Raw genomic sequence first — 57671 nt, forward strand, 5'->3', positions numbered from 1 at the left:
ATGCAAACGCTCCACTGGCGCTTGTGCACATCAATACCAATGAATAACTTAGGAGAAACTTCGGTGTCCATGATATATTCTTTTTGGTTCTGTCCTTAAAACGAACCAGATTATATCATGGGAACTATTGGACCAAACATTTCAAACCTTTTCGGGCAGTTATTTTAATGTTAGTAGGTGGAGTGGGTGCAATAATCGCTGAGGTATGGCACAGTTCCAGAGGGGATTGGACTTATGCTGAGAGTATGCCTCTAATACCTTGGGTGGAGGTGGGGATTTCACCAGTACTTCAATTCACCATTCTTCCTCTTTTGATTTTCATTATAAGTCGGCTTTTATTACCAAAAAATGAGTTATGAACGGAAGCCAGGACCGAAGGCAGTTCTTGTCTTAGTCCTTCTGGATATTCCTTTCTGTATTTTTCTCAGGAGATTACTCCTGAAGTAGAGGTAAATTAATTGATCCAAGGTATTCAGCTTTAAAAAACACAACTAATATGCAAGATAATCAGCAACATAGTAACCCAGACAAATCACTTTCAACCAATGGCCAATATTATTGCCCCATGCTTTGCGAGGGCGATAAAAAATATAATCAGCCGGGTGATTGCCCCGTCTGCGGTATGGATCTGGTGAAAGAACATAAAGCCTCAGATAAAATTGCTACTGAATACACCTGCCCCATGCATCCTGAAATTATTCAGAATGCACCCGGCAGTTGCCCAATATGCGGTATGGACCTTGAACCGGTGGATGTTACAAAAGAAGATCAGGAGGATGAAAAAGAGGCACTTAAAAAGCTATCACGGAAATTCTGGATTGCTACTATCTTTACAGTACCTGTGCTTTTTCTTTCCATGGCACAATATGTTGGAGTTGATATTTCCCTTTTCATTGATGAGAAAACCAACGGTTGGATCCAATTTATCCTCTCCACTCCGGTAGTTTTTTATTCATGCTGGGAGTTTTTCAAAAGGGGGTATCGGTCAATAGTTAACAGATCCCCAAATATGTGGACATTGATCTCAATAGGTACAGGGGCTGCCTATATCTTTAGCATAATTGGCTTATTGTTCCCTGAGCTTTTTCCTGCTCAGTTTAAAACTGAGGAGGGCACTGTACATTTATATTTTGAAGTAGCCACTGTGATCCTTACTCTGATATTATTAGGACAACTGATGGAACTAAGGGCACGAGGACAAACAAATTCAGCCATTAGGGAATTGCTCAACCTGGTTCCACCGGAAGCAACTGTTATTCGGGATGGGCAGGAACAAGTAATTCCGCTGGAAGAGGTTCTTATGGAAGATATTATCAAGATCAAACCTGGGGAAAAGATTCCTGTAGATGGAGAAATAACAAGTGGAAAAAGCAGCATTGATGAGTCTATGATCACTGGTGAGCCAATGCCTGTTGAGAAAGCCGAAGGTGATCCTGTGATTGGAGGTACAATAAATGAAACCGGAACTTTTAAGATGAAGGCTCTTAAAGTTGGGAGCGATACCTTACTCTCACAGATTATTGACATGGTAAATAAAGCAAGCCGCACAAAAGCGCCAATACAAAATATGGCTGATAAAGTGTCAGGTTATTTTGTGCCAATAGTCATAGTTATTGCCATTATTTCTTTTGCTGTATGGGCAGTATGGGGCCCCGAACCTTCCCTTGTTTATGCTTTTACCACTGCTGTTACGGTTTTAATTATTGCCTGTCCGTGTGCTCTTGGATTAGCTACACCAATGTCCATTATGGTTGGAACGGGAAAAGGTGCCAAGCAAGGTGTATTGGTAAAAGATGCCAAGGCTATTGAGGAAATGCATAAAATCGATACACTGGTTATTGATAAAACCGGAACGATTACGGAAGGGAAGCCTGTCCTGCAACAGGTAAAAGCTATAAATAATACCTATTCTGAGGAAGAAATACTTGCCTTGGTGGCTTCTCTTGAAAATAATAGTGAGCACCCCCTTGCACACGCTATTGTTAAAGGTGCGGAGGCTAAAGGAATTAAACCTGAACCAGTTGATGATTTTGAGTCCATAACCGGCAAAGGGATCATGGGCAGAATTAATAATAAAAAAGTTGCTATAGGAAATATAAAGCTATTAGAGCAATTCAGTCTAAAGTTGAAACCTAAATTTGTTGATTATGTTAAAAAGCGACAAATGGAGGGTCAAACTGTAATGTTTGTCGTTATAGAAAATGAAGTAGCTGGTTTTATTAGTGTAGCAGATCCAATCAAAGAATCTTCAGCAAAGGCTATTCGGAACTTGCAGGACCAGGGGCTGGAAGTGATTATGCTTACCGGTGATAATAAAAATACGGCTAAGACAGTGGCCGATAAATTAGGATTGGACGGTTTTGAAGCCGACCTGTTGCCTGAAGACAAATATGAAAAAGTGAAAGCCCTGCAGCAGCAAGGCAAAAAAGTAGCCATGGCCGGTGATGGCATTAATGATGCTCCGGCCCTGGCACAAGCTGATGTGGGTATCGCCATGGGAACGGGTACCGATGTAGCTATAGAAAGTGCAAGCCTCACTTTAGTAAAGGGTGAGTTGGACGGAATAGTAAGGGCAAGGAAGTTGAGTACGGATGTAATGCGTAACATTCAACAAAACCTCTTCTTCGCTTTTATCTATAACACAATTGGTGTCCCTATAGCAGCAGGTGTCCTGTTTCCATTTTTTGGATTGCTTTTAAGCCCGATGCTGGCCGCAGCAGCCATGAGCCTGAGCTCCGTGAGTGTGATTGGGAATAGTTTGAGGTTGAGGTGATTGTCAGCCTATAAAAAATATCAACTAAACACTTGTTCAGATAGAGGCTCATTTTATTCATCAATCAGGAGTTTGAGAGATTAATCAACTCATGATTCCACTTTGCAATACCCTTGCATTGTATAATTACGTATTTTTGCAAAAATGAAAATCGTGTGCTACATATTAAGCATTTATTTGATTTTTGCTATAGGGATAGCATGCCCGGATACTGTGCCTATTGACAATAATATTGATAATATTTCTGTCGTTAATAGCAATAATACAACTCACGATCAAGAGGGACCCTATGGTTCTGATGATTGCCCTCCGCTATGTGTTTGTCATTGTTGCCATATGCACGTTGTTTTGTCATATCCAATAGAATTTAAACATCCCGAAAAATTACCTGTTTTATATTCTGCCTATTTTCAGGATTTCAGAAGCATTGAAATCTCCGAATTTCTCAAGCCCCCAAGATCATAATCCTTCCTGCCTGATAGGATAAATATGCACTGTCATTAAAGTCCACTTTTATCAGGACTGACCAGGCATTTTACTTACCACTCAGACATTTTCTTTAATGAGCCTTTAACCTTCAAAGGTATCCTTTCATTGTGTTCAATCTTATTCAGAAAGTTGAAAAAATTGAATAAAAACAAGATAAAAAAAAGGAAAAAGAGAGGGAAGAAAATCACGGTCAAAATTCTACTGAAATGGTTTTTCATTGTGCTGATTAGTGCAATTATCATTTTAGCAACGATTGCCAGGCTTCTTCACTTCTTTATTTTCCATGTCAAATAATTAATAATCGTATGATCAATAAAATAATTTCTTTTTCGATAAAGAATAAATTCATCGTGGGCCTGCTCACGCTGGCGCTCATTGGGGTCGGGATATACTCCATGTCCACCGTCAATCTGGGCTCTGTACCCGACATTACCAATAATCAAGTGCAGGTAATTACTGTATCAGAAAACCTGGCCACTGAGGATATCGAACAGTTTGTTACTTACCCTGTAGAGTTGGCCATGGGCAACCTGCCGGGAGTAGATGAAATCCGTTCTGTTTCGAGGTTCGGCCTCTCTGTCGTTACCATTGTTTTTGAAGACGATATGGGTACCTATCTGCCCCGCCAACTGGTACAGGAAAAACTAATCGAATTAAAAGAGACCATACCGGAGAAATTTGGAAGCCCATCAATGGGTCCCATTTCCACTGGTTTAGGCCAAATCTATGAATACACCATTGAACCACAAGAGGGTTATGACTCGATGTATTCACCTATGGAGTTGCGCACGATTCAAGAATGGATTGTAAAACGGCAATTAACTTTGCTTGAAGGTGTGGTTGAGGTGAATTCTTTCGGTGGCTATATTAAGCAATATGAAGTGGCCATTAACCCGGATAAACTCAATGCACAGAATGTGAGCATCTCTCAAGTATATGAGGCTCTGGCCAGAAACAATGTTAATACCGGTGGGGCTTACATTGAGAAGAACAGGATGTCTAATTTCATCCGTGGAGAAGGCTTGGTGCGCTCTCTGGATGATATCCGAAAAATCGTCATAAAAACAGAAAATGGGATCCCGGTTACGGTAGGTGATGTAGCCTCTAAAGTACACTTCGGCAGCCAGGTGCGATATGGGGCTTTCACACAGGATGGAAAAGAAGCTGTTGGCGGCATTATTATGATGCTAAAAGGCTCCAATCCCAATGCAGTCATTCAGAATGTAAAAGAGCGTATGGAAGAGATAGAAAAATCTCTTCCGGAGGGATTAGCGATCAATACGATAATTGATCGTAGTGATTTAATTTCCAGGACTACCGATACTGTAAAAACCAATCTTATAGAAGGGGCGCTGATTGTCATTTTCGCCCTGGTGATTCTGTTGGGTAGCCTTCGTGGCGGTATTATCACTGCGACTACCATTCCGCTTTCCCTACTGTTTGCCTTCATTTTAATGAAGCAGTTCAATGTGTGGGCCAACCTGATGAGCCTTGGGGCCATTGATTTTGGGATCATCATTGACGGGGCGGTGATCATTATAGAGGGCACAGTGTATGAAATCCAAAAGCGCATCCGGTCAGGGAAAATCAAATTCAACCAGGGCGTAATGGATGAGGTTGCTTATGATGCGGGCAGTACAATGATGAGTTCGGCCTTTTTCGGACAGATTATCATCCTCATTGTATTTACCCCCATCTTATTCCTTACCGGGGTGGAAGGTAAGATGTTTCAGCCGATGGCCTATACATTTGGCTTTGCCATGATTGGTGCCATTTTCCTTTGTCTGACGTATGTACCGATGATGTCGGCCTTGTTTATGAAACCTGTTCAAAACAAAAAGAACTGGTTTGGACGATTTGAACGCTGGCTGGAAAAGGTTAGTGATAAAATAATAGATGGCATTCAATGGGTTTATTTGCCTTTGCTAAAAGGTGCGCTGCGTTTTAAAGCAATTGTGATCACCGTAGCTATTGTGCTACTAGTAGCAGCCGGTTTCATTTTTTCACGTATGGGAGGGGAGTTTGTGCCACAGCTTGATGAAGGAGATATCGCGATGCAGGCACTCATCAGGCCCGGAAGTTCCCTAAGTGAGTCTAAAGAGGTATCAATCAAGATTGAGAACCTGTTGCTGGAAAGTTTTCCCGAAATAAAAACAGTAACTGCCAGAATTGGGGTGGCCGATATCCCTACGGACCCCATGCCGATGGATATAGCCGATATGTACCTCATATTGGAAAAAGATAAAGATAAATGGGTTTCAGTTGAAACCAAGGACGAGCTAATTGAGCAAATCAAGGAAAAGCTGGAAACCAATCTGACCGGGGTTAACCTGGTATTTACCCAGCCGGTAGAGCTGCGTTTTAATGAGTTGCTTGAAGGGGTACGGGAGGACATTGCCGTAAAACTCTATGGCGAAGACCTGGAAGTGCTTGCCGCAAAAGTGCAGGAAATGGCGGATATAATTTCTACCGTGCCAGGAGCCGGTGATGTAAACCCAGAACGTACATCAGGACTTCCCCAAATGACCGTTCGTTACAATCGGGATAAAATTGCCCAATATGGATTGGACATTCAAAAGATCAATGAGTATGTGAGTTCAGCCTTTGCAGGTGGTGTGGCCGGGGTGATTTTTGAAGGTGAAAAAAGATTTGATCTGGTCATCCGCTTTGATGAGGCGCACCGGAAAAGTATTGATGACCTGCGCACACTCTACATTGATCTACCCGATGGTACCCAAGTTCCGATAAAAGAAGTGGCCGACATTAGCTATGTGCCTGGCCCCATGCAAATCTCCAGAGACAACACGTATAGACGTACTTATGTGGGAGTCAATACAAGAGGTCGTGATGTGGAATCAGTCGTAAACGACATTCAGAAAAAACTGGATGCACAACTAGACTTGCCTCCGGGTTATTATATTTCCTACGGTGGGGAGTTTGAAAATCTGGAAAGGGCTAAAAGCAGATTAGCAATTGTTGTACCCATTGCTCTCTTTCTCATCTTTGTTCTGCTCTACTTCGCCCTGAAATCATTTTCTCAATCCATTATGATCTATATAGCTATTCCACTGGCAGCTATTGGGGGAGTATTTGCACTATGGGTTAGAGATATGCCATTTAGTATTTCAGCGGGAGTTGGTTTTATTGTGCTTTTTGGTGTAGCTGTCCTGAACGGTTTGGTATTGATCAACCGATTTAATTCCCTAAAAGAGGAAGGAGTCACCAGCATCAGAGACCGCATTTTTACAGGAACTAAAGAACGGATCAGGCCTATTATGCTTACCGCAACCACGGATATTCTTGGATTTATGCCCATGGCGTTTTCAGCATCTGCCGGAGCAGAAGTGCAGCGGCCTTTGGCTACTGTGGTAATTGGTGGTATGCTTACTGCCACCTTGCTTACGCTGGTAGTGCTCCCAGTGCTATACACTCTTGTAGAAGGAAGAAGTGACAGAAGAAAAAGCCTGAAAGCACCGAATGCTAATGTGATCATTGCCCTGATCGTTTGTGGTGGACTGGTTGGTTTACCGGCTGTGGCAAATGCACAGCAGCAGGGACAGGAGAAAGACAGCCTACCTACGATCACATTAGAACAGGCCAGAAAGCGGGCTGTAGAAAGTTATCCTAAAATTCAATCGGCACGTCTGGAAATTGAAAGCCAGCAGGCTCTCAAGAAAACAGCTTGGGACTTAGGGAATACCCAAATATTTACTGGTAAAGAGGAAGTGGGCAATGGATCGGATGGTGTCTACACACAATTTGGCATCCAGCAGCAGCAGATTGATGTGTTCGGTATAGCACCACGTTTGAAATTGCAAAAGGAACGGGTGGCATTGGCAGAAGCCGCTCTGGATTTGTCTGTAATAGAACTGGAAAGGGAAGTAAGTCAGGCCTGGGCGCAGGTATATGCTTCAAAGAATAATTACCAGGTGTATGAGCAGTTGGATTCGGTTTTTACCGATATTGAAAGAGCCGCACGAATCCGCTTAGAAACAGAAGCCACTTCCAAGCTGGAATATTTGGCTACTTCCAACCAGGCCAATCAGGTACAGATACAGAAGGAGCAGGCGTACAGAGATTATCTCAGCGCCTTGCAGCGGCTCAACCTTTGGTTTGCCAATGATACCCTCTTTACCGTGCCGGATATCCCGGCCACTCACTTGGATGAACCGCTGAATTATGTAGCCGATTCCCTAATGAACCATCCTATTTTGAATGTTTCAAAACAACAGGTAGATGTAGCGGATGCGACCATAAAAGAAAGGCGTTCGCAGTTTTTTCCACAGTTGCAAGGCCAATATGGACGACAACAAGTTGATGGGCAATCAGGATTTTATCAGTACCAAATTGGTATTCGGATCCCTTTGTTTTTTGGGCCTGAGCTTGGCAGAACACAATCGGCCAAAATACAGCGGGATATTGCAGGACAAAACCTGCGACAAAACCAGTTGGAGTTGAATGCAGCTTATCAGGAAATGAAAGAGCAGTATCTGAAATGGCTTTATTCATGGAACTACTACAGGGATGAAGCACTACCCCTGGCGCAGGAACAACGAGCCGGAGCTATTTTGGCTTATCGGGAAGGGGCCATTGACTATGTGACTTTTCTGCAAAACATCAGGGATGCCATTCGCATAGAGGTGGACTCATGGAATGCCTTCGGCAACTACCTGAATAGCCGCTATCAACTGGAATACTATTTAAAAACATCAAATTAAGCATTTAATAAAACCTGAATGGATAATCAGATTAAAAATATAAACACAATGAAAAAGCAAATCATATATATACTGGCATTGGTACTGATGGTATCGGTATTTACGGGCTGCGATAACAACTCGGCTGATAACTCAGGTGATGCCTCTCACGAAGAACACAGTGAGGGCGAGGCTGGGCACGAGGGTGAAGAAGGAACTAATGAAGAAGGGATGGCTGAGCTTCACCTTTCGGATCTCAAGTTTGAAAGTCTGGGCATTAAAATTGACACACTACCCATTCGCTCACTATCGGGCGTGGTAGAAGCAAATGGCCAGTTAGAAGTGCCACCTCAGCATGAAGCAACCGTTACAGCTATTCTGGGAGCCAATGTTACTTCCATCAAAGTGATAGAGGGAGACCAGGTTAGCAAAGGGCAGGTATTGGCCTATATTTCTCATCCCAACCTGACCAGGTTACAGACTGACTATGTAAGGGCTTATAGCCAATTACAGTTTCTGGAAAAAGAAAACCAGCGGCAGAAAAGGCTCTATGAAGAAGAGGTAGGTTCCGGAAAAACTTATCAGCAAATTCAGGCGGACTACCAGGCCATGAAAGGTGAGGTAAAAGGCTATGAAGCCCAATTGAAGCAGCTAAGCCTGAATGTGGAGAAGATACGGAGTGGGGAAATCTATGAGTACGTACCTGTAGTCAGTCCCATCTATGGATTCATACAAAAAGTCAAGGTTCAGATTGGTCAATATGTAGACCCTCAGACCGAGATGTTTATGATTGTCAATACCGACCACATTCATGCCGACCTGATGGTGTTTGAAAAGGATATCTATAAAGTAAAGGTAGGACAAAAAGTGTCCTTTACTGTGGAGTCTGTTCCGGGAAATACGCTGACTGCCAAAATTTATTCGGTAGGCAAACAATTTGAACAAAATCCGAAAGCGGTGCATGTGCACGCAGAGATAGACCAAAAAGAAGATTTTTTGATTCCGGGCATGTACATCAATGGTAAAATTAGAGCGGGGGACAATCAGGTTAAAGCCTTGCCGGAAAGTGCCATCATAGAAGAAGAAGGCAAGCCTTATATTTTTATGGCGGAAGCGCATGAAGAAGATGGCAAAACCGAATGGGCGTTTAAAGCCATAGAAGTACGAACAGGTATCACAGAAGACGGATGGGTAGAAATTAAATTGTTAGAGCCACTTCCTGAGGGCACAAAAGTAGCCTGGAACAACGCTTATTACCTAATTTCTGAAATGAAAAAAGGGGAGACTGGTGACGATGATTAAATTCTATTTGGCAATAAGTAGTTGGCACTAGGCAATTGGGCATGTGCTCATAGGATAATTACCAACTACCGTTTGCCCATTTTCAATTTTATTAAAGAATTAAAAATTAAAACGACTAAAAAGATGAAAGAAATAAAAGCATTTATAAAACCGAAAAGAGTGCAGGTAGTGGTAGAATCCCTGCGCGATGCAGGCTTTGAAAGTGTCACACTATCCAAAGGAGAAGGTACAGGAGCTCATAAAAATCCCGATGCATCTCCTTCTCTGGATTTTCATTTTACTGATAGCCCGATAGTAAAGCTGGAGTTGGTTTGTCAGAATGAAGAAGTGGAAAAAGCAGTACAATTAATATGCGGCAAGGCCAAAACACCAAAGCCGGGCGATGGGATCATTTACGTTTCTGAAATAGACGATGCGTATAGAATAAAGACCGGAAAGTCTATCAAAAGATTTGATATGAAGTGAAAAATTATGGAGTCTCCAATTGAAAAAATGCAGCAATTAGCCAGGGAACGGGGCGGGCTTTGCCTTTCGGATTTATATATCAATAGCAAGTCCAGGTTGTGGTGGCAATGTGCAAATGCCACCGATGGCAGGCGACCCCTTTTAGTGTAAAAATCAGGAAAAGCTGGTGTCCTGAGTGTGCTAACAACGTTCCGCATGGAATAGAGAAGATGCAATCCCTGGCTCATGCAAAGGGAGGTAAGTGCCTTTCAAAGGAATACATAAACTCCAAAATACCCCTGCGGTGGCACTGTAAAAACGGTCATCGTTTCCAGGCTACCGCTGATAGTGTGATTCAGGGGAGTTGGTGCCCGAAATGTAAATAAATGTTTAACCCTAAAACCTACAGTTATGATGTATGATTGGTATTTCGGAGGAATGCACTGGATCTGGTGGATCCTGTGGCTTATCCTCCTATTCTGGATATTCTTAATCCCATACCCTACGCCCGGACAAAACAGACGGAAGGATAAGGCTATGGAAGCCCTGAGAGAGCGATACGCCCGGGGCGAGATATCCGATGAGGAATTTGAACAAAAGAGGAAAGTCCTTCAGGATAGGAAGAAGTAGTTATAGAGCCACAGGTGTATCCCAAGCGAGGTGACACCTGTGGTTTATAAAAGGATATTATAAAATGAAAAAACGGAAAGTACGTGCTTATATACTTATTGGATTAGCCTTAGGACTATTTGTGATACAGCCCCTGGCTATTTCACTTCACATGTATGACATGCAGGGAGATAATGGCAACTGGTGGAAATACCTGCTTGCTTCATATCAGCAGGAAGTTAGTTCATGGGATTTAGATCAGGCCATCATCAAATTGCTATTCGGCTTACTGGGCATTGCCCTGGCACTGATGTTTATGGTCAGGCAAAAAATATTTCAGCTTACCACGAAAAGCAATAAGCTAGAGGAGATCAAGGAGTTGATTGGGGCAGGAGAAAACCAGCAAGTAGAATTCAAATCTACCTTGAGATGGGATTTGAGACAGTTTAAACCAAATAAGGCTTTGGAAGACGTAGTAGCCAAAACAATTGCCGGGTTTATGAATACACAAGGCGGACACCTTTTCATTGGTATTAACGATAATGGTAACTCATTAGGTTTACAGGAAGATTATGCGAGCCTGAAAAAACCGGGAAGAGATCGTTTTGTGCAGTATGTAATGCAACTGGTCTCCACCAAATTAGGGATAAATTATTGCGCTCTGGTAGGTATGTCTTTTTACCAAATAGAAGGGCTTGATGTTTGTCATCTTGAAATTAAACGTGCGCATTCTCCGGTCTATCTGCATCAGGACGACCGTTCACACTTTTATATCCGCACAGGAAATGGCACACGCGAACTGGATATCCCTGAGGCCCTCAACTATATCGAAGAAAATTTAAATAGCCGTTAATCATGAAAATTATATTTATTACCCTGCTATTTATTGCTCAAGCAAGGATTGCTGTAGGGCAATCCATGTACAGGACGACAGAGGGCCATATCGTGATGGTGTCAGAAATTAATAATGAACGGATAATTGCTGAAAGCCATAAGCTGTTTCTTATGATGGATTATAATACCAAAGAAATTTCAGGAAAGCTAGACCTAAAATCCATAGATACCGGTATTGGTTATTTAAATGAGGAAATTAGCAAAGCAGAAGATGAGGAAATGACGATCTCTTTTTCAGGTTTTATCCCTGTAGATGATTTTATAAGTCAGCCACATGCCCCTATTTCGTTTAACTGGCCTTTAAAAGTAGCGGCAGGCAAAAGAACATTTGAAATTGTTCTTTCGGGCAACCTGAAACACTTTAACGGAGGAGAGGCCATAGCCTGTATGCTAAGCGCTACCGGAGATGTTGACACAAACGAAATCGGCCTGAAATCAATTTTACCGGAAATAGGTAAAACACTAAAGATTCAGTTTACACAAGTAATACTTAGAAAAAACGAGTGATGAGCGTAATAAAAGATTTAGAAGAAAATCTATTACAGCACAAGATAAAACCCACAGCCATGCGCTTGTTGGTGCTGGAATACCTGCTGGATCGTGAGATAGCAGTAAGTCTTACTGATCTATACAAGGATTTTGTGAAATCAGACAGAACTACCATCTACAGAACGCTAAAAGCGTTTGAGGATAACGGATTGGTACACAGCATTGATGATGGTACCGGAGTGCCTAAGTATGCCTTGTGTGAAGAAGGTTGTAAGTGCGAAATTGAAAAAGATCTGCACCTGCACTTTCATTGCAGAAAATGTGGCGAAACCAAATGCCTTTACAGTTATAAAATAACTGAAATTATACTTCCGCCCAACTACCAGGCAGAAGAAGCCAACCTGATGGTAAAGGGTGTTTGTTCACAGTGTAGTGGCTAAAGGTATTCTTCAAAAGTAAAATCATTTTGAACTGTTTGCATTATGACAAAAAAGAAAAAAATAAATCTGAGAGATCTTAATAAAAAAATGGTATCTACCGGGAATCCTGCGAGTAAAATGAAGTTAGGAACGTATGTTCCGGCAATAGCCAGTTTTGCAATGCTGATAGTCGGTATCTCACTTGATTACTTTAATCTACTACCATTTTTTAAGGGGTGGGTTCGCCCTGTATGGTACGGCTTGGCCTATGCTCCCGTGGGCTTTCCTGTGATCAAAGAAGGCTGGGAAAGTATCAGGAAAGGTGATTTTTTCACTGAATTCTTCCTGATGTCCATTGCTACATTAGGAGCGTTTGCCATAGGTGAATACCCGGAAGGTGTAGCCGTGATGTTGTTTTATGCGGTAGGTGAACTCTTTCAAAATGCTGCAGTGAGACGGGCTAAAAGCAATATAAAGGCCTTACTTGATGTGCGGCCTAATATAGCTTTGGTATATCGGGACAATGATTTTGTAGAGGTAAACCCGGAAATGGTGCATATCGGGGAAAAGGTTCAGGTGCGAACAGGAGAAAAAATACCTTTGGACGGCATCCTTTTGTCTGAAAAGGCCAGCGTCAATACGGCAGCCATCACAGGGGAAAGTAAACCTGACACCATATATAAAGAAGATAAGGTTTTTGCGGGGAGTATTAACCTTGAAGGCGTAATCGAACTGGAAACGACCAAAGAATTTAACGACAGCTCCATTGCCCGGATTTTGGATATGGTACAAAATGCCACGGCAAGGAAATCAAAAACGGAGCTTTTTATCAGGAAGTTTGCCCGGATATATACCCCTATCGTGGTAATTCTTGCCATCTGCCTCACCGTTCTCCCCTACTTTTTTGTAGATAATTACGTATTCCAGGATTGGTTATACAGAGCGCTTATCTTCCTGGTAATCTCCTGTCCCTGTGCATTGGTAATTTCTATTCCACTGGGCTATTTCGGGGGCTTAGGTGCGGCCTCAAGAAACGGTATCCTGTTTAAGGGAGCCTCATTTCTTGATGCCATAACTAAAGTAAATACAGTGGTTATGGATAAAACAGGCACCGTTACCAAAGGGGTGTTTAAGATCAAAGAGATCAAACCAGTAGGTATTTCCGAAAATGAAATGATGTCCTATCTGTTGGCCCTGGAGGAGCAGTCCACCCACCCGATTGCCCGTGCCATAATGGAGTATGAATTAAATGGCCAGCATTATACAGCGTCTGATGTAAGCGAAATAGCAGGAAAGGGGTTAAAAGGTAAAGTCAATCATAAAACGGTTTTAGTAGGCAATAAAGCATTAATGACAACTCATGGCATTGATGTTCCGGAAGAGACTGATACCATCGTTGAATCTATCGTGATGATCGCCATTGATGATCTATTTTCCGGCTACGTTACCATTGCCGACCAATTGAAAGAAGATGCGGTAGAAGCTGTAAGGCAAATGCATGATGCCGGCATTAAGAAAATCATTATGCTGTCGGGCGACAAGCCATCAATTACCGAAAAAATTGGAAAAGAATTGGGCTTAGAACAAGCCAAAGGCGGTTTGTTACCGGAGGATAAGCTTCATGAAGTGGAGGAAATGAAGAAAGACCCATCAGTCAGCATTGCTTTTGTGGGTGACGGGATCAACGATGCACCCGTTTTGGCAGTCAGTGATGTGGGGATAGCCATGGGTGGGCTCGGAAGTGATGTGGCGATTGAAACGGCTGATGTGATCATCCAGACAGATCAGCCTTCAAAGATTGCAAGGGCTATAAAAATAGGTAGATCTACACGTAAGGTGGTCTGGCAGAATATTGCCCTGGCCTTCGGGGTAAAATTAATAATGATGATCCTGGGAGCCGTAGGGTTAGCATCTTTGTGGGAAGCCGTATTTGCAGATGTAGGTGTGGCCTTTCTGGCTATTTTGAATGCTATCAGAATCCAGAAAATGAAGTTTTAAACCAAATTGTGGTTTGTTTAACAGATAGCTAAATGTAATTAGAGAGGTTTTAAAGGACTAAATAGATGATAAGAAACTCATTATATACAATTTTTACAGTAGGTGTACTGCTCTGCATTTTTCCGCATAACGTAATGGCAAGCAAGGATGATAATAGCCTGCGAACCACCATTCATTTGCTGGACTATATTTCAAGAGATTTCACCGCAGCCGTGCAAAATGGCGAAGTAATAGACGAAGGCGAGTTTGCAGAAATGCAGGAATTCAGTGACAAAGTGTATTTGCTCATTGAAGAAAGTGATCTGCCGCAGGATAACAAGCTGCTTATTCTGTCACAGTTAAAAGAATTAGGAAAGCAAATAGAAAATAAATTTCCTCATAAAAGTATTTCAACCTTAGCCCAACAGGCCAGACGAGAAATTATCAAAACGACCGGTCTTAAAACGGCTCCTCTGATATGGCCTGATCTCAAAAACGGAAAAAGCTTATATGTACAGAATTGTACTTCCTGCCATGGAGTGAATGGATCGGGAGACGGTAGGTTGGCGGCAGGCTTAAAACCGGCTCCTACCAATTTTCTCAATGCTAACCTGATGCAGGAAATCTCGCCTTTTCAGGCATATAACACTATAAAACTGGGTGTGGAAGGCACTGCCATGCAAAGTTTTACCACCTTATCCGATAAAGAAATTTGGGATTTGGCATTTTATATAAAATCTCTCCGCTTTACAACTCAAGCTGACCAAAATACTGAGCTGCAACAGAAGTTTGATCTGGCAAACAATACAGTGAATTTGGAGGAGGTGGCTACCCTTTCAGATGTGGAATTACTTAAAAGTCTGAGGAATGATTATAGTGCTGATAATGAGCTGTTTCTAACGGCATTGAGAACTCAATTTCCCGGAGATAATGCACAAAAATATTCGCTTGATAAAGCAAGAAATTATTTAAAAAGTGCCTTACAAAATTATACTTTCGGCAGGTACTCCTATGCACGTGAAGATGCCCTGGTAGCTTACCTGGAAGGTATTGAGCCTTCGGAGGCAAGGCTAAAGGCCAATGCTCCCGCTTTTACAGCCAGCCTGGAGCAGCAAATGTTTAAGATCCGTGAGGTAATCGAAAATAAAGGTGATAAAGCACAAGTTGAGAAAGAAATTGACAATGGCCTTTCCATGCTGCGTCAGGCAGAGGAAATGATGCAGGACAAAAAACTTAATTATTGGCTGTCATTTGCATTGTCAGCTTCAATTATGTTGCGAGAGGGGCTGGAAGCATTTTTGATCCTGGCCCTCATTCTGGCCCTCATTCGTTCATCAGGACTAAAAAAGGCTATACCCTGGGTGCACGGAGGGTGGATAACCGCCATACTGTTAGGAGTGGCCGGATGGTTTTTCTCCGATTGGGTGATTGGTATAAGCGGTAAAAACCGGGAGATCATGGAAGGAATGATTTCGCTGGTGGCAGTGATCGTCCTGGCCTTGGTAGGATTCTGGTTGCATGACCACTCACATGCTAAAAATTGGAAAAAGTTTATCGAAGAAAAAATAGGCAAACAGCTAAAAAAAGACAAAATGTTCGGTATTGCTTTTTTCTCCTTTATGGTTGTGTTTCGTGAGGCCTTTGAATCCGTCTTGTTTTTACAGGCTATCAGCCTGGAAACGCAACCAGAGCATCAATCATCCATTGGTTTGGGTGTTCTGGCTGCTTTTGCATTAATCGCACTGTTTGCAATCCTGTTTGTAAGGTATTCAAAGAAGATACCTGTTCGGCAGTTGTTTCGATATTCCGCCTGGGTAATTGCCCTGCTAGCATTGATCCTGATCGGTAAGGGTGTCCATTCCATTCAGGAAGCTGGATGGCTATCCATTACCGGTTTTCCTGTATCGGTGAGTGTAGATTGGCTGGGGATATATCCCACTATTGAAACAGTAGCGGCACAAATCATCTTATTTGTCATCATGTTATTGCTCTATTATGGGAGTAACCGTAAAACCAGATTAAACCAACAGATTGAATCAAATGCTACTAAATAAAAGAATATCCATACATAAAGGCTCTACCCTGGTAGTTGTGTTTAATGCTTTGCGTTTGTTGGCTTATGAGAAGTGAGAAAATTGAATATGTAAAGTGTTGAAAGCTAAAAGGAGTTAGCAAAAAGTCTTAGGAAAAGCAACAGGTTGGGGTGCCTGAAAACTGAACCCTAACGGCTCAATGGTCAACTTTAATTTAAAAAACATACGAATATGGAAAAATTTGATGTAACTATAATAGGCTCTGGCCCTGGCGGGTATGTAAGCGCCATTCGATGTGCTCAATTAGGATTGAAAACGGCAATTATTGAAAGGTACAGCACGTTGGGAGGCACCTGCCTTAATGTGGGCTGTATCCCGTCAAAAGCCTGGTTGGAAGCCTCTGAGCATTATTTCAAACTCAAGCATCAATTTGAAAATTTTGGGATTGATGTAAAAGAAGCCAATGTCGATATCAAAAAAATGAACCAAAGGGTACAGGATGTGGTACAGGAAATCATCAATGGCGTTGACTATCTGATGAAAAAGAACAAAGTTACCGTATATGAAGGCCACGGCACCATCAAGGACAAAAACACGATTGAAATTAAGGGCGAAGATAAAAATGAAACCATAGCAACCGATAAAATAATCATTGCCACAGGGTCCAAACCCGCTTCACTGCCCAATATTAAAATCGATAAAAAAAGGATAATCTCTTCTACCGAGGCCCTTGCGCTACGGGAAATCCCCAAGCATTTAATGGTCGTTGGCGGTGGCGTTATCGGGGTTGAGATAGGTTCTGTTTTTGCCCGCCTGGGCTCTAAGGTGTCTATTGTGGAATATTTTGATAGCCTTATTGCCTCTATGGATGGCGCACTGGGACATCAACTGCACCGTTCCCTAAGAAAACAGGGAATTGAGTTTTATTTGGAACATAAGGTGACAAATGCAACAGCAACAGATAACAAAGTGGAATTGAAAGCGGAAAACCTTTCCGATAAAGAAGAAATATTGTTAGAAGGAGATTATTGCCTTATGGCCATTGGCCGAAAACCATACACCGCCAATTTGGGCCTTGAAAATATAGGAGTGGAAACCAACGAGAAAGGACAGATAAAGGTAGATGAAAACCTCGAAACCAGCGTACAGGGTGTATATGCCATAGGAGATGTGATCCGGGGAGCAATGCTTGCCCATAAAGCCAGTGAAGAAGGCGTATTTGTAGCCGAACGGATTGTTGGCCAAAAACCACATATCAATTATTCGCTCATCCCAAATATTGTGTACACCCAACCCGAGGTTGCAGGAGTAGGTTTGACAGAGGAAGAATTGAAAAAGGCCAATAAAAATATAAAAACAGGATCTTTTCCATTCAAGGCCAATGCAAGGGCAAAAATAAGTATGGATACCGATGGCTTTATCAAGGTAATTGCAGATAAGGAAACAGATGAGATATTGGGAGTGCACATGATAGGCCCACGCATCGCGGACAGTTATACCGAAGCGGTGGTGGCCATGGAGTTTAGGGCATCTGCCGAAGATGTTGCACGGATGTCGCACGGGCACCCCACATTTTCCGAAACCTTTAAGGAAGCTTGTTTAGCGGCAACAGAAGACAGGGCATTACATATTTAAGCCTTTCAATCCATGAAGCTTCCATATAAGTAGTGGTGTTTAATACGTTGCGATTGTTGCCTTGTAGGCTTATAAGAAGTAGTACTCAATATTTGAAATTAAATTATAGAATTAGCAAACTAAATTAAGACTGAAGATGACAAAACAAAATGTACTCTTGATCTTATTATTAACACTATTAAGTATTACCTCTTTTGCCCAAATTAAAGTAAGTGGAAAGGTGGTTGACAGTGAGGATAAACAACCACTTATTGGCTCTCAGATTATGGTGGAACCTCAGGGCGTTGGTACTGTAACCAATGAATCGGGATTTTTTGAGATCACACTTCCGGATGGCTCATATACAATTAAAATAAAATATTTGGGTTATGACGCAAAAACTTTTTCCGTCAATACTGACTCACCCGATTTGGGAGTAATAGCCCTGGTACGAGCCAGTACAACTTTGGATGAAGTCATCGTAAGTGCATCACCCAATAATTTTAAAGAGGAATTTAAAGGAAGCAATTTCAGAATAAGTCCGATTGCCCTGAAAAACATCAATCCACTGAGTGCGGAAGAAGTGCTGCGGATGGTACCCGGAGTGAACATTGTAGGTGATATGGGGCTTTCAAACCGCCCCAATATAAGTATCAGAGGGTCCTGGGGAAGGCGTTCTAAAAAGGTACTGTTGATGGAAGATGGAACACCATCCGCACCTGCTCCCTACATTGCACCGGGTGCTTATTACAACCCTGTGAGCGACCGGTTGACCGCCATCGAGGTGTACAAAGGTGCAGATATGCTGCGTTTTGGGCCAAATAATATGTATGGTGCCATTAATTACATTACCGCATTGCCGCCTCAAAAACCTGAATTACGAATGAAGTTGATTGGTGGTCAACGAAATTATCAAACAGGCTTATTGTCTTATGGCGGCACCTGGAACAATCTAGGGGCATTGGTCGAGGGCGTTTACAAAAAGTTTGATGGATTTACCGATAATTCATCGGTAGAAGTGCTGAATTTGAATGCGAAAATATATGCTAAACTTTCTGATAATCAATCCCTGTATTTCAAAGTGAGTGGCCAATTTGAGGATAATCAAGCTTCATTAAGTTCCCAAACACCATTTACCTTCGATACCGACCCAACCCAAAATCCCTTGGATGCTGACCAATTTACCATGAGGCGTTATGGGGTGGACATTATCCATAAATGGTTGCCTAATAGTAACCTGAGTTTCACCTCAAAAATTTATGCTACCGATTTTGAGCGGGATTGGTGGAGACAAATCACGGCAAAGGTCAAAGCATCAGAGGTAAGGAATTACGTTGGAGATGCGATTTTCAACGACCGTTACAGCTATTTGAATGGAAATACCTTGGGAGAAGAGGATTACGTTATTGTGGGCAGGGTGCTGAACGGTCGGGAAAGCACCACGGATAGTCGTTGGACATACACTGTTTCGGGATTAAAAGAAACGATGAATTATGATTGGCAAGCATTCGGTGAAAAACAACACCTGGAAGCAGCTATCAATTTGCACCGTGAAACCTTCAAAGACCGCTTTTTAGTGGCCGACAGCAGTAGGTGGGCAAGAAATGGAACCACCACAACAGATTTGTGGTACAGGTTATGGTCTTTCAACGGTTTTATCCGAAATGAATTTAATATCGGAAAATGGGGCATCACACCTATCCTTCGTTTGGAATACGTGGATATGTACCGACAAGATTTATTGGCTCTTGCCCAAAACCCGAACATAAACAGCACGGAAGAAGGTAGGGAGCCGAATGCTTACACGCAATTTTTACCGGGCCTTACAGTAGATTATCGCATTCAAGATGGGGAATTTTATGGAAGCATCTATCAGGGTATGATAGCCCCGTCCAAGGTATTCGGGTTTTTGGTGGAGCAGGACGGTGTTGTTACCAACCCGCTTGCAGGACAAAGCATCAACATTGAACCCGAATTGGCGTGGAACAGGGAAATCGGTTGGCGAGGAAATTTATGGGATAATCGCATTGACGGGCAACTGACCTACTTCAACAATACCAGCCGGAATTTCTATGCGGGAGGCCGAAATGAAGTATTTCAGGGATTAGGCAAAATTAATGTGCAAGGGTTGGAGGTTGCTCTTGGTGCGGAACTTTTCAATATAAACCAGCACCATATTCGTCTTTTCGGAAATATCAATGTGATGCAGTCGAAAGTGTTGGAAGGTAGATTGGTGGACAAAGATCTTTTTTCGCAAGTCATTCACAGTACCGCCACCCAAAACGAGTATATCGATAAAGTAAACGCCAACCGAAGTGCCTATGAGGTATATGTTTCGGACGGTTCGGGAGGTGAAGTATTACTTACTGATGAAACCATAGATCAAGCTGATTTTCAGAACATAACAAAAAGCGTTATCCGTTTTGGAGAGGACGGCATTTCAGATGCCGAAGCTCCTTACACACCCAAATGGAACGCGAGCATTGGTTTGAACTATGATTTCCAAAACCTATCCGTTGGAGTCAGTGGACATTTCGTAAGCGAGCAATTCACCGAGTTCCATAATTTTAGCAACGAGTCTGCCGATGGGGCAATCGGAAAGCTGCCTGCCTATCGTTCGATAGATGCCTACGTGAACTATGATTTTATTTTGGGTAAAAAACTGAGTATGACTGCCTTTGTTAACGGAAAGAATGTTACCAATGAAATTTACCGGGCCTCTCGCTTGAACCGTGCCACATCAGGGATATTCGGAGGTGGTTTCAGGCAAATTATTTTTGGTGTCAATTTGAGGATATGAGAAGATTGTCGGTATATAAAAAGGGTAGTGTATATAAAATAAGAAAAAATGATTATTTAAAGATATAAAGAATATGACAACTATTCCGAAAGACAAAAACATCGATAGCAGTTTGACGCTACTTCGTGACGGCTATGAATTTATACAGAAAAAGCGTAAAAAGCTTGGATCCAATATTTTTAGAACTCGCTTAATGTTAAAGAAAACGATCTGCATGAGTGGAAGAGAAGCCGCGGAGGTTTTCTACGATAATGAAAAGTTTCAGCGCAAAGGTGCTACTCCTAAAAGAGTGCAAAAAACATTATTCGGCCAAAAGGGGGTTCAGACATTGGATAATTCAGCACACAGACAAAGAAAAGAAATGTTTATGTCTTTGATGAAGCCGGATAGCCTTGAACAGTTCTTAGAGATCAAAAAAGGTTATTGGGAAACATACATTAGTAAATGGGAGAAAGAAGAGCAAATAATATTATTTAACGAAGTACAGGCGCTACTCTGTCGTGCAGTCTGTTCGTGGTCGGGAGTGCCGCTGCGAGAAGAAGAAGTGCAACAAAGAGCAAAGGATCTTGGGGCTATGGTAGATGCCTTTGGAGCCATCGGTCCAAGGCACTGGAGAGGAAAGCAGGCTCGGAAAAGAGCTGAAAAATGGATTGGTAACCTTATTAAAGAAATCCGTAACGGCAAAATTCAGGTAGAAAAGGGCACTGCCGCCCACTCAATTGCTTTTCACTGTGAGCTTGATGGTAAATTGTTGGACACAAAGGTTGCAGCAGTAGAGCTGCTCAATGTAGTAAGACCCACCGTAGCCATAGCAACCTACATTACTTTTACTGCTCTTGCTTTACATCAATATCCACAATACAAAAAAGAAATACAGACAGAGAAAGAGAATCTGACAGAAATGCTGGTACAGGAAGTACGAAGGTTTTATCCATTCACCCCAATGGTAGGCGCCATTGTGCGAAAAGAATTTGAATGGAAGGGATATACATTTAAGCGTGGCAGGCTGGTGTTGCTGGATATATATGGCATGCTTCACGATCCTGAATTATGGCAACATCCTCAGGAATTTAATCCTGAAAGATTTATAAACTGGGACGGCAATCCCTTTACCTTAATTCCGCAAGGTGGAGGAGAACATCTACACGGTCATCGGTGTGCGGGTGAATGGCTTACCATTGAATCGATGAAACAAGCTGTAGATTTTCTGACAAATCGGATGACTTATGAGGTACCCGATCAGGATTTGACATTCAGTTTATCGCGTATGCCCACGCTGCCACGCAGTGGTTTTATGATAAGTAAAATAAAAAAATTGCCATATGAATAAAATTAAAACCACGGTTTTATGGATGCTGTTTGATACCTGGAAGGCTAAGAAAGAAGGCTTAAAAGGAATAGAAACACGGCAAAGTAAACGTTTGGCTGATATTGTAGCCTTTGCTCGTGCAAACTCACCTTATTATCAGGAACTATATCAAGAGTTACCAAAGCAGATTGAAGATCCAACATGCTTGCCGGTTACAAGTAAAAAAGAGTTAATGGAGCATTTTAACGATTTCGTCACCGATCCAGAAGTAACCATTGAAAAAGCACAGGCATTTGTTGGTAATCCCGAATTCATTGGGGTGTATTTTTTAAACAAGTACACTGTCGCTACTACCTCCGGAACTACAGGAAAAAAGGGAATATTCCTTATTGATGAGAGGAGCTTTAAAGTAGTGGGCGCTCTTGCATTTCGCATGATGATTTCCTGGCTTGGTTTAGGCGACTTCATTCGTATTCTTGTTAACCGGGGCCGTTTGACGATGATAAACGCAATGGGTGGGCACTTTGCTTCCGCCATCGCTGCGGTACGGCTAAAAAAGAAGCGTGACAAAAGGTATCAGGTCCTTCCTGTGAACATGCCCATACCAGATATGGTTAAAAACCTCAACCAGTTCCAGCCCATAATACTTGCCCCCTATGCAAGTATGGGCCCGCTGCTGGCCAGTGAACAGGAAGCTGGACGGCTGCACATAAATCCTTCGCTAATCGTGCTCTCTGCAGAAGGGTTACCTGAAAAAGAGTACCAACGGATTTCAAGGGCATTAAATGCTAAAGTCTACGATAGTTATGCTGCTACGGAATGTCCTTTTATTAGCTACAGGTGCAGATATGGCTGGCTCCATGTAAATAGCGATTGGGTGATACTGGAACCTGTTGACGAGGATTATAAACCAACTCCTCCAGGGAAACAGTCATACACTGTACTTCTAACCAATCTTGCTAATAAAATACAGCCCATACTTCGCTATGACCTTGGAGATAGTATTTTACAAAAACCTGAACCCTGCAAATGTGGTAACCCGCTTCCTGCTATTCGTGTACAAGGCCGCTCTTCTGATGTGCTTACTTTTCCTGCGGATGGGGAAAAAGTATCTATTGCGCCTTTGGCATTCAGCACTGTAGCTGCACGCATTCCCGGGATTGATTTGTTCCAGCTTGTACAGACCTGTCCGACAAATCTTCGTATACGCCTGAAGCTTTCGGCTGGTGCAGAACCTGAGCGGATTTGGCAAACAATACTCGCAGAGCTAGCTGGTGTGCTAAAAGAGAATAGACTTGAAAACATCACCTTGGAGAAAGCTGAAGAACTGCCTGAACAGACATCCGGTGGTAAGGTTCGTGAGGTAATTCCATTAAAATAATAGACCAGTCATGAGCGATAATAACAACAACGAAGAAGACGAGATCCAGCTCGATGCTTCTAATAAAGCTGAAAGAAAAACATTAAAACAGGTTCTGGGAATCAATATGTTTCAGGTGGCACTGGCCGGTATTGTTGGCTTTATAGCAAATTCCACAGGGCTATTGGGTGCTGCACTTGACAATCTTGCTGACTCAGCCGTTTACCTTGTAAGCATTTACGCTGTGGGCAAAGGTGTTGTAGCTCAATCACGCGCTGCAAACCTTTCCGGTGTTCTTTTAATTGGGCTGGGTCTGCTTTTGTTGGGTGAAGTGATCAGGCGTTTTGTTACAGAAGCCGAACCAATTGGATGGGCCATGATCATCACGGCTATAGTAAATGCAGCAAGTAACCTGCTTGCCTTGCGCTTGCTGAAATCTCAAGGGGAAAGAGGCGTACACATGAAGGCCTCCATGGTATTTACCAGCAACGATATGCTGGTAAATTTAGGCATTGTATTGTCCGGTGTCGGGGTGATGGTGTTTAACTCCCCTCTTCCGGATTTGATCATCAGCCTTATTGTGGTTGGAGTGGTGCTACAGGGAGGATGGAAAATACTTAAACAGGCACAAAGTGCACGCAGGAAAGGTGTTGCAGCTTCGGAATACAATAATCAGAAGAAAAAGCATAGAGAATAAAAATTGAAAATCTGAAATACGATGATTCAAATACTCGAACAAACAAAAGGCAACATCATTGCGACAAAAGCCACAGGAAAATTAACGGAAGTTGATTACGATAAACTGTTGCCACTGTTCAACGATAAGCTGAAGCAATACCGGAAGATCCGTTGGTATTTTGAAATGGAAGATTTGACGGGTGCGAACTGAACGTTTTTTCGGAAGATTTAAAGTTTGATGCCAAACATGCCAATGACTTTGATAAAGTGGCCATGGTAGGCGAAAAAAAGTGGGAAGAAAAAATGTCTGACCTAATGGGTTTTTTCAGTTCAGGTGAAGTTAAATACTTTGATATTTCAGAAAAAGAAACTGCATTCAAGTGGATTAAAAAATAACAGCTAGGCAGTGGCAAAAAAAGATAACAATATCAGGACAGCCTTTTTCCTGAATCTAGCCTTTACCGTGCTAGAAGTCACAGGTGGTTTGATTTCAGGCAGTATCGCTATTTTAGCAGACTCACTCCATGATTTTGCTGACAGTCTTTCACTGGGTGCAGGCTGGTACTTCGAAAAGAAATCCAGGAAAGGAAGTACGGATAAATATTCTTATGGATATGCCCGGTTTTCTTTATTGGGAGCGATGATAAACGCGTTGACATTATTGCTCGGATCAATCTATATAGTTTATGCATCTGTTGAGCGAATAATAAATCCACAGAACCCTGATGCATATTGGATGCTTGGCATTTCATTTTTGGGTATAGCCTTAAATGGAATCGGTGTTTGGAAGTTGAAATCCGGTAAATCGATGAACAAACAGGTTATGATGATTCATCTTTTAGAGGATGCTCTTGGATGGGTTGCTGTTCTTGTTGGGAGCATTGTCATGTTGCTATTTGATGTTCCAATATTGGATCCTATTCTGGCCATTGTTATTAACCTTACTGTTCTTGTATTTGCTATGCATAAACTGGTACAGGCACTAAAAATACTGCTTCAAAAAGTTCCGAAGAACATCAATCTCCCTGAACTTCGTCAAAAAATACTTTGCTTGGACAAAGTTAAAGATGTAGAGCATTTACATATATGGTCGCTAACGGAGGAAAAAGCTGTGGTCACTGCACATGTTATAGTTTCAGACATTCGATTATTATCGGATTCAAGTGCTATAAAAGAGCAGATTCATGCAATTTTAAGCGATATAGATACCGAACATATCAACATTGATCTGAAGAGTTCTGATTGATAATATATATTTAAATCTTAAAAATCTTGCTGTCAAAAGATAAGCTAGTCAACATGCAAAAAACAATCTTTGAGATAACCAAAATGGACTGCCCTTCGGAGGAGAACCTTATCAGGATGAATTTGGACGGTATTTCCAGTATTGAAAATTTGGAATTTGATATCCCAAAACGGAAACTGACAGTTTTTCATCAAGGGGAAATTGAAGCCATCGAAAAGTCTGTTGTGGACTTAAATTTAGGAGGGAGGAAAATTTCCACCGAGCAGACTGACCAATCGGTCTTTAAAGAACACACTCACCAAAAAAAGTTACTATGGTCTGTCCTTGCAATAAATTTTGCGTTTTTTCTAATCGAAATGACCACAGGAATTATTTCCAAATCTATGGGGCTGGTTGCCGATAGCTTGGATATGCTTGCGGATAGCTTTGTGTATGGGATAAGTTTATTTGCAGTGGGGGGAACAATATATAGGAAAAAGCGGATTGCTAAATGGGCTGGATATTTTCAGATCATACTTGCGATCATCGGATTTGTAGAGGTATTAAGAAGATTTTTTGGAGTCGAGAAGCTTCCGGATTTTTCAACAATGATTATTGTCTCAATTCTTGCCCTCATGGCGAATGGAATTTGTCTTTATCTGTTGCAAAAATCGAAAAGCAAAGAAGAGGCTCATATGAAAGCAAGTATGATTTTTACTTCAAATGATGTGATTATTAATTTAGGTGTAATTGCCGCAGGCCTATTAGTTCATTGGCTAGAATCCAGTACGCCAGATCTGGTTATAGGAACAATTGTTTTTGTCTTGGTTGTTCAAGGGGCATTTAGAATTTTAAAAGTGAGCAAATAGAAAAACATGAAGTGATTTTATTCGAAATAACGGTAGGTAAGGATAATTTCAGACTAAGTAAAAATATTTGATTTTAGGATATTAACGTTGCAGAGTATTGGATTTTTAGAACAAAAGTAAAAATGTATTTAAGCATTTGCTTAAATAAGAAGTCTCCTTATTTTTGTATTCATGGATATCATTTCTTGTATTAGGCAACAAGCGGACGTTGAACAACTAAACCACTGCAAAAGCCGAGTTTTTGAGCTTCACGAATCCTTCGACTATTTATCAAAGGGACTTGAGCTGGCTGGGAATAAGGTCAGGTTGAAAATTCTTTTCCTGCTTTATGAAGAGAAACAACTATGTGTATGTGATTTGAGTGATATTCTAGGAATGACCATATCGGCAATTTCTCAACATCTCAGGAAACTCAAAAATCAGAAGGTCATCGAAGCTGAAAGACAAGCGCAAACTATTTTCTACTCCTTAGCTGAAGAGTATAAAATCCTGCTTAAACCGATATTCACATTAATTGAGGAAAATAAAGTTTTCGAAACTGTATGAAGAAAGATAATACACTAATCGGCGCAGGAGTTCTATCATCCTTTACGGCTTCCATATGTTGCATTACTCCTGTTTTTGCTCTTGTCGCGGGAACAAGCGGAATCGCATCCACTTTTTCCTGGCTTGAATCAGCAAGACCTTACTTTATTGCTTTTACAATTTTGACTCTTGGTTTTGCTTGGTATCAGATTTTGAAACCTAAAAGAGAAGCGGATTGCTATTGCGAAACGCGGACTAAACCGAAGTTGATTGAAACCAAAACATTTTTGGGTGTTTTGACAGCGTTTGCTATGCTCATGCTTGCCTTTCCAAGTTACTCGCAAATCTTCTACCCCAAGACAGGAAGCCAGACGGTACTGGTTGACAATGAAAATCTTCAGACCGTAGAGTTTTCTATCAATGGGATGACATGCGCAAGTTGTGAAGAATATGTAAACCATGAAGTGAATAAACTTTCTGGAATAATCAGCTCGACCACATCATATGATAACGGCAATGCTGTTATACAGTTTGACAGCTTAAAAACGAATGCTTCTGAAATTGAAACAGCAATAAATAAAACAGGATACAAAGTAACAGAAAGAAAGGAAAAGTAATTAGCATGAATGTCCTACTAAAATCAATAATCACCTGCCCTGAGTGCGGAAATCAGAAAGAAGAAACCATGCCGACAGAGGCCTGTCAATTCTTTTATGACTGTGAGAATTGTAAAATGGTATTGAAACCTAAGAAGGGAGATTGCTGTGTTTATTGCTCCTATGGAACAGTGCCTTGTCCTCCTATTCAAGAGCACAAGCCTTGTTGTTCTTAAACATTGAAAAAAATTAAATATTGACAGCCCTTATTTATCTTCAAAGAGTAACATCTGGTTTTACTAGTTTTTCAATTCATTAAGGTTTGCAATTCTAAATCATTTTTAGCAAAGTATTGGATTCATACTAGGCTATACTTTGGAATTTTTGTAAATTTACCTCGTTCTTGAGAACAAGTTCTTTTAATACAAGAAGTAAGCAGGAAGCTTTAAGCTATTGTAATATCCTGATTTACAACGAATTGTGTTTTGTTTTCGTTATAAATTATTGGATTGCGTCAATCGTGTAGTTCTGTGAAAATCTAATTTGTAATTAACTGATTATCAATTATATAGTAGCTAGGTTCATTCCCCTTCCTCTCTGCAAATAAGGCCAACTTTAGCAATAAGGTTGGCTTTTTTCATTTCGGTGTGATCTATTACTTATGGTGAGGAAGGGACGAGAACCCTAGGTTTGAAATCGACCGCAGGGAGATTCGCGAGGGACAGTGCGGCATGGCAGCGTGTATGAGCAATCCCTTCCTCTCTGCAAATAAGGCTAACTTTAGCAATAAGGTTGGCTTTTTTTATTTCGGTGTGATCTATTACTTATGGTGAGGAAGGGATGAGAACCCTCGGGTTTGAAATCGACTTATCAAGTTCTGACTTCGGAGGGGATGCTGACCATTCTAACTAGGGAGATGCATTGTGTAAGAAGAGCCGTACGAATTCATAGGTTCAGAAGTTGGATTCCACTATACCTATTCGACTACCTGCTGGGATTTTGTCTGTTGGTGTTATTTGTTAGCCGTAATTTTCTTTTTATGGTTTTGCCCCCAATCGGCTAATGCACCAACAACGTCCTTGAGTGTAGTTGCGTAGTCTGTGGCGATGTATTCTACAATAACAGGGATTTGGTCCGCTTGCACCTCTCTTTTTACCAAACCGTTTATCTCCAATTGCTTCAATTCGTTTGACAGCACTCTTGCCGAAATGCCTTTGATTGTTCGTTGCAATTCGTTGAACCGTGTATGTCCGCCCAAAACGGCAATCATTACCCTTATTTTCCACCTGCCACCCAAGACATACAAAGCGTCCTCAACTGCGTTGATGTGTTTAGTGCATTGCACCTCTGAAAAGACTGTTTTCTGGTTCATATCTCTCAAACTAACCTAAATGTTACTACTAACCTTTTGTTTACTACTAATTATTTGTTAGCTAATGTAGCTAATTTTGTGTCAGGAACAACAAAAAAATCAGAACGATGAGCAAAAGAATATTACACATTATTACAAGCCCACAAGGTGAGGTTTCGATCAGTAGAAAGCTGGGTAAAGAGATTATTGAAAAAATACAAGCAAAATATCCTGGCAGTATCGTTAAAGAAAGAGATTTGGCAAAAGAGTCGTTTCCGCATTTGGACGCACTACAGATTGGTTCGTGGTTTACGCCTGCCAAGGATCAAACACCTGAACAAGCGAAAGCGATACAGATTTCAGATGAAGCTATTGCAGAAATGAAGGAAGCGGACATTTATGTTATTGGCGCGCCGTTTTACAATTTCGCAATCCCTTCCACTTTGAAAGCATTCTTAGACCACATCGCAAGGCCAGGGATTACTTTCCGTTACAATGAAGACGGAACGCCAGAAGGTTTTTTGAAAAACAAAAAAGCATATATCGCAATTGCTTCAAGCGGTGTGTATTCCGAAGGCGACTTTCAAATGTTTGATTTTGTCAGCCCATACCTGAAATTCATACTCGGGTTTCTTGGTATTACAGACATTGATACGTTTCGTATAGAAGGTCAGAGAATTGATGGAATTAAAGAAACAGCGTTTAAAAAAGGCATTGAGAGCATAGAGATAGCATAAATTGAAAACAACAAAAATCACTTAACTTATTACGTCTCGACAGGTCTGATGTCCCTACCGATGACAGAATGATTAGAGGACATGTGGGACGGGTCAGCCCGACACTTCGATTTCGCTGAGTGTGACAGGAGTCGAGGGTCTTTCGATTTCGAGATTCTCCTCTCTCAGGCGTTCAAGGTGACCACAACCACGGTTCCAAGAACAATTTCTGTCATCTCCATTTTGTGCGGTTGGCAACCAAATGTTAAGTCTCGCAATGGCGTTTTCAACGTTTTACATATTTATTTGTGAAATCCCGAATTAAAAGAAGCGTTTCAGCACATGGGTTTCCCGATTATTTGAGGATAGAATTAGGAGTGGCCAATGCATAATCAGGGTTTATAGATCGGGTGTAGCAAGAACAAGATCAGATAGACTTGATAGAAAAATATGCATTGCAGCCCTTCAAAGTTACCATACTGGCTTCCGTGATCAAATTCGGTTCTTTATCCGGATCGCCATGGAGTCGGTTTTTTACGGTGCCATGATCCTTAAGTCTGACCGCTTATCTGCAGTGAGGAGTCTGTACTTCGGATGGCTACAGGAGCCAATAGGGATAATCACATAAAACTATTGGTCGTACTTCTGAGTTGTTTTTTTTAGTATAAAAGTTTAAATAGTGTTAATTCTACTTAATTTTTTATCAAGGTGTTTCCATATATTTATAGAATAGGAAGTCAATATTGAAAGGAAGAGAACGGATTGAACCAGTGTTGCCTGATTTATAAAAGCCAATCAGTCAGCATTTTCTAGAGAAATCATTAAAAGGATTGCCTTCAAGTGCATTTTTATTTTTCTTTTTGCGAAAAAATAAGAACCTTACCGGCGAGTTTTGGAGATAAGAGTCATTTTTAAAGCAAAAAAAGAAAATGTCCGTTCGTGTAAAACCTTGCTTATTGTTGAGATATAAGCCTGATTTTTCACAAAAATCTAAAAGAATCGATTGTTTTTTGAATTTAAAAAATGATAACTTTAAAACTCGATTCTAGATTAGAAACCATTTAACCTTTATCAAAAGTCTATTTAAAATCCACATTATGAGAAAGTTTATCGCTTTGTTCATGCTTGCAGGCATCCTATTCGCACCTGTTATTGCTAACGCACAAGAGGCAGAAGATACCGCAGCACAAGAAGAAACAACCCCAGTAGCCGTTGAGCCTGCTGCATCTCCCACTATTGTTGATGATGAGATCGTCGCAGAGGAGCAAAGTTTCCACCAAATAGTAAAAGAGAAATTCATCGAAGGTGATCCTCTTTACATGACTCCAGTATTGATCTGTTTGATCTTGGGTCTAGCGGTTGCTTTAGAAAGAATCATCACCCTGAACCTTTCTACGACCAACACGAAGAAATTGTTGATCAAAGTGGAAGATGCTTTGGAAACCGGTGGAGTAGAGGCCGCTAAGGACGTGACCAAAAACACCAAAGGCCCTGTTGCTTCCATCTTTACCCAAGGTTTGATGAGATACTCAGAAGGTATCGAAATGGTAGAGAAGTCTATTATTTCTTATGGTTCTGTAGAAATGGGTAGATTGGAGAAAGGTCTTGTTTGGATCTCCCTGTTTATATCACTTGCTCCGATGTTGGGTTTCATGGGTACTGTAATCGGTATGATTGGTGCGTTTGACTCTATCGAAGCGGCTGGTGATATTTCCCCTTCTCTAGTGGCAGGTGGTATCAAAATCGCCCTTTTGACCACAGTTGCTGGTTTGATCGTAGCGATCATCCTTCAGTTGTTCTACAACTATTGCGTAGCTAAAATCGATTCTTTGGTTAATGATATGGAAGATGCTTCCATCACATTGGTTGACATCTTGGTTAAGCACAAATTGACTGGCAAGTAAGCCGTCAGATTTGTTGAACCTTAATTTATACGTTAACCTCAAAGAAAAACTACATTATGGATACTTATGACATCTTATTGTATGGAAGTTACATCCTAATCGCAGTTGGTGCTGTAGTGGCTGTTTTAATGCCATTGATCAAGTCTTTGGATAACCCAAAGAGCTTGCTCAAAACTGCAGTGGGAATTGTTGCTATAGTTGTATTGTTCTTCATCGCCTACTCAATTTCAAGCAATGAAGTTCTTCCTAAATTTGAAGCATCTCCTTTCAACCTTACTCCTGAATTGTCTCAGTTGGTAGGGGGGATGCTTATCACCACTTACATCTTAACACTCGGTGCCTTAGCTGGCATTGTACTGACAGAAGTGAATAAAGCGATAAAATAATATGGCCAGAAAGAAAAATAGAATGAGTACGGAGGTCAATGCAGGCTCTATGGCAGATATTGCTTTCCTGCTGCTGATCTTCTTTCTCGTCACCACTACGATCGCTTCGGATAAAGGTATTTTGAATGTGCTTCCTCCGAAGCTTGATCCAAATAATCCTCCACCGGAGATTGATCTGAATAAGCGTAATATCTTCACCATTCTTCTCAATGCGAACGATCAGTTGCTTGTAGAAGGGGAGTTTAGAGATAATCCAGAAGGACTTGACGAGGAGTTGAAAGCATTTATCCTGAATTTTGGTGCGCCGGATGAAGAGGGTACTGCTTTGTATAATTCACTTCCTGCTTCCCTGAAAGCATTGGCGGCTAGGGATCCCGAGTCTTCTGATGATCCGGGAGAGGCAGTAGTGTCGATAAAGACTGACCGGGGTACTAGTTATGATAAATACTTGGAAGTATTTGATTTGGCTAAAAAGGCATATTTTGACATCTATGCTGCCCGTGTAAATCTCAGTACTGATGAATACAGGGCACTGACCGGTAAAAATGATGCTGAGCAAAGTCTTATTGACAAAGGAAAAGAGGGATTGCCAATGGCGATTTCTATTGCAGAACCTAATAAGGTAGGAGGGAATTAAAATGGCAAAGTTCGGAAAGAAAAATAAAGTTTCGGAAAATATCCCAACTTCGGCGTTGCCGGATATTATATTCATGCTACTCTTCTTCTTCATGGTTACGACCGTGTTGAGAGATCAGGAATTGTTGGTAGAGCAAAGAATTCCCCAAGCGACCCAGCTTCAGAAGCTTCAGAAGAAGTCTCTTATCTCTTACCTGTTCATAGGAAAACCTAAGAATACTGCGCTTTATGGTACTGAACCTAGAGTCCAGGCAAATGATGTACTGATGGATGTTCCGGAAATTGTACAATGGGTAAACCAAGAACGTGATATGCTTCCTGAATCAGATCGTGCAGGAATTACGATTTCTATGAAAGTAGATAAAGAAGTGAAAATGGGGCCTGTGTCTGATGTGCAGACAGAACTGAGAGAGGCCGATGCTCGAAGAGTACTGTACGCTTCTGTAGGTAAAGTGCAAAACGATTAAACTAATCTAAGCTATTTAGCAAAGCTATCCCGGTTTCGGGGTAGCTTTTTTTTATACCATGTTATCATCTATAATACAAAGCAAAAAGGTCCAGAATGCCTGGGCTATGTATGATTGGGCCAATTCAGTCTATAGCTTAGTCATCACCTCCACTATTTTTCCGGTATATTTCAACAGTGTGACCAAAGGTCTCAAGCCGGATGACAAAGTTGGTTTTTTTGGTTTCGAGATCGTCAATACGGTGTTATATTCTTATTCCATTTCTTTTTCTTTTTTAGTCATCGCTTTGATATCCCCCTTGCTCTCGGGTATTGCGGATGCCAGTGGCAAAAAACTTCAGTTTATAAAATTCTTTGCCTACCTCGGTTCCCTCTCCTGTGTAGCGTTGTTCTTTTTTGACGGTAGCAATTTAGAATGGGGTATCTGTTTTAGTATTTTGGCGAGTATTGGGTACGCAGGCAGTATTGTGTTTTACAATGCCTACTTGCCGGAAATCACCACTCCCGATAAGTATGACCTATTGAGTGCAAAGGGATTTGCTCTAGGCTATATTGGTAGCGTAATTCTTTTAGTCGTGAATTTGTTGATGATTCAGTACCCCTCTTTTTTCATGCTAGCAGATGGAGGAATGGCAGCTAGGTTTTCATTTTTGATCACGGGACTTTGGTGGGCCGGATTTTCCCAAATTCCATTTCGGGTGCTTCCAAAGAATCCCTACGGAAAGGATCTTAAGCGAGAATTACTGGTAAAAGGATATCTGGAGATCCGCAAGGTATGGTATGAGGTAAAGGAACATATGGTGATGAACCGTTTCTTGGCATCCTTCTTTTTCTATTCCATGGGTGTGCAGACGGTTATGTATCTCGCTGCCACCTTTGGTGATAAGGAACTGGGTTTGCCCGGGGATCAGTTGATATTGACTATTTTGATCATCCAGCTGGTAGCCATCGCCGGAAGTTATTTCTTTGCTTTTATCTCTAAGACCTATGGTAACAAAATAAGTCTTGTGATCATGGTTCTTGTGTGGGTAGGAATATGCGGTGGGGCTTACTATGTCTATACCGTTTATGAGTTTTTCGCATTGGCTTTTGTGGTAGGATTGGTCATGGGCGGAATACAATCCTTGTCCAGATCCACATTTTCAAAATTGATCCCCGGCAGTACTACAGATCATGCGTCCTACTTTAGCTTCTATGATGTGACTGAAAAGTTGGCTATAGTACTGGGTACTTTTTCTTATGGTGTGATTGAGCAGGTCACTGGCAGCATGAGAAACTCTGCGCTTTCTCTAGGGATATTTTTTCTTGTTGGATTAGGGTTCCTACTTTTAGTTTCTATCCCGAAAAAGGGATTGGAAACTGAAAGTTAGAGCAAATACTGAGTTATTCTCAGGGAAGTCTTTTTAAAGAATTGGATCCCAAATTTTTTAAGGTGCCCTATTTCATGCCCTATTTAAGGATGCAGGTGCCAATGAGCTAGTGTGAATGGTATTGAGTGCTGTGATGTCCATTCCTAAGTTTTTATTTTGCTGTAGCGTTTTCAAGATTTGGACGTTATGTCCCTGATAACGTTTTATACCGAAAAGTTTATTTAACTTTATAGTTGTGGTGGTTCATGGAAACATGAGCTGAATCGAGTCTTTATTAGGCTTTAATTGTATGGTTACTGATAAGCGGAAGATCTCTGAATTGATTTAATAGGTGATGAACTATCATGAATTGGGCGTATAGCTGAGGGAAGGAATGTTTTCCCTAAAACTATAAATCAATAACGAATTTAAGTGTGGGGTTTGTCTGATATTTGGAAATAAACAACGATCTTGAAAATGCCCTTATTTATCCTGGTCATTAGAATAACTGCTTTATAATGAACAAAACTCTTTTAATCGGCATTATTTTATTGTCTTTATGCGGTTTTTGGGCAAAAGCTCAGGATATACGCATTAATGAAATCATGTCGTCAAATAATGGGACAATCTTTGATGAGGATGGGGACGATGGAGACTGGATTGAATTGTTCAATTTTGGAGAAGCCCCTATAGAACTAAAGGGATTTTTGCTGACAGATAGTGAATCAGAGCCGGGCAAATGGGAATTTCCTGCTATTACCTTACAGGGGAAGAGTACTTTGTTGATATGGGCATCAGGTAAGGATAGAAAAAACATCTCCGGGTCACTTCACACCAATTTTAGTATCAAAGCGGATGGAGGGGAGACACTTTTGTTGCACTCTCCTGATCGAGTGGAAGTAGATAGGTTGGAGGTGCCGGCTATACCCACCAACCTTTCCTATGGTAGATTCCCCAATGGAACCGGGGAATGGTATTTCTTCGAATCTCCCACTCCTGGAAAAGAAAACCCAACAGAGGGGCAAGCTGGTCTTTTGGTGGCTCCTAGTTTTTCCCATAGTCCTGGCTGGTATGAGGAGCAAATCTCACTGGAACTATCATCCCCAGATGAATCGGTAAAAATCCTCTATACACTGGATGGCTCAGTTCCTAACATTGAAAACGTGCAAGAGAATGGCACTGAGTTTTTGGTTAATTATTATCATTTCGGTGAGTGGGAAACAAGCGAGAATATTACGCGGAAAAACAAAACCTATGTCTATACAGAAGCACTACAGCTTGCTGACCGTACTGCGGAAGACAATGACTTGTCAGACATCATTACTACCTACAAAAACGAATATGGGTTGGGGTGGACAAGACCGAAGGAAAGGGTTTTTAAAGGAAACGTAGTACGCACCGCAGCCTACAAAGACGGTAAAATGGGCCCGGTCACCACAGGGAGTTTTCTGATAGACAGGAGACTTAACCAACGTTATGGCTTACCTGTGATATCCATGGCAGGGTCTGCTGAAGGTCTATTTGGATATGAAAAAGGGATTTATGTGCAGGGTAGGCCATTTTTTGATCATGGAGGGACTCCGGGCAACTATGTTAATCAAGGTAATTTCTACTATAGTGGTGAGATTTGGGAACGGCCGGTTCATGTTGAATTTTATCTGCAAAATGGTGAAAGAGTGATTTCTCAAAATTTCGGAACGAGAATTCATGGAGGAGGATCCGTAGAAAGAGCTGCTAAGGGACTTAGATTGTATGGCAGGGATATCTATGATGCCAAAGATGAAATAAGTTACCCTATCTTCCCAAACGCCTTGGACGCCTTTGGGAAGCTAAAGGACTCGTATAAACGGGTGATTTTAAGAGCAGGTGGGGATTATATGGATATTTATACTGATGCTGTCAACCATCAAATCATGGAACCGGCGAAAGTAGATCTGCAACACAGTCTTCCTGCTGTTTTATTGTTGAATGGGGAATATTGGGGGATAGTAAATATCAGGGATAGATATGATGACCACCACATCGCCCGACAGTATAATCTGGATCAGGACAATGTGATTATTTTGGATGCTCCCTGGGGAGAGGGCAGTGTAGAACATGTAGATGAGGGAAGGCCTGACGATATCAAACTCTATAGAGAGGTGTACCAGCTTGCAGTGAACAATGATCTTCAAGATGATCAGAATTTCAGTTTGCTTGAAGAGAAAATCGATATGCTCAGTTATATTGATTACCAGATCATGTTCATCTATCTAAACAATGTGGATTGGTATGGCGATAAGCATTTTAGATATTGGAGGGCAAGGGAAATAGGGGATGCCCCATTTCAAGATGGAAAGTGGAGATTTATGATCTGGGATTTTGACACCGGTGCCCGACCTGGTATCGTCCCGGTTTCTTTTGACTTTCTCAACAATTTCATCCATCCAGAAGGAGGTGGGGAATTGTATAGTGCAGGAGACCCGAGCAAGACGGCCATGTTGAGGAGCCTACTTACCAATGAGAAGTTTAAAAACCTTTTTATCAACCGGTTTGCAGACCATATGAACAGTACCTTCCGGACAAATCGGGTTCACGCTATCTTAAGGGAAAGATTCAGCCTACTGGAACCCAATCTCGGGGAGCACTATGACAGATGGAATCACCAGGGTGCGACCTTAGAGCGGAGGGATGAAATGATTGACTTTTTTACTGAGCGTCCTAATATTCAGAGGGAGCATATTCAAAATCATTTTAATCTTGAGGGAAATGTTGAGCTAACCTTGTCGATATATAATGACAACCAAGGCTCCATCAAATGTAATACCCTGGATATTTCTCCGGAAACTCCAGGAGTGAATGATCTCGCTTATCCCTGGAAAGGCATCTACTTCAAAAATGTACCGGTCACTTTGGAAGCAAAGGCCAAGGAAGGCTTTACTTTTGATCATTGGCTTGTGGGAGGTGAGAAGCATGGGGAAGATTCCGTCATTTCCCTGACTTTGGAGAAGAATACCGTAGTAGAGGCTGTATTCACTTCCTCGAAAGCCCCAGCTCAGCAATTGATACACTTTTGGTATTTTGGAGATGAAAATGTAGAGAATGATGTTCCGCTGACAAAGTTAGATGCAACCTATAGTAGCAACAACACCAAAGCGCTATTATATTTTCAGCCGGCTATTTCCCCTTATCCACCTGCATCCGGAACGGCGGGAATTATGGACAGGGTGAATGATCCCACGCCGGTCAATTACCGGAATAAAGGAAATGGGAACAGGGCCTATTCAGCGGATCGAATGCGGGGTATAAGGACTCGAAATCCCCTGTCCATTGGCAGTAGAGAAGCGCAGTTGGTTTTTGATGTGCCTACGGTCGGATATGAAAAGATAAGCATGTCTCTCGCACTGTCCAGGACCGGGAATGGGCCAGATAGAATGGTGGTACAATACTCCGTAGATGGGGAGGAGTGGGGCGATGAAGGTCTTGAATTGAAAGAAATTCTACTTGAGGAAACATTTGTCTTGGTTACCATAGACTTCAGTCAGGTTCGGAATGCGGATGATAATCAGGATTTTAAAGTCCGGTTTATGTTTGATGGCTCATCGGTGTCGGGAAACTCCGGAAACGCCAGGTTCAACAACATCAGTATAGATGGTCATCCAATAGCCGGAGGCATGTTTGATAACGATGAGGAAGATGGGGCTCAATACTTGGAAAAAGTATTTCCCATTCCCTCTGAAAACAATCTGACGCTTCAGTTCAGAGACGGGGCCCAGAGTAATATTAGGCAAATTGATATAATCAATACAAACGGAGCGATTTTGAAGACTTTCGATAAAGCGCTTACCTATCAGGTTCAAATCCATACGGGGGATCTTCCCGCTGGAGTCTATATTGTCAGAGTGGTGAGTACGGCCGGTATGGAAGTTAAAAAATTCATTAAGTTGTAGTCCCTGATCGTTTTTTAAAAAGCCTTTTAATCTTATTTTAAACACATGGATTATTTCAGTTTACAAACCACAGCAGAGTTTCCGCCATTTTTTTCGGTACTTTATTCTGTGATGTTCGCTTTTAGCCTTGCCGTATTGGTGGCCTTTACATACTATCGAACTACTGAAATAGCTGGCTATAGCACCCCTTTCATCCAGTCTCTAATTCTTAGCCCAATTGTAGCTATTATGGTGATCCAAGCGATAGGAGATAGCGTCGCTATCGGATTAGGTATGCTGGGAGCCTTGGCAATAATAAGGTTTAGAACCAATTTCAGAAATCCCAGAAATATAATATTCCTATTTGCGTCACTGGCAATTGGGATTTCCTGCGGAGTTTATGGATTTGAAATAGCGGTGGTGGGAACCTTGTTTTTTTGCCTAACAGCTTTTATGCTAAACTCCACTTTCTTGGGAGAAAAGTATCCGCCGATTGGTGTATTGCGGATTAGTCATGACGGTATGGAGGATTTGAAGGTGCCTATAGAGGAAGAGCTAAGTAAGTGGTGCAAATCTTACAATCTGTTAATAGTAAGAACCAATCATGCTAAGGAAGCTGGACGGAACTACCAATACAATTACCAGGTAAGAATGAGGAAGCAGGAAGAACAGACTTCTCTCTTTGCGGCCCTTAAAGAGGTTAATCCGCAATTTTCTATCCGGATGGAATACGATACTGTAAGTGAAACTTTTAGTTGATTATGGGCAAGGCTAAATACATTGTGCTTTTTTGGTTGATTATAGTCGGGGCTTTGATTTATTTTAATTTCAATCTCCACAGTTTTAATAAATCCTTTTATGGCATAGCAGAAAACAGTGATTTTGTGGTCAGTTATGGTGGTTTGGTTGAGATTAGTAAAATCCATGTGGTGCAGGGGCAGATGGTACAGCCCGGAGATACGCTTTTGGAAGTGTTCAGGCCAGAATTGGATGAACGAATTCGGATGATCACTGACCAGTTGATTACCTTGAGGAGTCAAAAGTCAGCTGCTGGATTTGATTCTAAATCAATGATTTCCCAACTAGAGGCGGAAATCAAGGCCAAACGTGCGGAAATAGAATCTCAAATCAAGCAAATTGAGATGCAATATTCAATCAACAAATCCTTGACCAATGAATTGAAAAGCATCCAATTTGATACAGATAGCAGTGCCTACATAAACCCTACGAAAGTTCGTATAGAGGCCTTAAAAAATGATTTGGAACTTATGACAAGCCCATTGGAGCTAAGGATCGAACAGCTCAAAGGCCAATCAGGATCTCAGGAGAATCCTTTTGCCACTCAAATTGGCAATTTGGAGAAGGAGATAGAAAAGTTGGAGCAGGAAAAGAAAAAATTGACTGTATATGCGCAAGCTGAGGGAGTTATTGGGACCATTGCTTTCAAAATCGGAGAGATTGTTTCGCCTTACACCCCAATATTGATATTGAACTCACAGACACCCTCATATATTACCGGTTTTATACATGAAGACAGTTATCAGAATATTCAGATCAAGGATCGGGTTCAGGTCCAGTCTATGGCAGATAGGTCAAAGAAACTGGAAGGGGAAGTGGTGGGTGTAGGATCCAGTATTACCGAATACCCTGAGCGTTTAAGAAAAAACATCGACGTTAGGCTTTGGGGAAGAGAAGTTCAAGTGAGGGTTCCCCGTCAAAACCAATTGCTTCTTGGAGAGAAAGTCATACTCAAAAAAATCTTTTAATATGTTATTGTTTTATATAATGATGCCATTTGTTGGTTTATCTGCACAGGATACGGCCAAAACTACCACTACTGCTATTTTGGCTACGGCGATTGAGGATTCAAATTATAACTACCACACGGATCAGGTTGACTATATAGATGAAAATACCTACAGCCTATCCTATATTGATCATTTAGAGCTGAGGACAAGAACCCGCAATTTTGACTTGAATGAACAATCATACCGATTTAGGGCCTATACTAACTTTCCAAAAGAGAGAAAGCTGAACAACAAGTATAAAGCTAAAAGTTTGGATGAGGGCAGACTTCAAGGAAAGGAAAAGCTTAACAATGCTCTTGAATACCGCTATAAGCTAATAATATCAATGATCAAAAATGAGGAAGTTCTACAAGGAAAGCTGAAGTTGAAAGAATTGCTGGAAGATCGCATAACTATTTTAAAGAAGCTGGCCGATAACCTCGACTTTGATTATCAGGATCTCCTGGATGCCGAGAATGACTATCACAAACTGCAAATTGACCTTGTAGATTTAGAAAACAACATGAAACAATCTTCCAGGGAGGTATCTGAATTATTGGGAGTAAAAGAAATGGTACAGTTGGACAAGAAGGGTATCATATCAGTGGAGGGAATTGCCCTGTTTGTAAATTCCTTTGACAAAGGGATTGATGAAGATAATCTTTATTATGCGCAACAAAACTTGGACGTTGAACTCGCAGAGTTGGAGTATGAGCAGAAAAGGGCATCAGCGAAAACACCTGTTAAATTTCTTGAAGCTTCCTATCGAGATGATTTTAATGAGGGGTTCCGAAAAGATTTCAGTCTTGGTGTAGGGCTCAAAATACCAATTGGATCAGCGGTGAAAGGGAGTCTAAACGAACGTGTCATCAAAATCGCCAAAGAAAAGAACAATCTGGATGATATAAAATATGAATTGGAAGAGGATATTTCGGAAACCTTAACCGTCCTGGAGGTGCTTTTTGCCAAGCATCGGCTACTGTCAAAGATTCTGGAGGAGAGCAATGAAGAAGAATCATTGAAAAAATACCAATCCATAGAAGGAATCTCTCCTTTGGTATTGCTTAAGGTCAAAGAAAACATGATCAAAAAGAGACAAATCTTATTGGATCTGGAAAAACAGATTTTTTCCACTTATTTGGAATTTCTTGATTTAAATGGATTGCTGGTGAGAAGCCCTGTTGTCAACTATCTGAGTAGTAAAACCGACTTGCTTTTTTGATTATTCCCATATGCAATCACATTAATAAAATCATCAGTAAAAGGCACAGGATGATGATTGTTTTAATCAAGGTATCGTGAAATTTGATAAGCCTTATCAATAAAACAGCTCTAGCCTTCCCTTAGGTATCAGGCAGAGAGGAAAAGGGGGATATAGCATTTCATATTTTTATGGGTGGCATAGGTTTCCTAATTTAGTGACTATCTCAAAAAAGGATTGGAGACTGAAAATTAGCACTTATGCAGAAAATATTGTCAGGAACACAAGTCAAGGAGTTGGATGCGACGCATGTTAAATTAAGTTGCCAAAGCAGCTATGAATTGATGGAATCAGCATCTCAAGCCTTTGTTGACTGGTTCCTCACGCAAAGCTTTTCTACTGATTGTCCTGTCCAAATTGCGGTAGGTAAAGGAAACAATGGCGGAGACGGTCTCGCTATTGCCCGATTATTGTCAGCACACTCTTTCTCAGTTTCAATTCTGAAATGTTTCGATTCAGCTGAAGGAATGAGCCCTGATGCAAAATTGAATTTAGAACGAGTGCCTAAATCAATTCCGCTTATGGAATTGGGTAACTGGGCTTTTTCTCCACAAGGGATTTTGATTGATGCTTTTCTCGGGATTGGTCTTACAGGGCCTCTCAGACCAAATGCAGGTACAATCATTCAAAAACTGAATGAGTACCAAGGGACAGTGATTAGTATAGATGTACCATCCGGTTTGCCATCCGATGAAGTAAGTGTAGGTGAGGCAGTGAATGCAGATTTTACTATAAGTTTTGAATTCCCAAAGCTTTCACTCGTGATGCCTGAGCATGCCGGATATGTAGGAGAGTTGATAGTATTGAAGATCGGGGTGTTGGGTGAGGCATATGAAAAGCTTGAGACGTCTTTTTACTATATGCAAGCGCAGGATATACCGCCCTTGCACAAAGTGTTCAATCGGTTCAGCTATAAAGGAGAAATGGGTAAAGTACTTCTTATTGGTGGAAGTCCCGGAAAGATGGGGGCACTTGTGCTATGTGCAAGGAGCGCATTGAGAACTGGCTCAGGTCTGGTGACCTGTCATATGGAAGATTCTGAACGTTTTATTATCCAAACAGCAGTTCCTGAAGCTATGGCTTCATGGGGCTTGATTCCAAATCCAGAGATATACGACGCAGTGGGCATAGGACCGGGTTGGGGGACAGAAAACCGGGTACGCATGTTTAGACAATTTTTACAGGATTACAGAAATCCCATAGTTGTGGATGCAGATGCGCTGAATATACTGGCAAAAAACCGTGATCTGATTCCTTTAGTGCCAAAAAATTCTGTGCTGACTCCCCATATTGGAGAGTTTTCCAGACTTGTGGGATCTTCACCCAATCATCTGGACAGACTGGATAAGGCAAGAAAATTTGCCGTTGAAAATGAATTGATCGTGGTGCTCAAGGGAGCAAATACGGTAATCAGCTTGCCTCATGGGAAACAGGTTGTCAACTCCTCCGGCACTAAATACATGGCTACGGGTGGATCGGGAGATGTGCTTACGGGTATGATTACGGCATACCTAGGTATGGGCTATTCACCTGAAAACGCCGCGCTGTGCGGCGTTTATCATCATGGTCTGGCAGGTGAAATAGCATCCCAGTCCAAGAGGCGATCCTTAATTGCAAGTGATATTATTGAAGCTATTCCGGAAACTTATATTCGCTTGAGTATTTCCTGATTTACCTATATCTATATCACGGGAGGTATCCTTACTGTTTTTATCTCTCCTTGGGTAGGGATGCTTTCAGGTAGGTATGAAAAGCATAAGATATTTATCATTTTCATGCTGTCAAATGTAATCCCTATTGCAATCATTACTCATTTGGGTGTAACGCCTATTCGCTTTGTTTTGATGATCTCCATGATGTTTTTTGTGACTTCCAGTAGCAGGTATGTACCTGCGGCCGCAATCGTAACGGGTACAGCAAAACCTGAAAACAGGGGGAGTTTTCTGAGTTTCAACTCAGCAGTGCAACAATTGGCCACGGGTGCGGCATCCTTGCTCGCTGGAATAATAATCGGGGAAAATGCAGCGGGAGAATTTACGAATTACAATGTGGTGGGATATACGCGATTATATTTAGTCTGGTATGTATTCCGTTGGTAAAACGGGTCAAAGTAGTGAGTTGAAAATTTTTTCAAAATCATATCAAAATCAACAGTAACTAATAAAGTAAACTGTTTACGAAAATTCAGTAGTAGTCATATTCTTTTTATATATTGAGTTTTAAATGACTGTCCAGTCGTCCGTTTATCAGAAATGAACAAAGCATTAAACTCAATTATATTTCTTAGCGCAATCATTTATTGCAGCTCATGCTCTCCAAATGAAGTAGGAGAATTGCCTGAACTCAATTACAAGCTGACTCATGCTTTTCAATTAGTTGTGGAAGACCACCCGCTTCGGACTTGGAGTCTACAGGCTAAAGTCATTGATGGTGAAGAGTTTCTTTTTTTTGGGGACGTCAAAATGAAGGACAATATCAAAGTCTATAATATCGATGCGCAAAAGTGGGAAGAGACAATCCGATTTGAAAAGGAAGGGCCTGATGGTATTGGCTCAATGAATGGTTTTTTTGTACATACTATGGACTCTATTTTTGTGGTAAATAGCTTTGGCTGGCAGGTTCACTTAATGAATGGAAACCAAAAACTCAAGACTTACAATACCAAAGAAGGAATACCTGTATTAGATCAAATTACACCGTTTACAACAAATAATGCCTTGAAAGGCTTCGTCAACGGGAAAATAATTTTTTATGGTTTTCCTGAAATACCATATGAGGGACTTGACTATCATAGTAAAGTCAGCGTAGCACAATCAATTGATATAAGCACAGGATTGAATACTGTCGGTATTGGCTACCCTTTAGAGTACCATGATCATAATTGGCCTGGAGTAATTACTATAATGAATGAACAAGCCGTCAGTCAAGATTTGATTTATATGAGTTTCCCACTAAGTGATTCGGTGTATGTTTACAATTCGTCATTTAATCTATTGAAATCTTTAGATATTTCTTCAATCAATAAGAGGGAAACCTCAAATTTTGATAGTCAACCATTAGATAAGATTAATGGAGCTCCGGGTTATTTTGAAGTAATAGGAAAAGGTGCATATACCGACCTCCTCATTGATGAAAGGAATAGAATCTTATTTAGAACTATTTCCTTCTCCAAAAGTGATGAAACTTTATTTTCTTCTTTCTCGGAATATAGACTGACCTCAGAAAATAATCTGTTGATTTATGATCTTGATCAGGAGAAATTGATAGGAGAGATTAATTTTAGAAAAGAGGAATTGGATAGGGCTCCTATGATGTTTACAGGCCAAAAAGGTTTATATCTCAGTAAAATGAGTGAAGAAGAGGAAGCTGTAGATTTTTATCTATTATCCTGGGAGCCCTGAGTTAGGAGCTATTTACTTAAACAAGCCCGACATTTCTGCCGGGCTTGTTGCTATTAAAATTCCGCGTTTCCCGGAGTTCTCGGGAAAGCAATGACATCCCTGATATTGCCCATGCCGGTGACGAACAATACCATTCGTTCAAAACCTAGTCCAAAACCTGCGTGTGGGGTAGCCCCAAATCTTCTCGTGTCAAGATACCACCACATTTCATCCTGTGGAATATTCATTTCTTCCATTCTTTTGGTCAGCACATCCATTCGCTCTTCGCGTTGGGAGCCACCCACGATTTCACCTATGCCTGGGAAAAGTATGTCCATGGCGGCAACAGTCTTTCCATCGTCATTTTGACGCATGTAGAAAGACTTGATGTCTTTAGGATAATCAGTTAGGATTACCGGCTTCTTGAAGTGTTTTTCTACCAAGAAGCGCTCGTGTTCAGACTGCAAATCCGCTCCCCACTCATCGATCAGATAGGAGAATTTCTTTTTCTTGTTAGGATTGGAGTTTCTTAGGATTTCTATAGCCTCGGTGTAGGTGATTCTCACAAAATCATTGTCCACTACAAATCTCAGCTTGTCCATTAGAGTCATTTCGCTCCGTTGGTCTGCAGGCTTTGATTTCTCTTCTTCCAGCAGTCTGGAATCCAGAAATGCCAAATCTTCGGCACAATGGTCAAGCGCATAGCGGATCACATATTTCAGGAAATCCTCCGCGAGGTCAGCATTGTCTTCCGCATCGTAGAAGGCCATCTCCGGTTCGATCATCCAGAACTCCGCCAGGTGACGTGTCGTATTAGAATTCTCCGCACGGAAGGTAGGTCCAAACGTATAGATATCCGCAAGTGCCATAGCCGCCAATTCCCCTTCCAATTGTCCTGAAACGGTAAGATTTGTTTCTCTTTCGAAGAAATCCTGCTTATAATCTATCTCCCCCTCTTCAGTTTTAGGGGGATTCTTCAGATCCAGCGTAGTCACCTTGAATGTCTCTCCCGCACCTTCAGCATCCGAAGCTGTAATGATAGGAGTGTGGACGTAGAAAAATCCTTTTTTGTCAAAATACTTATGGACAGCAAAAGCCAAGGCATGCCTTACCCTGAATACCGCGCCAAATGTATTGGTCCGCATTCTAAGGTGGGCATTTTCACGAAGAAACTCCATAGAGTGTTTTTTTGGCTGCAGAGGATATTTCTCAGGGTCTGCCTCGCCCAGCACTTCTATGGATACTGCATTTAACTCAGAGCTCTGTCCGGATCCTTGGGATTCTACCACCGTCCCAACCACTTTCAGACAAGCTCCTGTTGTACATTTTTTCAGGACATCTTCTGAAATCAGATTTGGGTCAGCCACCACTTGGTAATTGGTAATGATGGAGCCGTCATTCAACGCAATAAATGAAACATTTTTGTTTCCTCTCTTTGTGCGTACCCAGCCCATCAGGGTCACTTCAGTCCCAATAGGATTTGTATCCAGGATGGTCTTTATTTTGACTCGTTTGTTAAATGCCATTTGGTGATTTTTTTATGCGGATTTTAGAAGTCCCGCGAATATGTTAAAGGAATGCAAAAAAACGATTAAATAAGCTTTTTATCAAAAATTCCCTCGTTTTTCATAACTTTGGCATGAGGGCTTTTTCCAATGGAAAGGCCTTTTTTTAACCCAAACAGCAGGTATTACCTTATATCGAATGCAAAAGCTAAATCTTAGCCAATCACTTTCTCAGAAACTTTCACCTCAGCAGATCCAATTTATCAAATTGCTGCAGGTGCCTACAGCTGAGCTTGATGCTCGGATAGAAGAGGAACTTGAAATCAATCCGGCTCTGGAAGAAGGCAAAACTGAAGAAAAAGATGCCAAGGAAGATGATTTTGAGGATTCTTACGAAGAGGAGACTCCTCAGGATGATCGGGATGTGAACATCGACGATTACCTGGATGACGAGTACGGTGGATATAAAATGCAGGGTGATGGCAATTATAATACAGATGAAGAGGATCGTGAGATACCGATTTCCAGCCAATCATCCCTGCATGAGCAATTAGTTTCCCAATTGAGCTTCCTGAGGCTGGATGAGCGTAAAAAAATCATTGGAGAGCAGCTGATAGGAAGTATAGAAAATGACGGATATATACGCCGGGATCTGGATTCTATCATCAATGATCTGGCATTCAGTCAGAACATAGAAACTGATATCGATGAACTTGAAGAAATACTGAGGAAGATCCAGAATTTTGACCCTGCAGGTATAGCGTCCCGGAATTTGCAGGAATGTCTCACGATACAGCTAGAGCGCAAGGAGCATCCCGATGACCCTACTGTACAGAATGCGTTGAAAATTATCCATGATTGCTTCGATGAATTCACTAAGAAGCATTATACCAAAATTCAAAAACGCTGCGACATGTCCGACGAGGAAACAAAAGAAGCGGTGAATCTGATAACTAAGCTAAACCCTAAACCAGGGGGAGTGGCAGATGGTCTGGTACGCACTCAGTATGTGATCCCGGATTTTATTCTGACAAATACTGGCGGGAAATTTGAAATTAGCCTTAATTCCAAGAACGCACCTGAACTGAGGATTTCCAGGTCATACTCCGAGATGTTCGATGCTTATGACAAAAGTGATAAAAAAGATAAAAAGCTGAAGGAAACAGTCACTTTTGTGAAGCAAAAGCTGGATGCCGCTAAGTGGTTCATAGATGCGATCAAGCAACGTCAAAACACCCTTCTGAGAACTATGGAGGCTATTCTTCAGTACCAAAAGGAGTTTTTTATAGATGGCGATGAGACAAATTTGCGTCCTATGATCCTGAAGGATATAGCCGAGCGTATAGATATGGATATTTCTACTGTGTCCAGGGTGGCAAACAGTAAGGCTATTCAGACAGAATTTGGTGTGTATCCTTTGAAATACTTCTTCTCTGAAGGTATCGCCACGGATAGCGGGGAGGATGTGAGTAACCGGGAAGTGAAATATATCCTTCAGGGCATGGTAGATGCAGAGGATAAAAAGAAGCCTCTCTCTGATGATAAACTAGTCAAAATGCTGAATAGCAAAGGATATAATATCGCACGAAGAACTGTAGCCAAATACAGAGAACAGCTGCAAATCCCTGTTGCCCGACTAAGAAAGGAATTGTAGTGCAGAGGGGGTTTTCGCTTGTAGTTTCAATCGTATTCCAGCCGTTGGTCATACCCACATTGGTTTTTGGATTGATTTTGTTTATGGTGCCTCAGGCTACTACTATCCCGGAGGAATTTAAACTCCGGATATTTTATCTACTGGTGTTGTCCACCTTAGTGATCCCTATGGTGACAGTATGTGGGTTGCGACTAAGTGGGACTCTGAAAAGCCTGCATATGGCAAGCCTAAAGGACAGGGCAATCCCTTTCTCTGTGACCAGCATTTACTATATTCTTACAGTTTACTTCTTGTTACAAAAAGGTGGTCTAGATCCAATTTTAGGAAAGGTTTTGGGCATAATCACCCTAGCAATACTAGGGCTTACTTTTGTCACTTTTTTCTGGAAGATGTCGGCTCATATGACCGGGATGGGAGGGCTGTTGGCATTGGTATTGGTACTTGGCTTGAAGTTTCCCTCATTCCAGCCCGTATATCCTTTACTGACGGTTCTTGTATTAACCGGCGTGGTAGGAAGTGTCAGGTTGTTTTTAGACGCCCATAAGCCTATGGAGATTTATGTAGGTTTATTGTATGGGTTTTTACTCTGTTTTATTGGGTTTAGTATTATTTGGGGATAGATGATTTGTCCCATGATAAAAAAAAACCGGACAAAAGCCCGGTTGGTATTAATTACTCACTTCTAAAACACATTCACTGCTATCCCGAAATTAATCTGGGTAGCTTCCGTGCCGTTCGGCCCCATTCCTTTTTGAAATACCTTGTTCAACCCAAAGTAACTCCAAGCATAGAATCCGGGAGTGCCTGCTTTTACTGATATTCCATAGCGGAATTTCTCGAAACCATAATTCTGTGAGTCCTTGATTTTCCTTTTAAGGCCATCGGCATCCTCATATCTTACTTTTGTGTGGGATTCGTATAGATAACCAATCTTGCCGCCCACGCTAAACCGAAAGCCCTGGGCATAGTTGGTCTTGTTGAAGTGGTAGGTGAAGTCCAATGGGATGTCAAAGTAATTGGCGGCCACCACATTCTTTCTAATACTAATGTCATCCCCCAAGACGTCATAGATCTCCTTCAGCTGACTTGATTCCGGGCCAATGGCTGGATTGTTGTATAAGGATTGATCGTCCTTAAAAGCATATTTGTCAGTTCCAACACCTATTCCTATGTCCATCGTCATCCCTGATGTTGGCCCCAAAATGGATACAGGATATTGATAATAAACATTGAAGGTTCGGGAGGCAAAAAACCTAACGGCCATATCCTCTGACCTGTTATTGAGCTGATTAAAGCCAAATTCAAATTTTAGATCGCTGGGGATATTCGGTCTTCCGCCTATTGGTGTCTTTGGTTTTTTGGCGATTTGCAGACTATCCTGGGCAAACGCTCCTTGGATCAGAACAAAAGCGAGAAGAAAGGTGTATATTTTTTTCATCAAATTGGTTTACTTAAAATGCACTCAATGCGGGCAAAAATAGGAAATCCCCACTGATTTACCCCTTTATTGATCTTAATTATTCTTAAGGGTAAAACGAGCTGTTATTTATAAAATTGTAAATTTCTTAGGTAGTAGTATTTGGATAAAATCGAATTTTAGATACCTTTGCATTCCGATTTGGCTTCGTAGCTCAACTGAATAGAGCACCTGATTACGGCTCAGGAGGTTTCAGGTTTGAATCCTGACGAGGTCACAAAGCCCAGCTTTTTTTGGTTGGGCTTTTTTTTTGGCAACCTGCTACTTATAGTGTTGATTTTCTGTCAGAATTTTCATTTAGCGGTAATTTTTCATCATTTTAGACGAAACATTGCGTGTGTCCTGTCAGTAGATGAAAAACTTTCTCCCACTTTTGCTATTAATTCTTTCGGCCTGCAGTCTTTTTGAAGATACCAATCTGGTTGATATTAAGGAGATTGATGGGCCCTGTTCCATCGTACTTGTGGGAGGTAGCACTGTGAGGAGCAAGGGCAATATCAAAATAAGTAAACGGACCCAAGCCATTACTTATCGGGATGAGGAGGGTAAACTTTGGTCTCTATTCAAGGACGATTATACCAGTTATTCCTGTCAGTAGGCATGCATCTTTCATTGCTATTTTAGAAGGTAAGCACGATGACCCCGCAAAAAAAAGAGCCGAAGAAGGGCTCCTTTTTATTGTTATTTTTTACGGGAAGTCTCAGCTGCTTTCATAGCATCTTCCAGTTTTTGCTGGAATTTGGATTTCTTCTTATTTGCGTTTTTAGCTTTACTTTCTTCTACTTTGGCGCGGATTTTTTCGTCATCTACAAATAGCTTGATTAAGGCCTGCTGGCCAAAAGTCACCATGTTGGATACAAAATAGTAGAAGCTCAATCCTGCAGGGTATGAATTCAAAATGAACATAAACATAACTGGCATGATGTACCCCAGGTTTTTCATTGGGCCAGTGGCTGTTGTCAGTTGGTTATTGAAGTGCGTGTAAATAATCTGCGATACGGTCATCAATAAGGTGAACAAACTTACATGTGATCCATAGAAAGGGATAGTGAATGGAAGATTGATGAATGTATCATAGGTAGAAAGATCAGACGCCCACAGAAATGATTCCTGTCGTAGTTCTATCGCATTAGGGAAGAAAAAGAACATCGCAAAAAGAAAAGGCATCTGAAGTACCATAGGCAAGCAGCCTGAGATCGGGCTTACCCCCAGCTTCGAGAAGAGTTTCATCTGCTCCTGTTGCATCTTGGTGGGATCGTCTCCGTACTTTTCCTTTAGCTCATCAATTTCGGGTTTGATTACCCTCATTTTGGCCATGCCTATGTATGACTTATATGTCAGAGGGAAAAGTGCAAGTTTGATGAGGAATACGATGATGATAATTATGACACCGTAATTGTTGAAGAATTTCTCCAGGAAGGCAAATAAGTTGACAATGATGTATTTATTGACCCAGCTGACAAAGAAATATCCCATGTCCACATTGTCTTCAAACCCATCTGTTACCTTTTTGAGGGTATTGTACTGATCGGGACCGAAATAATATGTAAACCCTGTTTTTCCGTCCTGTAAAGGAATAGATAAACTGGTAGCCATAGTCCGGACGATAGAAGAGTCCGCAGGCGTGCTTTGGGTAATCGCGACATTTTGGAATTCAGTGTTAGCGATCATGGCAGCACTGAAGAAACGTTGACTAAAACTCACCCATTTGATTGGTTCTGCTATTGTCTCCTGCTCTAGCCCGTCACCAGATCCAAGATTATCAAATGACCCTGAAATGGTGTAGTAATTTAGTCTGGCTTGTCTTCGGGATTCTGCCAGATTCATTTCCTGGGTAATCAAATTATCCTCCCAGTTGAGTTTGATCTCATTTCCGGTGAAGACCCCTTGATAGCGGTCAATCTCGAAGGTGTTCTGAACTTGGTAGCTGTTTTCCTCAAGGCTGAAGGTTTGAACTAGTCTGCCGTTCTCAGTTTCTGCCGTTAGCCTTAAGACCTGAATTGATTTCCCTTCTTCATTTTGCGTATTCTCTACCGTAGGCGTGAAGTAGATGTCCTTTAGGTTTAGGGGGCCATTTCTACTTTCAATCACAAAATCCATCGTGGAACTCTCTTCATTGAAGAGTTCCAGGGGCTCCATATTCCAGCTTTTGTAGTTTTTCAGGATAACCTTATTAACACTGGCACCCTTGGAGGAGATTTCCATCTGGATCAGATCATTTTCCAGAATAAGAGATTCTTCTTCTCCTACAGTATTACTGGCCAGTACACCATATTTTGAAATCCTAGCAGCGTCAAGCGTACTGTCATTTTCAGTGAATGTGTCCGTGCTGACTGCTTGGCTTGATGTGTAGGATTGGGGAGATTCTACTTGTTCGGAGGATTCTGTCTCCATTTCGGGGACTTCTGGCGAACTCGCAAAGAAAATCGAGTAAACCAGGATCACTGCTGCAAAAAGAATCAAACCAGTTGCTTGATTTCTGTCCATAAAGATTAATCGTAAACCCGATGAAATGACTTCGGGGAGTTTTATTTAATTTTTTTATCTACGGCCGCTTGGATGAACTTTACAAAAAGGGGCTGTGGAGTCAGTACTGTGCTTTTGTATTCAGGGTGGAACTGTACACCTACAAACCATGGATGGCCTTTGATTTCTACAATTTCCACCAAGCCTGTTTCCGGATTTTTTCCTGTGGCTAACAGGCCTCCCTCCTCCATTTTGGTTAGATATTCATTGTTGAACTCATATCGGTGACGGTGTCTTTCCTGGATTTTTGACTTTCCGTACGCCTGAAATGCCTTACTGCCTTTTTTGAGGTCGCAAGCATACGAACCAAGTCGCATAGTTCCTCCCATTTGATCAATATTTTTTTGTTCCTCCATCAAAGCGATCACCGGATCAGAGGTGTTCGCATCCATCTCAGTGCTGTTTGCGGATTTTAGCTGAAGTACGTTTCTCGCATATTCAATGACAGCTACTTGCATACCTAGACAGATGCCTAGGAATGGAATATGATTCTCTCGGGCGTATTTGACTGTTTCGATTTTCCCTTCGAAACCTCTCTCTCCAAATCCAGGAGCCACCACGATGCCGTCCAAATCCGTGAATTTCTGGACAATATTGTCTGAATTGATTTCTTCCGAGGATATCAGGCGAAGATTTACTTCGCATTCTATAGAAGCTCCGGCATGAGTGAAGGCCTCGATGATAGATTTATATGCGTCAGGCAGCGATACATATTTTCCCACTAGCCCGATGTTGACCTCCTGGGTAGGGTTTTTAAGCTTTCCTAGAAAATCTTTCCAGTTTTCAAGATCAGTGTTTTCTTTGGAAGAGAGCTTTAGTTTGGTCATGACCCGCTCGTCTAACTTTTCTTTCTTCATCAATAAAGGTACATCGTAGATGGAATCTGCGTCCATGGCTTCGATTACGCTATTGAGTTGCACATTGCAGAAGAGGGCAAGTTTCTTTTTGACTTCAGAAGGCAGGTGATGTTCTGTCCGACAGACAAGGATGTCAGGCTGGATACCTGCTTCCAGTAGTTGCTTCACAGAATGTTGTGTGGGTTTGGTCTTAAGTTCTTTGGCGGCTTTCAGGTAAGGGATTAATGTAAGGTGGATTACCAGGAAATTATTAGCCCCCAGATCCCATTTAGCTTGTCTTACCGCTTCGATGAATGGAAGAGATTCTATGTCCCCTACACAGCCCCCGATCTCGGTAATGACCACATCAAATTTGCCATCTTCTCCCAATTTGTAAAAATTGGCCTTGATTTCATCTGTGATATGAGGGATGACCTGTACAGTCTTTCCCAAAAACTCCCCTTTACGTTCTTTGGTTATGACGTTATTATAGATCCTTCCTGTGGTTATATTGTTGTCTTGGGAAGTTGGGATGTTCAGAAAGCGTTCATAATGGCCTAAATCCAAATCGGTCTCTGCGCCGTCATCCGTTACATAGCATTCGCCGTGTTCATAGGGATTCAGTGTTCCCGGATCAATGTTCAGGTAAGGATCGAATTTTTGGATGGTCACCCTAAAGCCTCTGGCTTGAAGTAATTTGCCCAGTGAGGCGGCAATGATTCCTTTGCCGAGAGAGGAGGTGACGCCTCCAGTAATAAATATGTATTTGGTGTTTGAAGCCATAAGAATGGGGGAGGGTGGAAATTTGATTGGATTCTTATGGGGCTCAAAATTATGGAAAAATTCCCGATAAATGGCTCTTTGAACTTTAAATAGATCAATTTTCTTAAAGAACTTTTTGTGGAAACACACAGTTCCGTCCTGTAGTTAACCTGAATATTACAGTTGTGTCAAGAAGGTGTCGTCGGTAGTGTTGGTTCATTTTGTTATACGGAACCAAATAGGGGTTGGGCAAATCTTTGATAGAGTCAGTGCAGTCTTGCAGCTAGGCTAATCCTACTATAATATAGTGCTGTAAAGATTATTGATAAGTGCGTGGGAACAAAGCTGTTGAAATTGGCTAGGCGCGAAAGAGATCTATTTTTCTTTGGTTGATTGCCGAGTTGTCTTGTAGAAGCTGATTGGTATTTAAAGTATTTCAATTGTTCTAAGAACGGTTGGCCAAAACCCTGTTTACCATGTAATCTGAATAATCATTCTCCGGTTTGAAGGAGGAATAGTGTTTTCTGCCTTTATTGGATTATGGGAACAGGGAGGTAGATAGGGGAAGTCTAAAATAGATAAACCGACCTCCAGAGCTGCTATAACGAAAACTAGACTCATTTTAGTATGGATAAGAATAGATACTTTATTTTTTTATATAAAATATACGGTGATAGGTACTGATATAAGTTTTTTTTTCAGGATGCTCGAAGTGGTTGAAATAGTTTTTTTCTTGGCTTTAGTTAAAAGGGTAAGTGATGGTTTCGTCCGAGGTGTTATACGGATTGTATGGGTATTGGATTTCTGGCTTGTTTATTCTAGAGATTAAAGGATAGCTACTACTTTTCTTTACCGAATTAGTCATATATGTGATTATTTGTTAAAAAAAATCCAAGTCATTATTGAGGGTGATGGATTATTATATATATTGCGTGCGGTTTTTAATAAATAATTATCAACGTTATCAAAAATATGAGAGACTTAATCAAAGATGCTATTGCGGATCTTAAAAAAGGAGAAGGATTTATTTATGTGACTTCCGATGGAAATAAAATTGATCTACATGAGGCTGCTTCAAAAGGGATAGCAGTAACACCGGTAAATCCTAAGGATCAAGTAATCAAAAAATTGGAAGCGGCAGGTCTTCCATTGAATGACGGAAGATTTCTTAATGAATTGAACGAATTGATCTCACTGGTGACAGGAAGCGCCACTGCTGCTAAAACCTCAAAAAGAAGATCTTTTACTGATGCTGAAAAAAGCAAAATTGTAGAAGAGTGGAAAAAAGTGGAAGCTGCAGGAAAGAAAACGAAGGCAGCTTTTGCCAGAGAAATCGGTGTAGGTTATCAGACATTTATTAACTGGCTAAGGGGTTAATACTTCTAGTTCCAATTAGGAAGGCAGTCACTTTGACTGCCTTTTTTAGTTTAAGATTAAGAGAATCTTCGGTTTTATGCTGATGTGATGATAGTCAAAATGACATTGTAAGAAAACTCACCAACGACAGGATCGCTACAGGAGATAAGTTTATGGTAGGTGAAAATAGTCCCGTAATATCTTCTACTTCTTTTATACTTTGCTCTTCTAAATAAAATAGGGTAAACGCCGCAGACTCTGTCGGCTATAACATATCACGTCCACGTTTTTTATGATTGCCTTTCTTCGGGAGTGTCTTCAGTCCATTCAGATAATCCCCTGAACAGTTCTCCATTTCTTCGAAGGCATCTAGCTTGATCATGTGCTTTTTTAAATTCCTTGGTTTTCTCAGCTCTTCATTGTAAACTATCTTATATAACCATGTAGTAAACTTGGAATTTCCCTCAAAGGTTCTCAAGGAATGGAAAGCATTTCATAAATGCGTTTATGAGGCTTCTTTAGCATCTTCTCTGTTTTTCAGAATACGCATAGCAAGTCTGAATATATATATCACATGCTATTGGATCAATAGTCCATATGCATTGTGGTCACTCCGTGGTGTCCTCTCTATATAATGATGGTCTTCCTGAAAACGCATTTTTACATTGGATGCAAGTACCCGATAAATAGTTACATTTTTTTGTTGGTGATTGTAACCTTTTAGGTAGGCTGATGCATCCAAGAAGAAAAAACAAAGGAACCATGGCGGGTACCATTTTAGTGACATTGATTATTTTCTCCAGTATTTTCGGGATCGTCTTCACATTCTTGACAATCCGCAATAAGGAAAGACTTGTGCTCATAGAAAACGGAGCAGATGCAAAGCTGTTTAACTCAGAAAAAAAGTGCAGCTTTGGCCAGTTTGTTCTGGACCTGGTCCTTCTTGCCATAGGTATGGGAATAGGTGTTCTGGTAGGAGAGATGTTCCACCACAATGGAATGGAAGATTCGGGGACCTCTATTTCCTGTATCTTTTTATTCTGAGGAATAGGCTTGCTGGCAAGTGTTTTTATTAATAGAAAGCTTGGCAGAGAAGACCGGTAGTTGATTTCTTCAATTGTTGCCAAAAACCTTCTCTATCAGGGGAAGGTTTTTTTGCGCTTTATGGATAAAGGACTTTGCTCTCAAAAATCTGATTATTTTTGTAAAAAAAACAAACCGTTTTGGATCACGCAAAATTAGTATCAAGTTTCAGGGAAAAGGGTGTTTTGCACCTTAAGGAAGGAAACGGGAAAGTAATCACCCTCATGAAACCCGAAAATTGGAAGACTGAGTTAGGAAAAGATTGGATGTTTTTACTGTTTGATTTGTTTCAGATCCGCACCATTTGTGAACCATTCTCGGAAGTGTCCCTGGATATAGTGGAGTACGCAGGTAAACCTACAATTTATCATAGTCCCGCAAACCATATAATAAAAAATGGCCCTATAGAGGATGGGATACTTCGATTTAGCCTCATCTTAGAGCCTAACTGGAACAAGCTGCTTTTTCAGATCGCTCAGCCTGTCTTGGTAAAAATAGATTCAGGAGAAGTTACGGATCATCATACAACGATTTTATTCCCACTTTTGAGCCCAAGTACCAAGGAAATGTTTTTAGGCCCAGATGGAGATGTTAAAATAATGAGAGGATGAACTTTAGAGCACGCCTTGACGAAATTGATGTCTTCGCCAAAGTCGCCAAAGCCGCGTCCAGCCTAGGTGTGGCAACCTATGTGGTGGGAGGATATGTGAGGGATTTGGTTCTAAACAGGCAAAAGCAAGGCTCTACAGATATTGACTTTACCTGTGTAGGCAGTGGGATAGAGTTGGCCAAAGAAGTCACCAGGCAGTTTGATACCCATGTACCGCTTTCAGTGTTCAAAAATTTCGGGACGGCGATGCTGAAATTGGATGATTTGGAATTGGAGTTTGTGGGTGCTAGAAAAGAATCATACCGTGCGGATTCCCGAAATCCTATAGTGGAAACCGGTACACTACAAGAAGATCTAGAACGTAGGGACTTTACTATCAATGCGATGGCGATTTCCTTGAATGAAGAGGATTACGGTGATCTGCTGGATCCCTTTGATGGGCTTGCGGATATTAAAAAGAAATTGATTCGTACTCCATTGGATCCGGCTGTGACTTTTTCGGATGATCCGCTTCGTATGCTTAGAGCCGTGAGGTTTGCGGCGCAGCTGGATTTTGATATAGATGGGGATACTTTCCATGCTATCAGTGAAAATGCCCACCGCCTGAAGATTATTTCTGGAGAACGTATAATAGTGGAGTTGAATAAGATTATCCAAGTGCAAAAGCCTTCCTATGGGTTTAAATTGTTATTTGCGGGTAAATTGCTTCATGAGTTTTTCCCTGAGATGGTGGATTTACAAGGAGTGGATTCTGTGGATGATAAGTCCCACAAAGACAATTTCTACCATACCCTGCAGGTACTGGACAACGTATGCCAAGTCAGTGATGACCTTTGGCTGCGCTGGGCAGCTATCCTACACGATATTGCCAAACCTGCTACCAAACGATTCAACAAAAAAGTTGGCTGGACATTCCATGGTCATGAAGATAAAGGGGCAAGGATGACACCAGGGATTTTCCGTAGGCTGAAGCTTCCCATGGATGAGCGCATGAAATATGTGCAGAAATTGGTGAAGCTACATTTACGTCCTATCGCTTTGGTCAAAGATGATGTGACAGATTCTGCACTGAGAAGGTTACTTTTTGAAGCAGGTGATGATATAGATGATCTGATGAAGTTGTGCAGGGCTGACGTCACTTCCAAGAATAACAAGAGAGTAAAACGATACCTAGAAAATTTCGATAAGGTAGCCCAGAAGCTTATCGAAGTGGAGGAAAAAGATCAGGTAAGGAACTTCCAACCTCCGGTTTCAGGAGAGGAGATCATGAGAATCTTTGACTTGAAACCTTCAAAAATCGTTGGGGATATCAAAGAAGAAATTAAAGAAGCTATATTGGAGGGAAAAATCCATAATAATCCTGTTCAGGCCCGTGAATTGATGCTGGAGATTGCTAAGTCTAAAGGATTGTCCCCCGTATCAGATCACCCAAAGTCATAACTAAATCAAAAAACAATTCAAATGAAGCACGTAGTATTCATGCTGCTTTTGGCCTTTTGTGCCAGCACTACTATCGCCCAGACCGCAGACTCTGTGTCCAGACTGGACCCAAAATTAAAGAAGACGTTAAATGCAGCTGACCAGGCTGCTTACCAATTGGCATTGCGGTACAATGA

General features: G+C 41.4%; 47 protein-coding genes, 1 tRNA gene and 1 pseudogene (1 of these 49 running past the window's edge). 44 read left to right on the forward strand and 5 right to left on the reverse strand.

What is annotated here, in order from left to right:
* Positions 1 to 496: 496 nt before the first annotated feature.
* The 22 genes and pseudogenes from LZF95_RS17585 to LZF95_RS17690 all read left to right on the forward strand — a co-directional run bounded on the left by LZF95_RS17585 (position 497) and on the right by LZF95_RS17690 (position 27338).
* Positions 497 to 2773 carry a copper-translocating P-type ATPase gene (locus tag LZF95_RS17585; RefSeq protein ID WP_233756338.1) on the forward strand — a complete coding sequence of 759 codons (2277 nt, stop codon included), beginning with the start codon at positions 497 to 499 and terminating at the stop codon, positions 2771 to 2773.
* A 144-nt stretch (positions 2774 to 2917) separates the two neighbouring features.
* Positions 2918 to 3238 carry a DUF6660 family protein gene (locus LZF95_RS27790; protein WP_368670787.1) on the forward strand — a complete coding sequence of 107 codons (321 nt, stop codon included), beginning with the start codon at positions 2918 to 2920 and terminating at the stop codon, positions 3236 to 3238.
* Between the two features lie 329 nt (positions 3239 to 3567).
* Entirely contained in the window at positions 3568 to 7980 is a 4413-nt protein-coding gene (locus LZF95_RS17590) for a CusA/CzcA family heavy metal efflux RND transporter (protein ID WP_233756339.1), read from the forward strand.
* A gap of 48 nt (positions 7981 to 8028) precedes the next feature.
* Positions 8029 to 9261 (forward strand): efflux RND transporter periplasmic adaptor subunit, encoded by a 1233-nt coding sequence (locus LZF95_RS17595; RefSeq protein ID WP_233756340.1) that lies wholly within the window; start codon positions 8029 to 8031, stop codon positions 9259 to 9261.
* A gap of 123 nt (positions 9262 to 9384) precedes the next feature.
* Positions 9385 to 9726: a P-II family nitrogen regulator gene (locus LZF95_RS17600; protein WP_233756341.1), complete on the forward strand. Its 342-nt coding sequence runs from the start codon at positions 9385 to 9387 to the stop codon at positions 9724 to 9726.
* Positions 9727 to 10116: 390 nt separating this feature from the next.
* Positions 10117 to 10335 (forward strand): SHOCT domain-containing protein, encoded by a 219-nt coding sequence (locus LZF95_RS17605; protein ID WP_233756342.1) that lies wholly within the window; start codon positions 10117 to 10119, stop codon positions 10333 to 10335.
* 64 nt (positions 10336 to 10399) lie between these two features.
* Complete coding sequence (locus tag LZF95_RS17610) at positions 10400 to 11167, forward strand: helix-turn-helix domain-containing protein (protein ID WP_233756343.1); 768 nt, start codon at positions 10400 to 10402, stop codon at positions 11165 to 11167.
* A 2-nt stretch (positions 11168 to 11169) separates the two neighbouring features.
* Positions 11170 to 11715, forward strand: coding sequence for a hypothetical protein (locus LZF95_RS17615; RefSeq protein ID WP_233756344.1), 546 nt, complete (start codon positions 11170 to 11172; stop codon positions 11713 to 11715).
* Positions 11715 to 12137 (forward strand): Fur family transcriptional regulator, encoded by a 423-nt coding sequence (locus LZF95_RS17620; protein ID WP_233756345.1) that lies wholly within the window; start codon positions 11715 to 11717, stop codon positions 12135 to 12137. Before LZF95_RS17615 ends, LZF95_RS17620 begins: the two co-directional genes overlap by 1 nt.
* Before the next feature lie 42 nt (positions 12138 to 12179).
* Positions 12180 to 14114, forward strand: coding sequence for a heavy metal translocating P-type ATPase (locus LZF95_RS17625; RefSeq protein WP_233756346.1), 1935 nt, complete (start codon positions 12180 to 12182; stop codon positions 14112 to 14114).
* Positions 14115 to 14179: 65 nt separating this feature from the next.
* Positions 14180 to 16147, forward strand: coding sequence for an FTR1 family protein (locus tag LZF95_RS17630; RefSeq protein ID WP_233756347.1), 1968 nt, complete (start codon positions 14180 to 14182; stop codon positions 16145 to 16147).
* A 210-nt stretch (positions 16148 to 16357) separates the two neighbouring features.
* Positions 16358 to 17761 carry a dihydrolipoyl dehydrogenase gene (gene lpdA / locus LZF95_RS17635; protein WP_233756348.1) on the forward strand — a complete coding sequence of 468 codons (1404 nt, stop codon included), beginning with the start codon at positions 16358 to 16360 and terminating at the stop codon, positions 17759 to 17761.
* 136 nt (positions 17762 to 17897) lie between these two features.
* Positions 17898 to 20540 carry a TonB-dependent receptor gene (locus LZF95_RS17640; RefSeq protein WP_233756349.1) on the forward strand — a complete coding sequence of 881 codons (2643 nt, stop codon included), beginning with the start codon at positions 17898 to 17900 and terminating at the stop codon, positions 20538 to 20540.
* Positions 20541 to 20613: 73 nt separating this feature from the next.
* A complete protein-coding gene (locus LZF95_RS17645) occupies positions 20614 to 21870 on the forward strand; it encodes a cytochrome P450 (protein WP_233756350.1) in 1257 nt (418 codons plus the stop codon).
* Positions 21863 to 23230 (forward strand): phenylacetate--CoA ligase family protein, encoded by a 1368-nt coding sequence (locus LZF95_RS17650; RefSeq protein ID WP_233756351.1) that lies wholly within the window; start codon positions 21863 to 21865, stop codon positions 23228 to 23230. The genes LZF95_RS17645 and LZF95_RS17650 overlap by 8 nt, the downstream gene beginning before the upstream one ends.
* Before the next feature lie 10 nt (positions 23231 to 23240).
* A complete protein-coding gene (locus LZF95_RS17655; protein ID WP_233756352.1) occupies positions 23241 to 23906 on the forward strand; it encodes a cation transporter in 666 nt (221 codons plus the stop codon).
* 21 nt (positions 23907 to 23927) lie between these two features.
* Positions 23928 to 24283: pseudogene (locus LZF95_RS27795) on the forward strand (STAS/SEC14 domain-containing protein).
* A gap of 10 nt (positions 24284 to 24293) precedes the next feature.
* Positions 24294 to 25133, forward strand: a complete 840-nt coding sequence (locus tag LZF95_RS17670) for a cation diffusion facilitator family transporter (protein ID WP_233756355.1) — start codon at positions 24294 to 24296, stop codon at positions 25131 to 25133.
* A 53-nt stretch (positions 25134 to 25186) separates the two neighbouring features.
* The gene (locus tag LZF95_RS17675; protein ID WP_233756356.1) at positions 25187 to 25981 is read left to right on the forward strand and encodes a cation transporter; all 795 of its coding nucleotides are present in this window, start codon (positions 25187 to 25189) and stop codon (positions 25979 to 25981) included.
* A 171-nt stretch (positions 25982 to 26152) separates the two neighbouring features.
* Entirely contained in the window at positions 26153 to 26527 is a 375-nt protein-coding gene (locus tag LZF95_RS17680; RefSeq protein WP_233756357.1) for a metalloregulator ArsR/SmtB family transcription factor, read from the forward strand.
* Complete coding sequence (merTP, locus tag LZF95_RS17685; protein WP_233756358.1) at positions 26524 to 27123, forward strand: mercuric transport protein MerTP; 600 nt, start codon at positions 26524 to 26526, stop codon at positions 27121 to 27123. The genes LZF95_RS17680 and merTP overlap by 4 nt, the downstream gene beginning before the upstream one ends.
* A gap of 5 nt (positions 27124 to 27128) precedes the next feature.
* Positions 27129 to 27338 carry a GDCCVxC domain-containing (seleno)protein gene (locus LZF95_RS17690; RefSeq protein ID WP_233756359.1) on the forward strand — a complete coding sequence of 70 codons (210 nt, stop codon included), beginning with the start codon at positions 27129 to 27131 and terminating at the stop codon, positions 27336 to 27338.
* A 776-nt stretch (positions 27339 to 28114) separates the two neighbouring features.
* On the opposite strand, the gene LZF95_RS17695 is transcribed toward LZF95_RS17690, so the two are convergent.
* Positions 28115 to 28474, reverse strand: a complete 360-nt coding sequence (locus LZF95_RS17695) for a helix-turn-helix domain-containing protein (protein WP_233756360.1) — start codon at positions 28472 to 28474, stop codon at positions 28115 to 28117.
* A 107-nt stretch (positions 28475 to 28581) separates the two neighbouring features.
* Here LZF95_RS17695 and LZF95_RS17700 point away from each other — a divergent pair, with 107 nt between their 5' ends.
* The 13 genes from LZF95_RS17700 to LZF95_RS17760 all read left to right on the forward strand — a co-directional run bounded on the left by LZF95_RS17700 (position 28582) and on the right by LZF95_RS17760 (position 44267).
* On the forward strand, positions 28582 to 29190 hold the full coding sequence (locus LZF95_RS17700) for an FMN-dependent NADH-azoreductase (RefSeq protein WP_233756361.1): 609 nt from the start codon (positions 28582 to 28584) through the stop codon (positions 29188 to 29190).
* A gap of 1076 nt (positions 29191 to 30266) precedes the next feature.
* On the forward strand, positions 30267 to 31073 hold the full coding sequence (locus LZF95_RS17705; protein ID WP_233756362.1) for a MotA/TolQ/ExbB proton channel family protein: 807 nt from the start codon (positions 30267 to 30269) through the stop codon (positions 31071 to 31073).
* Positions 31074 to 31129: 56 nt separating this feature from the next.
* Positions 31130 to 31459: a hypothetical protein gene (locus LZF95_RS17710; RefSeq protein ID WP_233756363.1), complete on the forward strand. Its 330-nt coding sequence runs from the start codon at positions 31130 to 31132 to the stop codon at positions 31457 to 31459.
* 1 nt (position 31460) lies between these two features.
* Entirely contained in the window at positions 31461 to 32096 is a 636-nt protein-coding gene (locus tag LZF95_RS17715; RefSeq protein WP_233756364.1) for a biopolymer transporter ExbD, read from the forward strand.
* A gap of 1 nt (position 32097) precedes the next feature.
* Complete coding sequence (locus LZF95_RS17720; RefSeq protein WP_233756365.1) at positions 32098 to 32562, forward strand: biopolymer transporter ExbD; 465 nt, start codon at positions 32098 to 32100, stop codon at positions 32560 to 32562.
* A gap of 58 nt (positions 32563 to 32620) precedes the next feature.
* Entirely contained in the window at positions 32621 to 33931 is a 1311-nt protein-coding gene (locus LZF95_RS17725; RefSeq protein ID WP_233756366.1) for an MFS transporter, read from the forward strand.
* Between the two features lie 497 nt (positions 33932 to 34428).
* On the forward strand, positions 34429 to 37839 hold the full coding sequence (locus tag LZF95_RS17730; RefSeq protein WP_233756367.1) for a CotH kinase family protein: 3411 nt from the start codon (positions 34429 to 34431) through the stop codon (positions 37837 to 37839).
* Positions 37840 to 37884: 45 nt separating this feature from the next.
* On the forward strand, positions 37885 to 38577 hold the full coding sequence (locus tag LZF95_RS17735) for a DUF4956 domain-containing protein (protein ID WP_233756368.1): 693 nt from the start codon (positions 37885 to 37887) through the stop codon (positions 38575 to 38577).
* A 2-nt stretch (positions 38578 to 38579) separates the two neighbouring features.
* Positions 38580 to 39584: an HlyD family secretion protein gene (locus LZF95_RS17740; RefSeq protein WP_233756369.1), complete on the forward strand. Its 1005-nt coding sequence runs from the start codon at positions 38580 to 38582 to the stop codon at positions 39582 to 39584.
* 19 nt (positions 39585 to 39603) lie between these two features.
* Complete coding sequence (locus LZF95_RS17745) at positions 39604 to 40827, forward strand: TolC family protein (protein WP_233756370.1); 1224 nt, start codon at positions 39604 to 39606, stop codon at positions 40825 to 40827.
* A 239-nt stretch (positions 40828 to 41066) separates the two neighbouring features.
* Complete coding sequence (locus LZF95_RS17750) at positions 41067 to 42536, forward strand: NAD(P)H-hydrate dehydratase (protein ID WP_233756371.1); 1470 nt, start codon at positions 41067 to 41069, stop codon at positions 42534 to 42536.
* Between the two features lie 60 nt (positions 42537 to 42596).
* Positions 42597 to 42965, forward strand: coding sequence for a hypothetical protein (locus tag LZF95_RS17755; RefSeq protein WP_368670788.1), 369 nt, complete (start codon positions 42597 to 42599; stop codon positions 42963 to 42965).
* Positions 42966 to 43118: 153 nt separating this feature from the next.
* The gene (locus LZF95_RS17760) at positions 43119 to 44267 is read left to right on the forward strand and encodes a DUF4221 family protein (protein WP_233756373.1); all 1149 of its coding nucleotides are present in this window, start codon (positions 43119 to 43121) and stop codon (positions 44265 to 44267) included.
* 53 nt (positions 44268 to 44320) lie between these two features.
* On the opposite strand, the gene asnS is transcribed toward LZF95_RS17760, so the two are convergent.
* Positions 44321 to 45772 (reverse strand): asparagine--tRNA ligase, encoded by a 1452-nt coding sequence (gene asnS, locus LZF95_RS17765; RefSeq protein WP_233756374.1) that lies wholly within the window; start codon positions 45770 to 45772, stop codon positions 44321 to 44323.
* A 178-nt stretch (positions 45773 to 45950) separates the two neighbouring features.
* Between asnS and rpoN the strand changes: the two genes are divergently transcribed.
* A complete protein-coding gene (rpoN, locus tag LZF95_RS17770; protein WP_233756375.1) occupies positions 45951 to 47405 on the forward strand; it encodes an RNA polymerase factor sigma-54 in 1455 nt (484 codons plus the stop codon).
* Positions 47406 to 47449: 44 nt separating this feature from the next.
* The gene (locus LZF95_RS17775) at positions 47450 to 48025 is read left to right on the forward strand and encodes a PA-phosphatase (RefSeq protein ID WP_233756376.1); all 576 of its coding nucleotides are present in this window, start codon (positions 47450 to 47452) and stop codon (positions 48023 to 48025) included.
* A gap of 62 nt (positions 48026 to 48087) precedes the next feature.
* On the opposite strand, the gene LZF95_RS17780 is transcribed toward LZF95_RS17775, so the two are convergent.
* Positions 48088 to 48843, reverse strand: a complete 756-nt coding sequence (locus LZF95_RS17780) for a porin family protein (RefSeq protein WP_233756377.1) — start codon at positions 48841 to 48843, stop codon at positions 48088 to 48090.
* 182 nt (positions 48844 to 49025) lie between these two features.
* On the opposite strand from LZF95_RS17780, the gene LZF95_RS17785 reads away from it, so the two are divergent.
* Positions 49026 to 49099 (forward strand) — tRNA-Arg (locus tag LZF95_RS17785).
* A gap of 135 nt (positions 49100 to 49234) precedes the next feature.
* On the forward strand, positions 49235 to 49480 hold the full coding sequence (locus LZF95_RS17790) for a hypothetical protein (protein ID WP_233756378.1): 246 nt from the start codon (positions 49235 to 49237) through the stop codon (positions 49478 to 49480).
* A gap of 83 nt (positions 49481 to 49563) precedes the next feature.
* Here the strand turns inward: LZF95_RS17790 and yidC are convergent, their stop codons facing one another.
* Positions 49564 to 51369: a membrane protein insertase YidC gene (gene yidC, locus LZF95_RS17795; protein ID WP_233756379.1), complete on the reverse strand. Its 1806-nt coding sequence runs from the start codon at positions 51367 to 51369 to the stop codon at positions 49564 to 49566.
* A 41-nt stretch (positions 51370 to 51410) separates the two neighbouring features.
* Positions 51411 to 53027: a CTP synthase gene (locus LZF95_RS17800; RefSeq protein WP_233756380.1), complete on the reverse strand. Its 1617-nt coding sequence runs from the start codon at positions 53025 to 53027 to the stop codon at positions 51411 to 51413.
* Between the two features lie 951 nt (positions 53028 to 53978).
* Between LZF95_RS17800 and LZF95_RS17805 the strand changes: the two genes are divergently transcribed.
* From LZF95_RS17805 to LZF95_RS17825, 5 genes are all read left to right on the forward strand, one after another.
* Positions 53979 to 54383: a hypothetical protein gene (locus tag LZF95_RS17805; protein ID WP_233756381.1), complete on the forward strand. Its 405-nt coding sequence runs from the start codon at positions 53979 to 53981 to the stop codon at positions 54381 to 54383.
* Positions 54384 to 55094: 711 nt separating this feature from the next.
* Positions 55095 to 55406, forward strand: coding sequence for a hypothetical protein (locus LZF95_RS17810; protein ID WP_233756382.1), 312 nt, complete (start codon positions 55095 to 55097; stop codon positions 55404 to 55406).
* A gap of 179 nt (positions 55407 to 55585) precedes the next feature.
* Complete coding sequence (locus LZF95_RS17815) at positions 55586 to 56056, forward strand: hypothetical protein (RefSeq protein ID WP_233756383.1); 471 nt, start codon at positions 55586 to 55588, stop codon at positions 56054 to 56056.
* Positions 56053 to 57495, forward strand: a complete 1443-nt coding sequence (locus tag LZF95_RS17820; protein WP_233756384.1) for a CCA tRNA nucleotidyltransferase — start codon at positions 56053 to 56055, stop codon at positions 57493 to 57495. Before LZF95_RS17815 ends, LZF95_RS17820 begins: the two co-directional genes overlap by 4 nt.
* Positions 57496 to 57516: 21 nt before the next feature.
* Positions 57517 to 57671: the 5' end (the start) of a lipopolysaccharide assembly protein LapB gene (locus tag LZF95_RS17825; protein ID WP_233756385.1), read on the forward strand. It continues 550 nt past the right edge of the window; the window shows 155 of its 705 coding nt (coding positions 1-155); the start codon lies at positions 57517 to 57519; its stop codon lies off the right edge, out of view.

Source organism: Algoriphagus sp. AGSA1 (assembly GCF_021390545.1).
Taxonomy (GTDB): Bacteria; Bacteroidota; Bacteroidia; order Cytophagales; family Cyclobacteriaceae; genus Algoriphagus.

Bases quoted from the DNA above. Each gene is read 5' to 3' on its own strand.
- LZF95_RS17585 (WP_233756338.1), top strand. From the start codon at position 497: ATGCAAGATAATCAGCAACATAGTAACCCAGACAAATCACTTTCAACC.
- LZF95_RS27790 (WP_368670787.1), top strand. From the start codon at position 2,918: ATGAAAATCGTGTGCTACATATTAAGCATTTATTTGATTTTTGCTATA.
- LZF95_RS17590 (WP_233756339.1), top strand. From the start codon at position 3,568: ATGATCAATAAAATAATTTCTTTTTCGATAAAGAATAAATTCATCGTG.
- LZF95_RS17595 (WP_233756340.1), top strand. From the start codon at position 8,029: ATGAAAAAGCAAATCATATATATACTGGCATTGGTACTGATGGTATCG.
- LZF95_RS17600 (WP_233756341.1), top strand. From the start codon at position 9,385: ATGAAAGAAATAAAAGCATTTATAAAACCGAAAAGAGTGCAGGTAGTG.
- LZF95_RS17605 (WP_233756342.1), top strand. From the start codon at position 10,117: ATGATGTATGATTGGTATTTCGGAGGAATGCACTGGATCTGGTGGATC.
- LZF95_RS17610 (WP_233756343.1), top strand. From the start codon at position 10,400: ATGAAAAAACGGAAAGTACGTGCTTATATACTTATTGGATTAGCCTTA.
- LZF95_RS17615 (WP_233756344.1), top strand. From the start codon at position 11,170: ATGAAAATTATATTTATTACCCTGCTATTTATTGCTCAAGCAAGGATT.
- LZF95_RS17620 (WP_233756345.1), top strand. From the start codon at position 11,715: ATGAGCGTAATAAAAGATTTAGAAGAAAATCTATTACAGCACAAGATA.
- LZF95_RS17625 (WP_233756346.1), top strand. From the start codon at position 12,180: ATGACAAAAAAGAAAAAAATAAATCTGAGAGATCTTAATAAAAAAATG.
- LZF95_RS17630 (WP_233756347.1), top strand. From the start codon at position 14,180: ATGATAAGAAACTCATTATATACAATTTTTACAGTAGGTGTACTGCTC.
- lpdA (WP_233756348.1), top strand. From the start codon at position 16,358: ATGGAAAAATTTGATGTAACTATAATAGGCTCTGGCCCTGGCGGGTAT.
- LZF95_RS17640 (WP_233756349.1), top strand. From the start codon at position 17,898: ATGACAAAACAAAATGTACTCTTGATCTTATTATTAACACTATTAAGT.
- LZF95_RS17645 (WP_233756350.1), top strand. From the start codon at position 20,614: ATGACAACTATTCCGAAAGACAAAAACATCGATAGCAGTTTGACGCTA.
- LZF95_RS17650 (WP_233756351.1), top strand. From the start codon at position 21,863: ATGAATAAAATTAAAACCACGGTTTTATGGATGCTGTTTGATACCTGG.
- LZF95_RS17655 (WP_233756352.1), top strand. From the start codon at position 23,241: ATGAGCGATAATAACAACAACGAAGAAGACGAGATCCAGCTCGATGCT.
- LZF95_RS17675 (WP_233756356.1), top strand. From the start codon at position 25,187: ATGCAAAAAACAATCTTTGAGATAACCAAAATGGACTGCCCTTCGGAG.
- LZF95_RS17680 (WP_233756357.1), top strand. From the start codon at position 26,153: ATGGATATCATTTCTTGTATTAGGCAACAAGCGGACGTTGAACAACTA.
- merTP (WP_233756358.1), top strand. From the start codon at position 26,524: ATGAAGAAAGATAATACACTAATCGGCGCAGGAGTTCTATCATCCTTT.
- LZF95_RS17690 (WP_233756359.1), top strand. From the start codon at position 27,129: ATGAATGTCCTACTAAAATCAATAATCACCTGCCCTGAGTGCGGAAAT.
- LZF95_RS17695 (WP_233756360.1), bottom strand. From the start codon at position 28,474: ATGAACCAGAAAACAGTCTTTTCAGAGGTGCAATGCACTAAACACATC.
- LZF95_RS17700 (WP_233756361.1), top strand. From the start codon at position 28,582: ATGAGCAAAAGAATATTACACATTATTACAAGCCCACAAGGTGAGGTT.
- LZF95_RS17705 (WP_233756362.1), top strand. From the start codon at position 30,267: ATGAGAAAGTTTATCGCTTTGTTCATGCTTGCAGGCATCCTATTCGCA.
- LZF95_RS17710 (WP_233756363.1), top strand. From the start codon at position 31,130: ATGGATACTTATGACATCTTATTGTATGGAAGTTACATCCTAATCGCA.
- LZF95_RS17715 (WP_233756364.1), top strand. From the start codon at position 31,461: ATGGCCAGAAAGAAAAATAGAATGAGTACGGAGGTCAATGCAGGCTCT.
- LZF95_RS17720 (WP_233756365.1), top strand. From the start codon at position 32,098: ATGGCAAAGTTCGGAAAGAAAAATAAAGTTTCGGAAAATATCCCAACT.
- LZF95_RS17725 (WP_233756366.1), top strand. From the start codon at position 32,621: ATGTTATCATCTATAATACAAAGCAAAAAGGTCCAGAATGCCTGGGCT.
- LZF95_RS17730 (WP_233756367.1), top strand. From the start codon at position 34,429: ATGAACAAAACTCTTTTAATCGGCATTATTTTATTGTCTTTATGCGGT.
- LZF95_RS17735 (WP_233756368.1), top strand. From the start codon at position 37,885: ATGGATTATTTCAGTTTACAAACCACAGCAGAGTTTCCGCCATTTTTT.
- LZF95_RS17740 (WP_233756369.1), top strand. From the start codon at position 38,580: ATGGGCAAGGCTAAATACATTGTGCTTTTTTGGTTGATTATAGTCGGG.
- LZF95_RS17745 (WP_233756370.1), top strand. From the start codon at position 39,604: ATGATGCCATTTGTTGGTTTATCTGCACAGGATACGGCCAAAACTACC.
- LZF95_RS17750 (WP_233756371.1), top strand. From the start codon at position 41,067: ATGCAGAAAATATTGTCAGGAACACAAGTCAAGGAGTTGGATGCGACG.
- LZF95_RS17755 (WP_368670788.1), top strand. From the start codon at position 42,597: ATGCTTTCAGGTAGGTATGAAAAGCATAAGATATTTATCATTTTCATG.
- LZF95_RS17760 (WP_233756373.1), top strand. From the start codon at position 43,119: ATGAACAAAGCATTAAACTCAATTATATTTCTTAGCGCAATCATTTAT.
- asnS (WP_233756374.1), bottom strand. From the start codon at position 45,772: ATGGCATTTAACAAACGAGTCAAAATAAAGACCATCCTGGATACAAAT.
- rpoN (WP_233756375.1), top strand. From the start codon at position 45,951: ATGCAAAAGCTAAATCTTAGCCAATCACTTTCTCAGAAACTTTCACCT.
- LZF95_RS17780 (WP_233756377.1), bottom strand. From the start codon at position 48,843: ATGAAAAAAATATACACCTTTCTTCTCGCTTTTGTTCTGATCCAAGGA.
- LZF95_RS17790 (WP_233756378.1), top strand. From the start codon at position 49,235: ATGAAAAACTTTCTCCCACTTTTGCTATTAATTCTTTCGGCCTGCAGT.
- yidC (WP_233756379.1), bottom strand. From the start codon at position 51,369: ATGGACAGAAATCAAGCAACTGGTTTGATTCTTTTTGCAGCAGTGATC.
- LZF95_RS17800 (WP_233756380.1), bottom strand. From the start codon at position 53,027: ATGGCTTCAAACACCAAATACATATTTATTACTGGAGGCGTCACCTCC.
- LZF95_RS17805 (WP_233756381.1), top strand. From the start codon at position 53,979: ATGAGAGACTTAATCAAAGATGCTATTGCGGATCTTAAAAAAGGAGAA.
- LZF95_RS17810 (WP_233756382.1), top strand. From the start codon at position 55,095: ATGCATCCAAGAAGAAAAAACAAAGGAACCATGGCGGGTACCATTTTA.
- LZF95_RS17820 (WP_233756384.1), top strand. From the start codon at position 56,053: ATGAACTTTAGAGCACGCCTTGACGAAATTGATGTCTTCGCCAAAGTC.